Source organism: Variovorax ginsengisoli (assembly GCF_030811835.1).
Taxonomy (GTDB): domain Bacteria; phylum Pseudomonadota; class Gammaproteobacteria; order Burkholderiales; family Burkholderiaceae_C; genus Variovorax; species Variovorax ginsengisoli_C.
Genome location: NZ_JAUSRO010000011.1, coordinates 53,978 through 108,657, shown reverse-complemented (window position 1 = coordinate 108,657; position 54,680 = coordinate 53,978). Strand labels below are relative to the sequence as shown.

Here is a 54,680-nt window from a genome sequence, read left to right as displayed (position 1 = left end):
ATCCGCCGCGAACAGCGCTTGCGCGTCCATCGTCACGGGCATGAACTGCACGAGGTTGCCGCCGGGCACCACGATGGCGGGCATGCGCAGCTCGCCCGGCCCCACGGGGCTGTCATGGCGCCGCGAATGCATGGCCACGGCACGCGCGGCCGCGGCCTCCGGGTCGGCCGCGCGCATGCCCAGCGCGCACACCGAGGTGCCATGCGCGTCGAAGCGGCTGCGCGCCAGCGAACCCGGCTCCGCGTTGACGATCAGGTGAATGTCGCCCTGGCGGTACAGCACCACGGCTTTCGAACGATGCCGGCCCGCGCGGTGAAAGCCCAGTTGCAGCAGCTGGGCCTCCAGCGTCCGAGCGGCAGCCTCGTCGACCGCGAATTCGATGAAGCCCAGGCCGGACAGCGTGGGCACCGGTGGCGGCTCGAAGAGGGTGACCGACGGTGCAGCCTTCCGGGCGCCGGTCGACGTGGCCTGCGCCTGGCGCTCCTGCACCTGGCTTTCGAGGTAGAGCAGCGAACGCATCGCGTCCACCGCGGTCCGTCGGTTGGGCGTTTCGCGGAACACGTCGTTGAAGATCTCCAGCGACAGCGGGCCGGTGTAGCCGGCCTGCAGTGTCTTCTCCAGGAAGGTCACGACGTCGAAGTCGCCCTGGCCCGGAAAGCTGCGGTGGTGGCGCGCCCACTGGAGCAAGTCCATGGCCAGCAGCGGCGCGTCGGCCATCTGCAGGAAGAAGATCTTGTCGCCTGGAATGTCGACGATGCCCGCCGGGTCATCCTTGAGCGACAGGGTGTGGAAGCTGTCGAGGATGAGCCCGAGGTTCGGATGATCGGCGCGGCGCACGAGGTCCCAGGCCTGGCTGTAGAGCGAAGTCACGCGGCCCCAGGCCAGCGCCTCGAAGCCCACGCGCAGGCCGCGTGCCGCCGCGCGTTCGGCCAGCACGTGCAATTGCGCAGCGGCGCGTGCCGGGTCGGCGATGACCAGCGGCGATGTGTTCGAGCAGCACAGCATCAGCGATGCGCCCATGGTCTGCATCAGGTCGAACTTGCGCTCGGCGCGCTCCAGGCTGCGGGCGAACTGGGCATCGGGCATGCCCTCGAAGTCGCGAAAAGGCTGGTAAAGGTCGAGCGACAGGCCCAGGTCTTCGTTGATCCGGCGCAGTTCCTTTGCGTTGCCGTTGAACTGGATGAAGTCGTTCTCGAACAGCTCATAGCCGTCGAAGCCCGCCGCAGCGATGGCTTCGAGCTTCTGACGCAGCGTGCCGCTGAGCGAGACGGTGGCGATGGATCTGTGCATGGCGCGGTGTGGGGCGTGTGGAGTAGGGGTGGCCCTCTGAGGGCAGCGACGCGACTTTAGGCGCCACGGACCGCCCGCGACAACGCTTCGTCACACCCAAGTGATCGATGATCGAACGTTTGCGTTCATTAATCGCCCGGAATAGGGGTTACACCTAGCCAGGCGATGGCGGCCGATGGCGGGGCCACCGGCCATTGCGAAGCTAGCGCACCAGGGTCGACTTGCCGAACAGGCTTTCGATGAGTTCCACCGCCACTTCGGCGGTGCGGTTGCGCACGTCCAGTGCCGGGTTGAGTTCCACCACGTCGAGCGAGCCCAGGCGGCCGGTGTCGGCGGCCATTTCCATGCACAGCTGCATTTCGCGGTAGGTCGGCCCGCCGCGCACGCCCGTGCCCACGCCGGGGGCGTAGTCGGGGTCCAGGCAATCGAGGTCGAAGCTCACGTGCAGGTGGGTGTCCTCGTCGACGTCGGCCAGCGCGGCGGCCATGGCGGCGCGCATGCCGTTCTCGTCGATGTGACGCATGTCGAAGACGGTCAGGCCGAGCGTGCGGATCGCCTTCTTCTCGTCGGCATCGACACTGCGAATGCCGATGAAGCGGATCGCCTCGGGTGCCAGCGCGGCGCGCTCGCCGCTCCAGCCGGTGAGCGCAGCCGGGCCGTGGCCCAGCAGGCAGGCCACCGGCATGCCGTGGATGTTGCCGCTCGGACTGGTGGTGTCGGTGTTGACGTCGGTGTGCGCGTCAAACCACAGCACGCGCAGTTTCTTGCCGCGCTGGCGTGTGTGCCGTGCCACGGCGCTGATCGAGCCGATGGCCAGGCAATGGTCGCCGCCCATCATCACGGGCACGTGCCCCGCGCCCAGCGCGGTGTCGACGGCCTGGTAGACCGCCCGGTTCCATGCCACCACCTCCTCGAGATGGCGCAGGCCGTGCGCGGGTGCGGTCCAGGGCGTGGCTGGGCCGGCCAGGTTGCCGGCGTCGATCACCTGCAGGCCCAGGCGCGTCAGCATGCCGCCGATGTCCGCGACGCGCAGCGCATCGGGCCCCATGCCGGCGCCGCGCACGCTGGCGCCGACATCGGTGGGTGCGCCGATCAGTTGGAGGGTGGTCGTGGAGGTCGTCATCGTCGGTGGCTTTTCGGTGGCTTTCGTTGGTGAGCAGAAAGCTTAAGCCACGCAGGCGACGACCGTGTGTAGTCAAGGACGGATCATCTTGCAGTCTGTGCCCTGCGCCAGCTCGTTGCCGGAATACACCGCGTCGGTACGAAAGCCGTAGTTCGTGCCGTCCCAGCCGACCTTGACCGCCTTGCCGTCGACCGGCGCGATGGTGTTGACCACCTGCGGCAGCAACAACTGGTGGTCTTCGGCGCGCATGCGCACCGGGCCGACCACGGAATCGAAGCTCAGGTTCTCCAGCGCCGCGGCGACCTTGGGGGTGTCCGTGCTGCCTGCCTTGTTGATGGCCGCGGCCAGCATGCGCGGCGTGAAGTCGATGCGCGGTGCGAGGAACTCCTTGCCGGTCTTCGCCTTGTAGGCCTTGGCGAGCGCGTCGACCCTGGGCATGTCGGCCTGCCCCGGATGCCATTCGGCCACCCAGGTGAGCTGGCCCAGCTTGGCCTGCGAGGCGGCCAGCACCGTGCCTGGGATCGAGCCCGCGCTGTGATTGAAGTAGCGCAGGTCGTAGCCCGCATCGCCCGCGGCCTTGAGCAGCAGCGTCATGTCCTGGCCCCAGTTGCCGGTGATCACCGAGTCGGCGCCCGACTGCTTGATGTTCGCGAGGTAGGGCGCGAAGTCCTTGACCCGCCCGATCGGATGCAGCGTCTCGCCCACGAACTGGATGTCCGGCCGCGCGAGCCCCACCAGCTGCCGTCCGTAGCTCGCCCACTGCTTGCCGTGGGCGTAGTCCTGGTTCAGGAGGTAGACCTTCTTCACATCCGGCGTCTTCTTGATGTAGTTGGCGAGCGCCTTCATCTTCATGGCGGTGTTGGCTTCGGTCTGGAAGTGCCAGAAGCTGCAGGCCTTGCCGGTCATCTCCGGGTCGATCGACGAGTGGTTGAGCACCAGCAGTTCCTTGCCCGGGTTGCGCTGGTTCCAGCGCGCGACCGACAGCACCAAGGCCGTCACCACCGACGATCCGGACCCGCCCGTGACGATGGCCCGCGCACCCTGGTCGATGGCGGCCTGCAAGGCGCTCTGGCTTTCCTGCGCCGACAGCTTGCTGTCGAACTGCAGCAACTGCAGCCGCGTGCCGCCGAGCACCCCGCCCTTGGCGTTGATGTCGTCGACCGCGAACTGGATGTGCGACAGCATCAGTTCACCGACGTTGGCGAACGGACCCGACAACGGGTCGATGTAGGCGATCTTGTAGGTAGCAGGCTGTGCCTGCACGCTGGCGGCGAGCAGCGCCGCAAGCGCCATGGTGGCGCATCGAAACGGAACGTGCATGGTGGTTGTCTCCTTCTTTTCTCGGGGAATGGCGCCGGCCCCGCCGGTCGAAAAAAAGCGATTCAGCGGGTGCGCAGGCCGAGCACCCGCCAGGCCAGGCGCGACAGTTCGGCCACCATGGCATCGGGTGCAAGTCGGCCGTCGGGGTGGTACCAGGTGTAGAGAAAGCCTGGCAGGCTGCAGGCCGCCAGCGCGGTGATGCGGGTCTCGGAAAAATCGAAATCGCCGTCGCGCCGGCCTTCTTCGAGCAGGGCGCACAGCCGGTCGTAGAAGTGACACGCCAGCTTCTTCTGTGCGGCGAGGTATTCGGGGCGGTACACCTGCGGCTCGCGGTAGGGAAACACCGCGCAGGGGTGATGCGCGATGGTGGCGCGGATCAGCCGCTCGATGCCTTCGGTGACCTTGATGCGTGCGCTGCGGTGGTCGTCGTCGGCGAAGTCCATCGACGTGAAGCAGTCGACCGTCGGGCGCCAGGACAGGGTTTCGAAGATCTCCTGCTTGTCGCGAAAGTAGTAGTAGACGAAGGGCTTGGTCACGCCCAGCGCGCGCACTATCTGCGCCATCGTGGTGTGGGCGTAGCCCTGGGCTGCGAACAGGAGGGCGGCCGCCTGGAGGATGCGCTCGCGCTGCGCGTCGGTCGATTCGGTGGCCGCCCGCTGGCGGCCGGTGCCCGCCGGCAGGTGGGGTTTGTGCGGTGTCTCCGATGTTCTACCCATCGGTAGGATTGTTGGGGCACCATGCCGCACTGGCAAGCCGATCGACCGTTGCAACGGCTATCGATAACCCTGAGAGAGTGACGCCATGGAGACAAACACCACAGGGGCCACGACCCCGACAAGGCCCCAGCAGCCCTTGCATGCCTACCTGCGCACCCATGCGCGCGAGCGCGGCGACCTGCCCGCCTGCCACTGGTACGGCCATGCGATGAGCTGGGCCGAACTCGATCGCGCCAGCGACGCCTTTGCCGCACGGCTTCAGGCGCTGGGCGTGCGCAAGGGCGAGCCGGTGGTGCTCTTCCTGAACAATTGTCCGCAGTACCTGGTCGCGCATTTCGGCATCCAGAAGATCGGCGCGATCGTCTGCCCGAGCGGGCCGCTCAACAAGGTGCACGAGCTGGCCTATCAGGTCGGCGACCTGAAGGCGCGCGTGATCGTCGCGGCGGCACCGCTGATGCCGGTGGTCGCGCAGGTGCAGCCCGACAGCACGCTCGTTCACGTGTTCGTGGTGCACTACACCGACCTGTTGCCGGCCACGCCCGCGCTGGATGTGCCTCCCGACCTGAAGGCGCTCCAGCAGATGCCACGCGAAGTGCCCACCGGCTGCGAGGACTTCCTCGATGCGATGCGCGGCGACGCCCGGCCCGCGCCGGTGGACATCGCGCTCGACGACGTGGCGCTCATGACCTACACCTCGGGCACCACCGGCCTGCCCAAGGGCGCGATGCTCAGCTACGGCAACGCGCTGTTCAAGACAGCCGCAGCAGCGGACTGCAATGGCGTGAGCGCCGACGACGTGCTGCTGTCCGTGGCACCGCTCTATCACATCGCCGGCATGCTGATGGGCGTCAACGTGCCGGTGCTCACCGGTGCTGCATCGGTGCTGCTGCATCGCTTCGATCCGCATGCCGTGCTGCAGGCGATCGAGCGTTACCGGGTCAGTTGGTGGTACAGCATCGCGCCCATGAATGTGGCCGTGATGCAGCAGGCGGACATCGCGTCCTTCGACCTGGGCAGCCTGCGCATGAACCCGGTGACCAGCTTCGGCATCACCTTCACGCAGGTGCTGGCCGACCAGTGGCGTGGCTTCGCGCGCCACTGCAGTTCGTTCGAAGCCGCCTACGGCCTGAGCGAGACGCACACCTGCGACACCTACACGCCGCACCATGCGCCGCGCTGGGGCACGCAGGGTCTTCCAGTGCCGGGCGTGACCATCCGCATCCTCGACCCCGACACCGGAACGGAGCTGCCGACCGGCGAGGTCGGCGAGATCGTGCTGCGCAGCCCGGGCACCTTCAAGGGCTACTGGAACAAGCCGCAAGCCACGGCCGCCACGCTGCGCGACGGCTGGGTGCACACCGGCGACATGGGCAAGCGCGATGCCGAGGGCTACCTCACCTTCCTGGGCCGCTTCAAGGAGATGATCAAGGTCTCGGGCTACAGCGTGTTCCCCGAAGAGGTCGAGACCATCCTCATCAAGCATCCCGCCGTGGCGCAGGCCGCCGTCGTCTCGCTGCCCGACGCGGAAAAGGGCGAGGTGGTCAAGGCCTTCATTGTGAAGAAGCCCGGCGCGCTGCTGGCAGCCGACGAACTGATCGCCTGGTGCCGCGAGAACATGGCGAGCTACAAGGCGCCGCGCAGCGTGAGCTTCATCGAAGCACTGCCGACCACCGGCGCCGGCAAGGTGCTTCGTCGTTTGTTGAAATGAGCGCTCCCCTGGGCTCCGCTCACTTCGTGTCGCTTCTCCCGCCCCCTTACCGGGGGCAACACCGGCAGCCTGGCAAAGCCGGTTCCGCGGTGTTTTTCGCATGCACTGATCGGTTCTGAAAAATGTTCAAGAAGGTATTGATTGCCAACCGTGGCGAGATCGCCGTGCGCCTCGTGCGCGCCTTGCAGGACCTGGGCATCGGCAGCGTGGCGGTGCATGCGCAGGACGATGCGCAGGCGCTGCACGTGCAGCTGGCCGACGTGGCCGTGGCGCTTGCGGCCACGGGCCCTGCGGCTTACCTCGACATCGCCGACCTGCTGCGCGTGGCGCGCGCGCAGGGTTGCGACGCGGTGCATCCCGGCTATGGCTTCCTCAGCGAGCGCGCTGACTTTGCCGCGGCCTGCGCCGAGGCCGGCCTGGTCTTCATCGGCCCGACGCCCGACCAGCTGGCGCTGTTCGGCGACAAGGCACGCGCCCGCGCGCTGGCCACGCAATGCGACGTTCCGGTCATGCCGGGCAGCGCCGGCGCCGTCACCCTGGCCGAGGCGCAGGCGTTCTTCGCCGAGCAGCAGCGCGAGGGCGCCGGCATGATGATCAAGGCGCTTGGCGGGGGCGGTGGCCGCGGCATGCGCGCGGTGCTGGCTGCCGATGACCTGCCCGAAGCCTACGCACGCTGCGCATCGGAGGCCCGCGCCTTCGGTGTGGAAGGCGTGTATGTCGAACGGCTGATGCTGCAGGCCCGGCACATCGAGGTGCAGGTGCTGGGCGACGGTCAGGCGGTAGCGAGCCTCGGCGAGCGCGAGTGCACGCTGCAGCGGCGCTTTCAGAAACTGGTCGAGATCGCGCCGAGCCCGTCGCTGTCCGAAGGCCTGCGCGAGCAGGTCACGCAGGCCGCGTTGCGCATGGCCGCGGCGGTGCACTATCGCAGCCTCGGCACCTTCGAATTCCTGGTGGACGCGCATGCGGACGCGACCCTCGGAACGCGCGCCTTGCCCTTCGTCTTCATCGAAGCCAATCCGCGCCTGCAGGTCGAGCACACGGTGACCGAAGCCGTCACCGGATTGGACCTGGTGCAACTGCAGCTGGCCGTCGCCGCGGGGCAGTCGCTGGACGGGCTGGGCATCGCGGCCGGCCGCACGGCGGCGCAGCGCGGCTTTGCGGTGCAGTGGCGCATCAATGCCGAGACGCTGGATGCACAGGGCACGGCAAGGCCGGCCGGCGGCACGCTCGCGCGTTTCGACCTGCCGACGGGACCCGGCGTGCGCGTGGACACGCACGGCTACGCCGGTCTCGCGCCTTCGCCGCACTACGACACGCTGTTGGCCAAGCTCATCGTGCAGTCGGCGTCGCCGCGTTTCGCCGATGCACTGCGGCGCTCGCAACGCGCGCTCGACGAATGCCGCATCGACGGCGTGGCGACCAACCTGCCATTGCTGCGCGCGATCGCCGCGCGCCCCGAGTTCGCGACGCAGACGGTGCACACGCGCTTCGTCGAGGCGCACCTGGGCGAGCTGCTCGAAGCGGCAGCGCAGGGCCACCGAGACCCTCGTGCGCTGACCGCTTCGGCCGAGGACATGACGGCAGGGGGTTCACAAGCCAACGAAGACGTGGGCCTGCACGTCCGGGCGCCGATGCCCGCGCGCCTCGTGCAGTTCGACGTCGAGGTCGGTCAGGTGCTCCCGGCCGGTTCGCAGATCGGCGTGCTCGAAGCCATGAAAATGGAGCACCTGCTGCACGCCCCCGAGGCCGGCCGCGTGCGCGCCCTGCTGGCGTCGCCAGGCGACTACCTGGTTGAAGGACAGGCGCTGGTGCGGCTGGAAGCGGTCGATGCACACGCGGTGCAGGCCGAGGTGCAGGCCGCGCCCGACCCGGCGGCCATCCGCCCCGATCTGCAGAAAGTCATCGACCGCCACGCACCCACACGGGACGATCACCGCGCCGCGGCGGTCGCCAAGCGCCGCGCGCAAGGCGGACGCACGGCGCGCGCCAATATCGACGACCTGTGCGACCTGGCCGCCGACCCGGGCAACTTCATCGAATACGGCGCGCTCGCCATTGCGGCGCAGACGCGCCGGCGCGCGCTGGACGACCTCATTGCCAACACGCCGGCCGACGGCATGGTGACCGGCATCGGCAGCATCAATGCAGACCGCTTCGGCGCCGAACGCTCGCGTTGCGTGGTGATGGCCTACGACTACACGGTGCTGGCGGGCACGCAGGGCCTGCGCAACCACCAGAAGACCGATCGCATGCTGCGCATCGCGCACCAGCTGCGGCTGCCGGTGGTGCTGTTCGCCGAAGGCGGTGGTGGGCGCCCGGGCGACACGGATATGCCCATCGTCGCCGGGCTCAACAACCACACCTTCAGCCAGTTCGCGGCGCTGTCGGGCAAGGTGCCGGTGGTTGGCATCGTGCATGGTCGCTGCTTTGCCGGCAATGCTGCATTGCTGGGCTGCAGCGACGTGATCATCGCCACGCGCGCCAGCAACATCGGCATGAGCGGCCCGGCCATGATCGAAGGCGGCGGGCTGGGCACCTTTGCGCCGGAGCAGATCGGCCCGAGCGCGGTGCAGTCGAAGAACGGCGTCATCGACATCCTGGTGGACGACGAGGCGGCCGCAGTCGCTGCGGCCAAGCAGTACCTGTCGTACTTCCAGGGACCGGTCGACGACTGGGAATGCGCCGATCCACGCGCGCTGCGCCATGCTGTTCCCGAGAACCGGCTGCGGGTGTACGACGTGCGCGCCGCGATGCGCGGTGTGGCCGACACCGGCGCGTTGCTCGAACTGCGCGCGGGCTTCGGTGCCGGCATCGTGACGGCACTGGCGCGCATCGAAGGCCGTCCGGTCGGCCTGATGGCGAACAACCCGCACCACCTGGGGGGCGCGATCGATGTCGAGGCCGCCGACAAGGCCGCACGCTTCATGCAGCTGTGCAATGCCCATGGGCTCCCCATCGTCTCCCTGTGCGACACGCCCGGCTTCATGGTCGGGCCGGAGATCGAGGCCCAGGCGCAAGTGCGCCACGTGTGTCGCATGTTCATGGTGGCTTCCCACCTGCGCGTACCTTTCTTCGCGGTGGTGCTGCGCAAGGGGTACGGCCTGGGCGCGCAGGCGATGACGGCCGGCGGCTTCGACGCGCCGGTGTTCACCGTGGCCTGGCCGACCGGCGAGTTCGGCGCCATGGGTCTCGAAGGCGCGGTGCGCCTGGGCTATCGCAAGGAGCTCGAAGCCGTGGCGGCCGGCGCCGAGCGAGATGCGCTGTTCGAGCGGCTGGTGGCGCAGCAGTATGCGAACGGCCAGGCCATCCACATGGCACAGACGCTCGAGATCGATGCCGTGATCGACCCGGCGGACACCCGCGCCTGGCTGGTGCGTGGTCTCACCTCGGCCACCGCCCCGCAGGCAGCCGTGCCACCCTGCGTGGACACCTGGTGATGGCGACACAGCTGCACACAAGATTTCGTGTCCGGCTTACATGCGCTTCACAGAGCCGGATCAGCATGAAGGTTCCTACCACTCGTGAGGAGTTCTTCATGAAAAAACTCGCTGTCGTCTTAGCCACCGGTTTCTCTGCCTTGCTGCCACTGGGCGTGGTGATGGTGCCCACTGCGGCCCAGGCACAGCCGGCGATCATTGTCCAGACGCCGCCACCGCCGCCGCGCGTTGAACGCATACCGCCGCCGCGCCGTGGCTTTGTCTGGGCGCCGGGTCACTATGAATGGCGCGGCGGCCGCCATGTCTGGATCGGCGGCGAATATGTGCGTGCACGTCCGGGCTATGCCTACCGGGCACCGGAATGGCGGGAACGTGATGGGCGCTGGGAATATGCGCGCGGCCGTTGGGACCGCGATGGCGACGGCGTGCCTGACCGCCGCGATCGCATGCCGAACAATCCGAACCGGTATTGATCGATCCGCACGCGCCCAGCTCACAAGGGGCCGGGCGCCCGTGACCTGGCCAGCGCGGTCCTTCGTCTGTTGCCCGCGCCTAGAACCTGGGCAGGTCGGCGAAGGGCAAGATCTTGCCGCCGCGCACCACCTGTTTGCCGTACTCCGCGCAGCGTTGCAATGTGGGGATCACCTTGCCGGGATTGAGCAGGCCGGCCGGGTCGAAGGCGCGCTTGACGCCGAACATCTGCTCGTTCTCGGCCGCGGTGAACTGCACGCACATGCTGTTGAGCTTCTCGACGCCCACGCCGTGCTCGCCCGATACCGTGCCGCCCATGGCGACGCTGGTCTCGAGGATGTCGGCACCGAACAGTTCGCAGCGATGCAGCTCGTCGGGGTCGTTGGCATCGAAGAGCACCAGCGGGTGCAGGTTGCCGTCGCCTGCATGGAACACGTTGCAGCAGCGCAGGTTGTACTTGATTTCCATCTGCTGGATGGCGAGCAGGATGTCGGCTAGCCGCTTGCGCGGAATGGTGGAGTCCAGGCACATGTAGTCGGGGCTGATGCGCCCGGACGCGGGAAAGGCGTTCTTGCGGCCACTCCAGAACTTCAGCCGTTCGTCCTCGTTGTCGCTGCAGGCAATGGCGGTGGCGCCGCAGCCGCGCAGCACGGCGGTCATGCGGCCGATCTCTTCCTCGACCTCCTCGATCGTGCCGTCGGATTCGCACAGCAGGATGGCGGCGGCGTTCAGGTCGTAGCCGGCCTTGACGAAATCCTCGACGGCGGCGGTCATGGGCTTGTCCATCATCTCCAGGCCGGCGGGGATGATGCCGGCGGCGATGACTGCCGCCACCGCATCGCCGGCCTTGCGGACGTCGTCGAAGCTGGCCATGATGCAGCGCGCGAGCTGCGGCTTGGGCACCAGCTTGACGGTGACCTCGGTGGTCACGGCCAGCATGCCTTCGCTGCCGATGACCAGTGCGAGCAGGTCGAGACCAGGACAGTCCAGCGCCTCGCCGCCGAATTCGACGGCTTCACCTTCGGCCGTGAAACCGCGCACCCGCAGCACGTTGTGCAACGTCAGGCCGTATTTCAGGCAATGCACGCCGCCCGAGTTTTCGGCCACGTTGCCACCGATGGTGCAGGCGATCTGGCTCGACGGGTCGGGCGCGTAGTAAAGGTTGAAGGGCGCTGCCGCTTCGCTGATGGCCAGGTTGCGCACGCCGCACTGCACGACCGCCGTGCGGGCAGCCACGTCGATTTTCAGGATCTTGTTGAACTTGGCCAGCGACAGCGTGACGCCCATCGCATCGGGCATCGCACCACCGGACAGGCCGGTCCCCGCGCCGCGCGCCACCACCGGCACGCCCAGCGCGTGGCAGGTGCGCAGCACAGCCGCGACCTGTGCCTCGGTCTCGGGCAGCGCCACCACCAGCGGGCGCATGCGGTAGGCCGTGAGGCCGTCGCACTCGTAGGGCGTGGTGTCTTCCTCGTTCCAGATCAGGGCGTGCGCCGGCAGGTGGGCCTGCAAGGCGCGCACAACCTGCGACTGGCGTTCGGACTTCTGCAGCAGCGCTGGCAGACCGGGTGCGACGGGAGCGTTCATCCAGCCACTCTACGGCAAGCTGCGTCTATTTGAAAACGACGGTTCGGTGGCCGTTGATCAGCACCCGGTGCTCGCTGTGCCACTTCACCGCGCGCGCGAGCACCTGGCTCTCGGTGTCGCGGCCGCGTGCCGTCAGGTCCTCGACCGTGTCGGAATGGTCGGCGCGCGCCACGTCCTGCTCGATGATCGGGCCTTCGTCGAGGTCGGCCGTCACGTAGTGGGCCGTCGCGCCGATGAGCTTCACGCCGCGGTCGTGCGCCTGGTAGTAGGGCTTGGCGCCCTTGAAGCTCGGCAGGAAGGAGTGGTGGATGTTGATCGCGCGGCCGGCCAGCTGGCTGCACAGGTCGTTGCTCAGGATCTGCATGTAGCGCGCGAGCACCACCAGTTCGGCGCCTTCGGCCTGGATGATCTCCAGCTGCCTGGCTTCGCCCTGCGCCTTGGTCGCAGCGGTGACCGGGATGTGGTGAAACGGCACGTTGTAGCTGGCGGCCAGCTGGTAGAAGTCGCGGTGGTTCGAGACGATGGCGCGCACGTCGATGGCCAGCAGGCCACTCTTCCAGCGAAACAGCAGGTCGTTGAGGCAATGGCCTTCCTTGCTCACCAGGATGACGGTCTTCATCGGCTCGGCGGCTGCATGGAGCTTGAGGTGCATGCCGAACTTCTCGGCGAGCACCGCGAACTGCTCGCGCAGGGCGGCCTCGCTGTGTTCGGCGCAGGCAAAGCGCACGCGCATGAAGAACAGGCCCGTGCCGTGGTCGTTGAACTGTTCTGCTTCCTCGATGTTGCCGCCGCGTTCGAGCAGGAAACCGGAGACGGCGTGCACGATGCCCGTGCGGTCGGGGCAGGAGAGGGTCAGGATGTAGGCGGGATTCATAACGGGCGTGATTGTCGCAGCCTGCGCGGATGCGCTGTGCCGGTGCCAGAATGAACCCTTCGGCGCGCTTGCGGCGCGCATCCGTCGCCCACTCTTCCCGCAGGAGCTTCTTCATGGCCAGCAACGACTTCAACATGGACAACCAATGGTTGCCCTTCACCCCCAACCGCGCGTTCCAGAAGGACCCGCGTGTTTTCGTGGCCGCCGACGGCATGGAATTCACCACGCACGATGGCCGCAAGGTGATCGACGGCATCTCCTCGCTGTGGTGCGTGGGCGCGGGCCACAACCGCAGACCGATCGCCGAGGCGATCAAGAAGCAGCTCGACACGCTCGACTACGCCACCGCCTTCCAGGTGAGCAACGACCGCGCCTTTGAAGCCGCCACGCTGATCGCCGACATGGCGCCGGGCGACCTCAACAAGGTGCTGTTCTGCAACTCCGGCAGCGAAGCGGCCGACACGTCGCTGAAGGTCGCGCTGGCCTACCACCGCGCGCGCGGCGAGGGTCATCGCAACGTGTTCATCGGTCGCGAGCGTGGCTACCACGGTGTGGGCTTCGGCGGCATGTCGGTGGGCGGCATTCCTGGCAACCGCAAGGCTTTCGGCTCGGCTTTCCTGCCGCGCGTGGACCACATGCGCTTCATCCACGATCCGGTCCACCATGCCTACATCCACAACCAGGAACCGGTCTGGGCCGACGACCCGCTGACCGACCTGGAGCAACGCATCCTGCCGCTGCACGACCCGAGCAACGTGGCCGCGATCATCGTGGAGCCGGTGGCGGGGTCGGCCGGCTGGTACCTGCCGCCCCAGGGTTATCTGCAGAAGCTGCGCGCCATCTGCGACAAGCACGGCATCCTGCTGATCTTCGACGAGGTCATCACCGGCTTCGGCCGCATGGGCACCAACTTCGCGTCGGACTACTACGGCGTGGTGCCCGACATGCTGAACTTCGCCAAGTGCGTGACCAACGGCGTGATCCCGCTGGGCGGCGTGATCTGCCGCGACAAGCTGTACGACCAGATGATGAAGACCGACGCGCCCGAGCACGTGGTCGAGTTCTTCCACGGCTACACCTATTCGGGTCACCCGGTGGCCTGCGCGGCTGCCGTCGCCACGCTCGATCTCATGAAGAACGAGCAGCTCTTCTCGCGCGCCGCCGAAATGGCCCCTGTGCTGGGCGATGCCTTCCACAGCGCCTTCAAGGGGCTGCCCAACGTGATCGGCATCCGCAGCCTGGGGCTGGCCGCGGCGGTGGAACTCGCGCCGATGGCGGGCCTGCCGGGCAAGCGTGCCTACGACATCTTCGTCGATTGCTTCCACAAGGGCGCGCTGGTGCGCCCCGCCGGCGACGTGATCGTGATCGCGCCGCCCTACATCGTCGAGAAGTCGCACATCGACACGCTGGTCAACACGCTGGCCGATTCGATCAGGAAGTTTTCGGCCTGAGTTCGGCGCAGTAGTCCCGGGCCGGCAGTTCCGGCGTTTGCCAGACGGCGTCGAAGCCGGCTGCGCCTGGCCCGGATTCACCGGCCTTGAGCAGCACCGACTTCACCGTGAGCCCGGCTGGCAGGTGACGCGGCACGCCGAGCGTGCGTTCGACATGCGCCGCGCCGGCGATCAGCAGCACGGTCTTGCCCGGCACGTGGGCCTGCACCAGCATTTGGGCCATGGTGCGGTCGCGCGCGATCTGGACGCGCGTCATCGGCGTGACCTGGGCTTCCGGCAACAGGCCGCAGTGGCCCTCGCGCACGGCCGCCTGCTGCGCGGCGCGCGCGGTGTCGTCCAGGCGCGCATCGATCGAGGTGTCGGCCATCGCCTCCCGCATGCGAATGCGTGGCAGGTTGCCGCCGACGACGGGCACATGGGCCTGGACGGCCGCCATCACGGCCGCACCGTAGTTGCGCCAGGGCCAGGCCTGTTCGTTCCAGGCCAGCGCGGCGCGCACCTCGTCTTCCGTCGCAGCGGCGGGCAACGCCGCGGTCGTGGTGCCGGCGTCAGCCATCTCGATGATCAGTGCACCCAGCCTGCCACGCGCCGCCAGCGCATCGACCGTCTCGAATTCGATCACATGGTGTTCGGCAGCGTCGTGCTGTTCCCCCAGCAAGAGCAGGTCGACCGGCAGCAGCACGGCCACGCGCCGGGCGAAAGCCGTATCGGGCGGTACGGGCGCGCGGCCGGCCGTGCCGCATGCCGTCAACGTGGCTGCGGCCAGCAGGGCTGCCAGCAGGTTTGCCCGCCAGCCATGTGGCGGTCGGGTCGTGGGACGGGAGGCAGAGGAAGGCCAGCAAGACCAGGAAAGCAAGGAGCACAGAGCCATCGGGCGATACTACGCCCGGGCTCCGGCGTGGGGCCACGTTCTCCCGTTCCGATTCGCGTGTCTTTCCTCTCCCGTCGTCCCTTTCCCTTCCCCGTGCGCGTGCTTGGCACGCTGCTGCTCGCGCTGGCGGCTGCCGCCCTGTGCCTGGTGTTGCGCACGCCGTTACCCTGGATGATCGGGCCGCTGCTGGCGGTGTCGATCTGCGCGATCGCCGGTGCGCCGACGGCCAGCTACACCCCCTTGCGCAACCTGGGCCAATGGACCATCGGCACGGCGCTGGGGCTTTATTTCACGCCGCAGGTGATGGCGCTGGTGGCCGGTGTCTGGTGGGCGATTGCACTGGCCATTGCCTGGGCACTCGGCATGGGCTGGCTTTTCGGCCACGCCCTGGAGCGGCTCCAGGGCGATCGGATGGCCCACGTGCCGCCGCACACGATGAGAGCAACCGCTTACTTCGCGGGTGCGATTGGGGGTGCCTCGGAGATGACGCTGATGGCCGAGCGCGTGGGTGCGCGCACCGATCTGGTGGCCGCAGCCCACAGCCTGCGGCTGATGATCGTGACCCTCAGCATTCCTTTTGCCATGCAGTGGAGCGGCCTGCACGGGCTGGAGGTGTCGCCGCCCACCGTGCGCGAGGTGAATTGGGGAGGCCTTGCGCTCCTGGCCGGTGCCACGGGGGTGGGGGCGCTGCTGATGCAGGCGGCGGGCCGCAACAATCCCTGGTTTCTGGGCCCCTTGCTGGTGGCGATGGGCTTCACCGTGGCGGGCCTGCCTTTGTCGGCTGTGCCCACCGGCTTCTCCAACGCCGCGCAACTGGTGATCGCCGTGAGCCTGGGCGTGCGTTTCAGCCGCGAATTCCTGCAGACGGCGCCACGATGGTTGGCGACGGTCGCGCTGGGCACGGTCGGGATGATCGTTCTGTGTGGCGCCTTCGCCTGGTGCCTGTCGCTGGCCACCGGCGTGCATCCGGCCACACTGGTCCTGGGCACGTCACCCGGGGGGATCGCCGAAATGTCGATCACCGCGAAGGTGCTGCAACTCGGCGTGCCAGTGGTCACCGCCTTCCAGGTGTGCCGCCTGATCGCGGTCTTGCTGCTGATTGGTCCGCTGTACACCTTGCTCTACGGGCGGATGCCGCCCAGCATTCGGTGATTGCAGCGCTTCAGTGCACGAGCACGGGGTTTTGCGCCAGTTCGGCGTAGCCTTCGAGCGTGTCCTCGACCTCTTCCTGGGTCGGTGTGTTCAGCTGCCAGGCAGTGATCTTCTGTTGGAACAGCTCGGCCCAGGAGCCGTCGAGGTAGACCTCTTTGCCCGAGCGCTTGTCCACGATCTCGAAACCGTGGCGCGCGAGCACGGGCAGGTGCGGCGCGATGGGTGCCTCGCCCTCGTTGGGCTGGACATGCACGACCACATAGGACTCGGAGTCATAAAGCATGTTCATGGCAGGACCCGTGAGGATGTCGATGGCGTTCATAGGCTTCTCATGTAGCAATCAACGCGCCAGTTTCAAGACCGGTTGTCATATTTATGGCGCATCTGTTGATGGCTGAGGTCAAGCATGCACTCAGTCGCCGGGCCGGGAAGGCAGCTGTTCGCGCAGTTGCATGTCGGCGAAATCCCCGTTGGCCTGTGTCTGCTTGATGCGCACCGGCGCATAGCCCAGCGCCGGCGCGACCCACACCTCCACCGTGTCGTCATAGGGACGCCGGGCGGTGCGAACCAGGCGGCGGGCCGTGATATGGCCTGCGGGCAGGGCCAGTTCCTCCTCGTCGCCGACCACAAAGCTCCAGATGTCGGCATCGCGCGGCCCCACCGTCTGCATGGCCAGGGCGCTGCCCGTCGGGTAGCGCGCGGGGTCGGCGGCCATGAGCGCGCCGAGTTGCAGCACCACGCTCAGCCGGTCCTGCGCGCCGGGCAGTAGCGGCACGCTGGGCGCGTTGTTGCTGAACACCACGGTGCCCTGGTCACGTGCGAAATGCGAAGCGACCTCGACCTTGCGCTTGTCGCTGAAACGCGTGGGCTCGATGCCGGTGGGTCCGATCACGCCTTCGCTGTGCTGCGAGCGCAGGGTCTTGAAGAAAAAGGTGAGCGACAGTTGAGCGTCGTACGCGTGGCCGTCCTGCTGCCACGACAGTTCGCCGAACACCCCCTGCAGTGGCGTGACGCCCTGCTGGCCGCTGACGGCGAACTTCAGTCGCATCGAGCCTGGAATGCGCACGGGCACCGGCGCGGCAGGGGGCTGCGCCTCTGGTAGGGCGGCTGGGGCCGCCGGTTCCGGCGGGACCGCCGGGCTGGCCTGCGGTGCCCCGTCGGTCCCTGGCGTTGTGGGGCTGTCCGTGGCGGCGGGATCGCCAGGCGTTGTCTCCGCAGTGGCAGCCTCCGGCGTCTCGGTGGCGATCTCGGGGGGCGTCGCTGTGGGCGCGATGGCGACAGGCGCGGGTCGCGGCTTCGGTGCGGGCCGGGGGCGCGGCTTGTGTGGCGCTGGTGAAGGTGCCGGCGCCGCGGGGGGCGCAGGTGTCGGTTGCGGGGGCGCCGCCACGATCGTTCGCGTGGTGAATCGTGTCTCCGTGGGCGCCTGGCCCGGCCCGGCCGCAGTCGGCAGCAGACCGAGCAGCAGCAGGTGCGCCACGCCCACCACCGCCGTCAGCAGTGCCACCGCACGCCACGGCCCGCGCGGCTGGGGGCGCGGCGCGGCGTGAGCGCCTGGCGCAGTGGGCACAGGCAGAACGGGGAGGGCAGAGGGCGCGCGTGTCGACATCGGGTGTGGGACTGGCTGCAGGCGCGGAGGTTCACCTCGGTACACTGCCGCCGATCAACCAGTTTAGTAGCGATGCCGCCACGGCGTCCGCAGGATCTCATGAAACTCGCCACCCTCAAGGACGGCTCGCGCGACGGTCAGCTCGTCGTCGTGTCACGCAACCTCGCCAGCGCCCATTACGCCACCGGCATCGCCAGCCGCCTGCAGCAGGTGCTCGATGACTGGGGCTTCATGAGCCCGCAGCTGCAGGACCTGTACGACGAGCTCAACGCCGATCGCGCGCGCCACGCCTTTCCCTTCGACCCGGCACAGTGCATGGCGCCGCTGCCGCGCGCCTACCAATGGGCCGACGGGTCGGCTTATCTCAACCATGTCGAGCTGGTGCGCAAGGCACGGGGCGCCGAGGTGCCTGCGAGCTTCTACTCGGATCCGCTGATGTACCAGGGCGGCAGCGACGACTTCATCGGTCCGTGCGACCCTGTGGTGGTGGCCAGCGAGGCCTTCGGCATCGACTTCGAAGCCGAGATCGCCGTCATCACCGGTGACGTGCGCATGGGCGCCACGCCCGAGCAGGGCATCGACGGCGTGCGCCTGTTGATGCTGGCCAACGACGTGAGCCTGCGCAACCTGATTCCGGCCGAACTGGCCAAGGGCTTCGGCTTTTTCCAGAGCAAGCCCGCCACCGCGTTCAGCCCGGTCGCCGTCACGCCCGACGAACTGGGCGACGCGTGGCAGGGCGGCCGGGTGCACCTGCCGCTGCAAAGCGCCTGGAACGGCCGCAAGGTCGGCATGTGCGATGCGGGAGAGGACATGACCTTCCACTTCGGCCAGCTGATCGCCCACATCGCCAAGACCCGCAACGTGCGCGCCGGCAGCATCGTCGGCAGCGGCACGGTGAGCAACCCGGGGGTCGAGAAGAAGGGTCGCATGGAATGGCCGCGCGGCTACAGTTGCATTGCCGAGAAGCGCTGCATCGAGACCATCCAGGACGGCCAGCCCGTCACCGAATTCATGAAGTTCGGTGACACGATCCGCATCGAGATGAAAAACCGGGACGGGCAGTCGGTGTTCGGGGCGATCGAGCAGGAGGTGGTGGCGGGAGGCCATGCCGGTGCCGCGTCAAACCCCTCGCAATAGCTCCTTCATCGTTCGTATCCCCAGCCGCCGGAACGCCCGGTACTGGTGGGTTCGCACCGTCGTGGTTTCGATGCCGATCAGCCGGGCGGCTTCCTTGGCCGTGCGCCCGGCGAGCAGGTGATCGATGACTTCGCGTTCCCGCAGGCTCAGTGCGAGCAGGCGCGGTGTCTGCAACGTCGGCGCCGCAGCGCGCGCCACGACCGCGCTGCGACCATGTGCTGTCGCCGCGCCGGCCAGCAGCCAGGCGTGGGCCTCGACCTGCGCGAAGTCGGTGACATCGAATTCGGGCTGGGCCAGGCTGCGGTAGAAGTTGACCGCCGCACGCTGGCCGGTGGGCAGCAATTGCAGCACCGAGAGCCGCTCGCGGATGCCGACGTCGCCGTAACAGGCGGCGCGGTAGCCGGCATCGGCGAGCTCATCGCCGCGGTGGTGGCCCATCCAGATCTGCGCGCGCAGTGGCCGCGTGCGGGCTGACAGCCAGCGCATGTGCGGATCGAGCCGGTCGAAGCGCTGGTCCACATAACGCTCCGCCGTGCGCTCGGCCGCGTGGCCATAGCTGCTGGCCGCGGACACCGTTTCCAGCCGGCCGCTCGCGCCGACGGCGAACACCGTGCAGAAGGTGGCGGGCAGCACGCGCTGCATCGCGCCCAGGCAGTTCGCTGCCAGGTGCACGGTGCCCACGCCCTCGAGCACCTCGCTCACCACGTCGCTGCGCAACGGGTGGTCGGCGGGCGTGATTCGCCATCGTTTCATTCGGCTCCATGCGGGTAACTACCTCGTACGAAGTTACGACATCGCGCAACGGTGTGCATCGGGACAATCCCGCCGAATGAACACCTCGACCGTTCCAGTTCGCGATCCCGTTCGCGCCGCACGCCCGGGCGATGCCGGCGGCGGGCCTGTCCCGCCGCCAGTCGGCGCCTTTCGCTACACCCGCTTCGAGACGGTGGTGCCCCAACTCGACGACGGCGTGGAACCGGGCCGCCATCGGGTCGTGATCGCCGGTGGCGGGCCGGTCGGCATGGCGTTGGCGCTCGGCCTGGCCAACCACGGCGTGCGCAGCGTGGTCCTGGAGGCCGATCACACCGTCTGTGAAGGCAGCCGCGCGATCTGCGTGTCGCGGCGCAGCCTGGAGATCATCGAGCGCCTGGGCGCACTGCCGGCCTTTCTGGCCAAGGGCCTGCCGTGGCGCGCGGGCCGCAGCTTCTACAAGCTCGACGAGGTGCTGCGCTTCGAGATGCCGCACGACGCGCGGCAAAAACTGCCGCCGATGGTGAACCTGGAGCAGTACTACATCGAGCAGTACCTGCTCGACCAGATCGTGCGGCGCAACGCGGCGACGCCGGGCCTGATCGACCTGCGCTGGGGCACCTCGCTGAGTGCGCTCGAAGAGGACGGCGAGGGCGTCACGCTGCAGGCCACGCACGCACGGGGAAACTACACGCTGCGCGCCGGCTGGCTCGCCGCCTGCGATGGCGGGCAGAGCTTCGTGCGCAGGTCGCTGGGCCTTGCGCTCGAAGGTGCGGCCTACGAAGGCCGCTACGTGATCATCGACATCGAGCTGGCCAGCACGGCGCCGACCGAGCGCCGCGCCTGGTTCGACCCGCCCTGGAACCCCGGCGCCACCGTCCTGATGCACCGCCAGCCCGACGACATCTGGCGCATCGACTACCAGTTGCGCGAGTGCCAGAGCACCGAAGAGGCGTTGCAGCCGGCCGCCGTCGCCGCTTTCGTGCAGCGCCATCTCGATGCGATCGGGGAGGGGCACCTGCCCTGGAAGCCGGTGTGGACCTCGGTCTACCGCGCCGGCGCGATGACGCTCGACGCCTACCGCCACGGCCACGTCGTGTTCGCCGGCAATGCCGCCCACGCGATGCCGATCTTCGGGGTACGCGGCCTGAACTCCGGCATCGACGATGCCGACAACCTTGCCTGGAAGCTGGCGCTCGTGAGCCGGGGGCGGTCGCACGCCGCACTGCTCGACAGCTACTCGCAGGAGCGCATCGCGGCCTTTCGGGTCAACGCCGAGAACGCAATGCGCAGCACCGAATTCATGTCGCCGCCCTCGCGCGGCTTCGATCTGCTGCGCGAGGCGGCGCTGTCGCTCGCGCTGGCGCATCGGGGCATCGCGCAGCTGGTCAATCCACGGCAGACGCAGGCCATCGGCTACGGCGACTCGCCGCTGTCGAGCGAAGGCGACCTGCTGCCGGCAGGCCCGCTGGCGGGCGACGTCATGCCGGAGCAGGCCCTGTGCGAGGGTCATCTCACCGACCACCTCGGGCCCTTCTTCACGCTGCTGGTGCTGCGCCCCGACGCAGACAGGGTGGCGCTCGATGACGACCTGGCCGATGTCAATGCCCCGTTGCTGCGCGTGCTCACCCTGACGCGGGCCGGTCAGCCTGGCGGTGACGCGCAGGCCGGCGCCGACGTTTTCGCAGCGCTCGGTGCAACGCAGGGCGCCGTGTATCTGCTGCGTCCCGACGGCCACGTGGCCGCGCGCTGGCGCCGGCCGCCGAGCGGCGCGGTGGCGCGTGCACTGCAACGCGCGGCCTGCACCGTTGAACACACCGAACCTTCCCGATGACCTCACTCGCCCCCGACGCCCGCGATCGCCTTTACGCCGAGTGCGCCCGCGCCATCACCACGGCTGGCAGCGAGTGCGAACCTCTGTTTCTCGCGCGCCTCGCGCTCCTGCTGTTCGAGCAAGTCGCCGATGAGGCACGCTGCCGCCAGGCGCTGCAAGACGCGTTGCATGATCTGCCGCTACCCTCGCTCAGCGCCACCCCATCACTACAAGGAGACTGAATCCCATGGACCGCCGTACCGTTCTCGCCACCCTGGCCTCTTGCGCCACCCTCGGCACCGCGCCCTTCGCCCGCGCCCAGGCCAGCTATCCCGACCAGATCGTCAAATGGATCGTGCCTTATCCGGCCGGCGGCGGCACCGACGTGATCGCCCGCACGCTCGGCGAGGCCATGCGTGTCACGCTCGGCCAGCAGATCGTGATCGACAACCGCCCTGGTGCGGCCACCAACATCGGCGCCGACCTGGTCGCCAAGAGCAAGCCCGACGGCTACACGATCATGTCGGCCGACAATGCGTTGCTGGCCTTCAACGAACACCTGTTCAGCAAGCTGCCCTTCAACCCGGAGAAAGACTTCACCTACATCGGCGCGATCGGCAAGTTCCCGCTCGCGCTGGTCGTGCATCCCGATTTCCCGGCGAAGAACTTCAAGGAGTTCCTCGCCTATGTGAAGGCCAACCCCGGCAAGGTGAACTATGCGTCGCCGGGCAACGGTTCGCCGCACCACCTGGCGATGGAGCTGTTCAAGAACCGCACGGGCACCTTCATCACGCACATTCCCTACCGCGGCGCGGCGCCGGCCATGGCCGACGTGATGGGTGGGCAGGTGCCCTGCATGTTCCTCGATCTGGCCTCGGGCCTGAGCGTGATGCAGGCGGGCAAGGTGCGCGTGCTGGCCATCGGGTCGGGCACGCGCTCCAGGCTGCTGCCCGATGTGCCCACGCTGGCCGAAGCGGGCGTGTCGGACAGCGAGGTGTTCGCGTTTCAGGGCCTGGTCGGCCCGGCCGGCCTGCCGCAGAACGTGGTGGCCAAGCTCAACGGCGACCTCAACAAGTCCTTCGGCACGCCTGCGGTACAGAAGCGATTCGCCGACATCGGCATGGAGGCCATGCCCGGCACGCCCGAGCAGTTCCGCACGCTGGCCCGGGCCGAGGCGATGCGATGGGGGCCGGTGATCAAGGCGGCCGGCGTCAAGCTGGACTGAGGCGCGCGCGTGGGCGGAGGCCTACGTGTCGTAGACCGTGGCCAGCGACCGGAACCCCTTTGCCTCGATCGGGTTGCCGAACGGGTCGCGAAAGAACAGGGTCCATTGCTCGCCCGGGGCGTGCTCGAACCGTACCTGCGGCGGCAGGACGAAGTCGGTGCCCGCGGCTTCCAGCCGGTCGGCCAACGCGCGCCAGGCCGGCAGTTCGAGCACGATGCCAAAGTGCGGCATCGGCACCAGGACGTCGCCCACGCGGCCGGTGTCGGCGGTGGCGAAAGGTTCGCCCAGGTGCAGCGAGATCTGATGGCCGAAGAAGTCGAAATCGACCCAGGTGGCGGTGCTACGGCCTTCGGCGCAGCCGAGCACGTGGCCGTAGAAGTGGCGCGCCACGTCGAGGTCACGCACGTTGAAGGCGAGGTGGAAGATGCTGGACATGGCCGATTATCGGCCGCAGCGCGGCGGCTGCGCGCGGGGACAATGGCGCTCGTGCTTCGCTCCACTTAGCCCCTTTCATGACATTCCCGACCGCCGCTCCCACTGCTTGCCTCGCGTCCACCGCTCTCACCGGCGTTGGCCAGGTTGCCATTCGTCTTGTGTGCCGCATGGGCAGGCTGGGCCGGACCGTGGCGCGTGGAGGGGCGGCCGTGCTGCTGGCGGCACTGCTGATGGGCACTGGCGCGGCCATGGCACAGGTGCAGGCACAGCCGCCCGACGCCGAGCAGCCGCAGGATGTGCCGCGCGCCTCCTCCTGTCCGCCCCTGGCGCAGCCGGTGGTCCGCACGGCCGCCGAGGCCGCGCAGGCGCTGGCGCACGCGCCCGACCGTGGTCTGCTCTGGCGCATCGAGCGGGGCGGACGGGTGTCCTGGCTTTACGGCACGCTGCACCTGGGCCGCGCCGACTGGGTCTTTCCCGGCCCCCGCACGCTGCAGGCCTTGCAAGGCAGCCAGACGGTCGCGCTCGAACTCGACCTGCGCGACCCGGCCACGCTGGCGCTGCTCACGACACCCCCCGATGCGGCGCGCGTGGCGCGCCTGCGCACCGCCGACCGCGTCCGGCGGCTGGAGCGGCAGGTGGCCGCCGCCTGTCTGCCGGCGGGTAGCTTTGCCGGCCTGGGGCCTGTGATGCAGGCGACCACGCTGGTATTGCTGGCCGCTCGCCATGAAGGCCTTTACGGCGAGTTCGGCACCGAAACCCTGCTGTCGGACGTTGCGCACCGCGACGGCAAGCGCGTGGTGGCGCTGGAGTCGGCCGCCGCGCAACTGCGCGCGCTTGCCGGCGAGTCGGAAGCGGCGGATGCCGCGCAGATCGACGCGTCGCTCACGCTCCTCGAATCGGGTGCCGCATGGAAGCAGGCCGCCGACATGGCCGATGCCTGGGCGCGCAGCGACTGGACGCACCTGAGCCACTACGCGGACTGGTGCGAATGCATGGATACGCCCACCGACCGGCGCGCCATGCGCCGTCTTCTGGACGATCGCAACCCCGGCCTGGCCGATGGCATCGCACGCCTGCATGCGCGCGGCCAGCAGGTGTTTGCCGCGGTCGGCGCGCTGCACATGGTCGGACCGCACGGGCTTCCCGCATTGATGGCCGCGCGCGGCTTCAAGGTCATGCCGGTCGTGCCTGCTGCGCATTGAACGCCTGGCGTTCATAATCCGCTGCGCCATGTCCTTCTTTCGCCACACCTCTCACCTCGGCCTCGTCGGCCGCTGCGTGCTGCTGTGGTTCGTGATGTCGCTCGGTGTGGCCGTCGCCTCGCCGATCGTGCATCCGCAGGCGATGGAACTGGTGTGCTCCAGCGCCGGCGCGGTCAAGGTGATCGTGCAGGGCGACGATGGCGCCAAGGAGCTGGGCGCCTCGCACATGGACTGTCCGCTGTGCGTGCTGACCGGTGCGCCGCCGCCCGCCGCACCGCTGGCCGGGCTGCCGTCGCTGCTGCCGCTCGGCCGTGCGCTGCAGCCGATCGAGGCCGCGCGCATCGCCGCGGCCACTGCGGCGCCGCTGCCGGCGCGCGGGCCTCCAGCCTTCTTCTGATCTGACGATCGCCGTGCGGCGAACGGTGCCTCGCGCACCTGCGCCGCGCTGCGAATTTCCCGGATGAAGAAGGGCGCCCATGGGCGCTGGAGAGTTTTCAATGAACAGGACCGTTCTGTCGCTGGCGCTGGGCGCCGCATTTCCCTGGTTCGCTGCGTCGGCCTTCGCGCAAGCCGACGCCGCACCCGAGCGCAGCAAGTCGCTTGGCATCGTGACCGTCACTGGCGGGCAGCCGAGCTCACTGCCGACCCAGATCCCGACCACCATCGAGGGCGTCACGCGCGAGCAGATCGAAAGCTCGATCAACGCGACCGACAGCGAGGATGCGCTGAAGTACCTGCCCAGCCTGCTGGTGCGCAAGCGGTACATCGGTGACTACAACCACGCGATCCTCTCGACACGCGCCTCGGGCACCGGCAACAGCGCGCGCTCGGCGGTGTATGCCGACGGCATCCTGCTGTCGAACTACCTGGGCAACGGCATCGCCAACGGCACCAACTTCGCGCCGCGCTGGGGCCTGGTCACGCCGGAGGAGATCGAGCGGGTCGACGTGATGTACGGGCCGTTCTCGGCCGCCTATCCGGGCAACTCGGCCGGTGCGGTGGTCGACTACGTGACGCGCATGCCGACCCAACTCGAAGCGCATGTGAAGGCCGGTTATGCGTCGCAGCCCAACAACCTCTACAGCACGAACAAGACCTTCAACAGCTGGCAGACCAGCGCCTCGCTCGGCAGCAGGAGCGGCGACTGGTCATGGTGGATCGATGTGAACCGCACCGACAGCCAGGGCCAGCCGCTGACCTTCACGACCGCTACGGTGGCCTCCGGCACGTCGGGCGGCGCCGGCGTGCCGGTGACGGGCGCACTGCGCGGGCTCAACACGACCAACACGCCCTGGTACATCCTGGGCGCCGGCACCCAGTACCACACCGTGCAGGACCACGCGAAGATCAAGCTGGCCTACGACTTCTCGCCCACGGTGCGTGCGGCCTACACCTTCGGCTGGTGGGGCAACACCTCCGAAGGCCGCTCGGAGAGCTACCTGCGCAACGCGGCGGGCGCGACGGTCTACAGCGGCCCGGTCAGCATCGGCGGGCGCACCTACACGCTGGCGCCCACGGCCTTTGCGCTCACCAACGACAGCCAGACGCACTACATGCACGGGCTCTCGGTCAAGAGCAACACGCGCGGTGAATGGGACTGGGAGGTCTCGGCCAGCCTCTACGACTACGCGAAGGACCAGCAGCGCGCCCCGACCATCGCGCTGCCGCGCGCTGCCGACGGCGGCGCGGGCACGCTGCAGAGCCAGGACGGCACCGGCTGGAACACGTTGGCGGCCAAGGGCACCTGGCGCCCGCAGGGCGTGGGCGGCGCGCACATCGTCGACTTCGGCGTGGGCCGCGATGCCTATCACCTGGGCATCCTGAAGACCAACGTGGCGGGCGACTGGCAGAACGGCGCGCCGACCACGCTGCTCAGCAACGTCGGCGGCCGCACCGAGACGGTCAATGCCTGGCTGCAGGATGCGTGGGCCTTCGCGCCGAAGTGGAAGGCCGTGCTGGGCCTGCGCTTGGAGGACTGGCAGGCGAGCCAGGGCTTCAGCGCCACCACGGCCAATGCCTTGCCCTATGCGACGCGCAATGAATCCGACGTCTCGCCGAAGGCCGCGCTGGCCTACCAGCTCACCGGCGACACTGTGCTCAAGGCCGCGCTGGGCCGCGCCGTGCGCTACCCGACCGTGGGCGAGCTGTATGGCGCCACCTCGGGCGGTGCGCTCTCGTTCATCAACGACCCGAACCTCAAGCCCGAGAAATCCTGGACCGGCGAACTCTCGGCTGAAAAGGACCTCGGCAACGGACTCGCGCGCGCCACGCTGTTCCACGAGACCACGAAGGACGCGCTCTTCAGCCAGCTGATTGCGGGCTCCACGGTCTCGCGCGTCCAGAACGTCGACAAGGTGCGCACCACGGGCGTCGAGCTGGCTTACAGCGGGCAGAATTTCGTGATCCGCGGGCTCGAAGTCGGCAGCAGCCTGACCTACGCCGACTCCAAGACCGTGGCGAATGCCGCCTTTCCGGCCAGCGTGGGCAAGTGGCAACCGCGCGTGCCGCGCTGGCGCTCCACCGTCTACGCGACCTACCGGCCCGACGACCAGTGGGCCTTGACCGCCGCAGCGCGCTACAGCGGACGCCAGTACTCCAATCTCGACAACAGCGACGTGAACGCCGACGCCTACTTCGGCGCCAGCAAGTACTTCACCGTCGACCTGCGGGTGCGCTATCGCATCGACAGGCAATGGTCGGCCGCGGTCGGCATCGACAACGCCAACAACGCGCAGTACTGGAACTTCCACCCGTACCCGCAACGCACCTATTCGGCCGAACTCCGCTTCGACCTGTGACTCCAAACTCTCCAAAGGACACGCAATGACATCCACCCCCCTTCTCAAGGCCGTTCTTTCCTGCGCTGCACTGGCCGGCGCCGCCGCCGCATCGGCCCACGTGACCCTGCCGCCGGGCGGCGCCACCGTCGGCAGCGACTACGAGGCCGCCTTCCGTGTCGGCCACGCCTGCCAGGGCGCCAAGGCAACCACCGGCATCACCGTGCGGCTGCCCAAGGGCTTCTCGCTCGCCGATGCACAGGAACGCAAGGGCTGGAAGCTCGACGTGCAGAAGGCCGGCGACGGCGAGGTGCGCTGGACGGCCGAATCGGCCCAGGCTGCGCTGCCCTCCAGCGAACGCGCCGAATTCATCGTGCGGGGCAAGTTGACCGCCGCGCCGGGCCCGCTGTGGTTCAAGGTGCTGCAGACCTGCGACACGGGCAGCGTCGACTGGGCGAACGTGCCCGCCAGCGGCACGTCCACCGCGGGCGTCGACAACCCCGCCGCCCGGCTCGACGTGTTGCCCGTCGGCGTGGCCGCGGTCGACGTGAAGGACGCCTGGATCCGTGCCGCCGTGCCGGGCCAGAGCGGCACCGGCGCCTTCATGAAGCTGACCGCACCGGCCGGTGCACGGCTGGTGGGCGCCTCCACGCCGGTGGCCGGTGTTGCCGAGGTGCATGAGATGAAGATGGAGGGCGACACCATGCGCATGCGCGAAGTCAAGGGTGTCGAGCTGCCCGCGCGCCAGACCGTCGAACTCAAGCCCGGCGGTTTCCATCTGATGCTGATGGACTTGAAGCAGCCGATCACGTCGGGCAAGACGGTGCCCGTGACGCTGCAATTCGAGGATGCCAAGGGCGCGCGCAGCAGCCTGGTGGTGCCGGTGGAGGTGCGCCTGGCGGCACCCGATGGTGCGGCGTCGGCACCCGCGCATCACCATTGAGGGAAAGGGCCTTTTCCGGCCTTTTCGCAGGTGAATGGGGCAGCGCCCTGGAGTAAGCTGCACGTACAAAGACTCAGCAGGAGACCCCATGAGCGCCACCACCCCTTCCTTCGATTTCAGTCAGTTCGTCCCGGGCTTCGACTTTCTCAAGAAGCTGGCAACGACGCACGCCAGCGGAGCCACGGGCGGCGCGGTGCCCGGCATGCCCAGCCTGTCGAACTGGGTGGCGCCCACGCTGAGCGTGGAAGAGGTCGACAAGCGGATCCAGGAGCTCAAGACCGTGCAGTACTGGCTCGAGCAGAACGGCCACGCGCTCAAGGCGACCATCCAGGCGCTGGAGGTGCAGAAAATGACGCTGTCGACCCTGCGCGGCATGAACGTGCGCATGGAAGACCTGGCCAGCGCGTTCACGCGCACTGCGGCCGCGGCTGCGCCATCGCCGACAGCTTCCGCCGCCGCCGCACCGGCGCCTTTTGGCGCTGCCTTCTTTTCGAGCGCACCGTCGCCGTCGGCTTCGGCGACGCCTGCGACGGCATCGCACGAAGCCCCGGATGCCCAAAAGCCCGACGATGCGAACGCAGCGGACGACGCACAGGCGGCCGCGGATGCCCCAGCCGCTGCTGCCGCACCGGGTGCCGAAGGCGCTGGCGTGGTCGATCCGCTGCAGTGGTGGGGTGCCCTCACGCAACAGTTCCAGCAGATCGCGAGCAGTGCGCTCAAGGATGCCGCGCACCTCCAGATGCCGGTCATGCCCTCGGCGGCCACAGGCGCAGCCACCGGCAAGGCGGCGACATCTGCGAAAGCCGTGAAGTCCGCTAAGAGCCCGGTGGCCGGAAAGACCGCCGCCGTACCATCGCGCAAGAAGCCGGCCGTCCGTTCTGCTCCCGCCAAGGCGCCTCGCAAGAAGGCCGCTGGCAAGACCCCCGCCGCACGCGCCCCCGCCAAGGGGCGCTGAGGTTCCGACCCTCGAACCGACACCGCCATGAAATTGTTTCCCACCGGCCACGCCACGCATCCGCAATGGCAGATGGCGGCCGGACTCGTGCTGGCCCAGGTGCGCGCGCAGATGGCGCTGCCCGACCACGCCAGCGCGCCGACGCTGGGCCTGCTCTACATCACCGATCACTACGCATCCGAGGCGCAGCACATCCTCGACCACCTGAGCGCAGAACTGCCTGAAGTCACCGACTGGTCAGGCACCGTGGGCATTGGCGTGTGCGCCAACAATGCGGAGTATTTCGAGGAGCCGGCGCTCAGCCTGATGCTGTGCGAATTGCCGAGCGACCAGTTTCGCGTATTCTCCGGCGTCGCCCCGCTGGGCAGCGCGGAGATGACCGGCTTCGAGGCCCATACCGCGCTGGTCCATGCCGACCCGGTCACCCACGACCTGCCCGACCTCATCGGCGAAATGGCGGGCCGCACCGACACCGGCTACCTGTTTGGCGGCCTGTCGTCCGGGCGCGGCGAGCTCATCCAGTTCGCCGTTGGCGGCAACGGCAATATCCGCGGGCACGGTGCCGCGGGTGGCGTGTTTTCCGGCGGCCTGTCGGGCGTCGTGTTCGGCGAAGGGGTGCGGCTGATTTCGCGCGTCACGCAAGGTTGCCAGCCGGTGTCGCCGCAGCATGTGGTGAGCGCCTGCGACGGCAATCTGCTGCTCGAGCTCGACGGCGAGCCTGCGCTCGACGTGCTGCTGCGCGACCTGGACATTTCCCTGGACCGGCCGCAGCCCGCCATCGAGACTGTGCGTGCGACGATGGTCGGCCTGTCGGACGCGGGCAGCGACGGGTTGCGTCGCACCGGTGACCTGGGCGCCGACGTGCTGGTGCGCCACATCATCGGGCTCGATCCGACACGCCGCGGCGTGGCGATTGCCGACATGGTCGAGCCAGGCATGCACCTGAGCTTCGTGCGGCGCAACGCGCAGGCCGCGCGCGCCGACCTGATGCGCATCTGCGCGGAAATCCGAGAAGAGCTGGAGCCCGAAGAGCAGACGCTGGCCACCGCCCGCGCCGTGGCTGGGTGCGAGGCCGAATCGGCGCCGCATCCGGCACGCCGCATCGCGGGCGCGGTGTACGTGAGCTGCGTCGGTCGTGGCGGGCCGCACTTCGGTGCACCAGGGGCCGAGCTGCAGGTCGTGCGTCACGCACTGGGCGACGTGCCGTTGGTCGGCTTCTTCGCCAATGGCGAGATCGCGCGCAACCACGTGTACGGCTACACGGGTGTGCTCACGGTGTTCACCAGCGAGCCCGTGGCTTAAGCACCTGCGCCGGCCTGTCTGCGCATGTTCGCGAAGAGCTCGAACTCCCAATTGCGCATGCCCAGCAGCAGCGTGTAGCCCTCGCAGTCGGCCGGGGCGAGCTTCTGGTCGGCCTGGTGCTGCTGCGCGAAGTCCTGCGCGAGCCGCTGCATCCGGTCGACGAACGCGGGCGCGAGCGCGCGGCTGATGGTGCCGTGCACCAGCAGCATGCTTTCGCCGTGACCGTCGAAGCCGCCGCGGTAGTAGTCGAGCACCACGTGCTCCCTGAAGAAGTTCATGACCGGCCCGTGCGGGCGCCAGCGGAAGGTCTTGGCGAGTTTGAGCCGGTAGCGGTTGAGCGGCCGCAACTCGATGATGCCGATGCGGTCGAGCTGGGCCAGGCACGCGATGCACTCGGTCTCGCTGATGCGGTAGGCGCCAATGATCTGTTCGAGCGTCCACTGGCTGAGCACGTTGATCGCCACCAGCAGCAGTTTCTTGTTGGCCACCACCGCCTGCTCCTGTGCCTGGGTGAGCGACGTGAGCAGCGGCTGCGCATCGGCCACGCGACGGGCCAGCTCGGCAAAGTCGATCTTGAGTGCGCGGCAGATGGCGTCGACCCGGCTCAGCGGCATGTCGCCCTTGGCGAGCATGCGCTTGACGCTCGATTCCGCCAGGCCGAGGGCGCGCGCCAGATCGGCATAGGTCATGCGTGCGCTCTTGAGTTCGCCCTTGAGGGCGTGGACGAGGTCGATGGTGGTGCTCATGGCGAAGGAACGAAGGGTTGCGGTATGGCCTGAAGATACCCGCGGTGGCTGCAATCGGTCTTCTGTCGATTCCCGGAGGCCGCCCGCCACCTGTGACTTAGGGTCGTCGAACGGCTGCTGCACAATCCTTGCGCAGCGATCGCCATCGCCCGACCTCCGACCGTTCGCCCGCCTGCCCGGCACCTTGCCATGACCACTTCCTCCCCTTCGCACATGCCCCCTGCCGATACAGTGCCCGACCATCCTGTGCATGCGAACCAGTTCGCGCTGTTGCGCCAGCGGCGCTTCGCGCCCTTTTTCTGGACCCAGTTCGCCGGTGCGGCCAACGACAACCTGTTCAAGTTCGCCTTCACCGTGATGGTGACCTATCAGCTGCAGGTCAGCTGGCTGCCGCCTGCGATGGCCGGTTTGGTGATCGGCGCGCTGTTCATCCTGCCCTTCCTGTTGTTCTCCGCGACCTCCGGCCAGCTGACCGACAAGCTCGACAAGACCCGGATGATCCGGTTCGTGAAGAACCTGGAGATCGCCATCATGGTGCTGGCCGCCTGGGGGTTCTGGCGTGCCGATGCGGCGGTGCTGCTGGGCTGCGTGTTCCTGATGGGCTTGCACTCGACGCTCTTCGGGCCGGTGAAGTTCGCCTACATGCCGCAGGTGCTGCAACCGCACGAACTCACCGGCGGGACCGGCATGGTCGAGATGGGCACCTTCCTGGCCATCCTGCTGGGCCAGGTCGCGGGTGGGCTGCTGGTCGCGTTGCCAGGCATCGGCCACACGACGGTGGCTGCGGCCTGCCTGGGGCTGGCGCTGGTTGGGCGCGGCGTGGCCCAGCGCATTCCGATGGTGCCGGCCACCGATCCGTCGCTGGTCATCAACTGGAACCCGGTCAGCGAGACCTGGCGCAACCTGAAGCTGGCGCATGGCAACGTGGTGGTGTTCCGCTCGCTGCTGGGCATTTCGTGGATGTGGTTCTTTGGCGCGGTGTTCCTGAGCCAGTTCCCGAGTTTCGCCAAGGAGGTGCTGCACGGCGACGAGCAGGTCGCCTCGCTGCTGCTGGTGGTGTTCTCGGTGGGTATCGGCGCGGGTTCGCTGCTGTGCGAAGTGCTCAGCCGCCGGCAGGTCGAGATCGGTCTGGTGCCTCTGGGGGCCATCGGCATGAGCGTGTTCGCCGTCGACCTGTATGTCGCCTCGCGCGGCCTGCCTGCCGTGCCGCAGATGGGCCTGCGCGCCTTCCTGGCGCAGGCCGCCCATTGGCGTGTGATGGCCGATCTGGCGCTGCTGTCGCTGTTTGCCGGGCTCTACAGCGTGCCGATGTACGCGCTGATCCAGATGCGCAGCCAGCCCACGCACCGGGCGCGCATCATCGCGGCCAACAACATCTTGAACGCGCTGTTCATGATCGTGAGTTCCGTGCTCGCCGGCGCGCTGCTGGGCGCGGGATTCACGATTCCACAGATCTTCCTGATCACCGGCATCGCCAACGCGGTGGTCGCCTTCTACATCTTCATGCTGGTGCCGGAGTACCTCTTGCGCTTCGTTTCGTGGGGCGTGTCCAGCGTCGCCTACCGCTTTCGCATCCGGGGCGCCGAGCACATTCCGGCAGAAGGTCCGGCGGTGCTGGTGTGCAACCACGTGAGTTTCATCGACGCGGTGCTGCTGATGGCGGCGAGCCCGCGGCCGATCCGCTTCATCATGGACCACCAGATCTTCGCGGTGCCGGTGCTCGGTTGGCTGTTCCGCCTGGCCAAGGCGATTCCGATCGCGCCGCAGAAGGAGGATCCGACGGCCTACGAACGTGCCTTCGTGCAGGCCGTGCAGGTGCTGCGCGAAGGCGATCTGCTGGCGATCTTTCCCGAAGGCGCGCTCACGCGCGACGGCAGCCTGCAGCCCTTTCGCGGCGGTGTGGTGAAGATCGTCGAGATGGCCGAGAGCCACGGTGTCCATCCGCCGGTGATCCCGATGGCCCTGACGAACCTCTGGGGCTCGTTCTTCAGTCGCGTGGAGCGCCGTGACGGCAAGCAGGTGGCCATGGCGCGGCCCTTCCGCCGCGGCGTGTGGAGCCGGGTCGGGCTGAACGTGGGCGCCGCGGTGCCACGTGCCGAGGTCGAGCCGGTGGCGCTGCATGCGCACGTGACGCGGCTGCTGGTGGCCTGATGGGCGCGAACAACGCTGCCTGGGGCTTTCATTCGCTGCTGCCCCTCGGCTTCTGGCAAGCCTTCACCTGGCTGGGCGACAGCGGCCTGCTGATACCGGTGTCGCTGCTGATCGCCCTGGCGCTGGCGGTGGCGCCGCGCACGCGGCCGGTCGCCTGGCTCTGGTGCCTGGTGTTCGGCGCGGGCAGCCTGCTCATCCTCGGGTCCAAGCTCGCGTTTCTGGGCTGGGGCGTGGGCAGCCGCGCGCTCAACTTCACCGGTTTCAGCGGACACACTGCCATCTCCGCCAGTGTGTGGCCGGTGGCGTTGTGGCTGCTGGCTTCGCGCTGGGGGCACCGCGCGCGCGTGGCGGCGGCGATCTTCGGCTGGCTGCTGGCCGCCGGCATCGGCGTCTCGCGGCTGGCGGTGGATGCGCATTCGGTGTCGGAGGTGGTGGCCGGTTACCTGCTGGGCGTGACGGTGAGTGCGGTCTTCCTGGGCCTGGCGCACCGGCGGGCGCATCCTGATCTGCGTTGGCCGATGGTGGTGGTTGGCCTGCTGCTGCCACTGGTCTTCTTTCCGCCAGGCCGTCCGGCGCCGACACAGGACCTGCTGGAAGACATTGCGGTCTGGATGGCTGGCGTGGAGCGGCCCTTCACGCGAGAAGATATGCACCGCAGTTGAGTGATTTCATTGCCGGAAGGTATCGTTTTTTGATACTTTTCGGTCTGCGTGGCAGGACTGATGCGTCCAGTCAAGTACTCCGGCGCTGGGGTGTTCGATCATTCGTTCACCTTCACCACGCCGCGAGGCCGCCATGCAAGCATCTTCCCCGACCGTTTTCGTTCAACGTGACTCACGCGCCTGGCAATACCAGGTGTGGGTGTCGTTCGGCCTTGCCGTGTTCCTCTGCGGCACCGGGCTGGGCTGGCTGCCGGGGCAGTCGCTGGACCGGGCATTCATGGTCATGGGCTATGTATTCTGCCTGTCGGCCGTGTTCGTACTCGCGAAGTTCGTGCGTGACAACCAGAACGGCGCCGGTGCCGCGGGCAAGGACGTGCCGATGTGGAAGCTGGTGGTCTGGGGCGGCTTCTTCACCGCCATGGGCCTGACCGGCTGGGGCCTCCTGCGCATGGAGATCAACGACACCTACAAGGCCTTCCTGGGCGTGAGCTGGCTGTTCCTCGTGAGCTCGGCTTTCACGCTGGCCAAGACGCTGCGCGACCGCCACGAGGCCGACCTGGCCGAGGCCCGTCTGCAGGGCCGTCGCGAGGCGCATGTCGAAGCGGCGCAGGCTGACTGATCGATCCGTCCGGCTCGCGCTCCTTGCCGCTGGCTTCCTTTTCCTTTCATCGAAAGTCCCTCATGAAGTCATTCCTGCGTGCGGCCTGCCTGGCCACCGCCCTGACCGTCTCCCTGACCTTCGCCGGCCTTGCCGTTTCGCCGCCGGCCAGCGCCCAGAGCGAGGCCTCGGCCGCGCTGTCCCTGATGCCGGTCGCCTCGGTGGTCGGCTCTGCCGCGGCGGCCGGCACGGCGGCCAGCGCAGTGGTCGCGCTCCCCGTGGCGCTGTCGGTCGGCGGGGCCATGCTCACGGTGGTCGCGGTCGAAGCTTCGGCCGAAGGCACGGTCTATCTGCTCGAACGCGTCTCCGACGGCGCGCGTGCCAGCATCAGGGTGTCGGGCCGCGCAGCGCAGGGGGTGTCGACGTTGGCCGGCACGGCGGTGCTCGTCAGTGTGATCGGCACGGGTGTCGTGCTCTCGGCGGCCGGCGAGGTGCTGGCGTTCATCCCCAACGCGATCGGCCGCGCGTTGCTGCACAACGAGAAGCTCACATGAACCGCCGTCACGCCGCCATCGCGTTCGTCGTGCTGGCCGGCCTTGGCGGGTTCACCGTCCAGGCGCAGGCGGGTCGTTCGTGCCAGGCGGCAAAGCTGTCGCCGTCCCTGGTCACGCGGGGCATGGACCTCGCGCTGCGCACCGCGCAGGCGCTGGACGCCAGCGGCGCACGCGTGGTGCTGCTGGCGCGTGCCGGCCAGGACCTGAGCAAGTACGGCCTGCGCTGGTCGCACCTGGGCATCGCCTACAAGACCGGCGAGGGCCCCTGGCGCGTGGTCCACAAGCTCAACCAATGCGGCACTGCGGTGGCAGCGGTGTACCGGCAGGGGCTCGGCGAGTTCTTCCTCGACGATCTCTGGCGCTACCAGGCGGCCTGGGCCGTGCCCACGCCCGCGGTGCAGGCACAGCTCCTTGCCTTGCTCGAAGAGCAATCGCCCGCGCGCATCACGCGCCTGCATACGGCGCCCTACAGCATCGTCAGCTATGCGTGGGGCCAGACCTACCAGCAGTCCAACCAGTGGGTGACCGAGACCCTGGCCGCCGCGATGGAGCCCGAGATCGTGCGCACGCGCGCCCAGGCCCAGGCCTGGTTGCAGTTCAAGGGCTACGAGCCCACCGCCCTGCGGCTCAGTCCGCTCACGCGGCTTGGCGGACGCCTGACGGCCGCCAACGTGGCGTTCGACGATCATCCGGGGGACAAGCGGTTTTCCGACCGCATCGAGACGGTCACCGTCGACTCGGTGTTCGCCTGGTTGCCGCGCGCGGGCCTGGGCGCCGCACCGGTCGTGTTACCGCCCCTGGCCAACGTGGCCTTCTGACATCAAGGAGTAGAGAAAAATGAGCAAGTCATTGCGTCTGTCTGAAAAGTGGTTCCATCGCGGGCTCTGGGTCGTGGCGGCGGCGTTTGCCGCCTCGCTCATCGGGCTGGGTGGCACGGTCGTGAACGACCTGCCGCAGGTCGAAGGCCGGCTGCGCGTCGAGCAGTTCATGGACCCGGCCGTCGCCGGGCCGTTGAACGCGCGGGTCCAAGCTGCCGAAACCGCCCAGGAAAAAGCGTCGGATGCGTTGGAGCAGGCGGGGTTGCAGCTCAGCGTGGCCGAGACGGCCAGCCGCAATGCACGAGAGACCTTCGAAAACTGGATCGCCACGCGCCGCGCCACCGCGCAGCCCGACCAGGACCCCGAACTCATTGCGCGCACCCGCGGGCTCGATCTGCTCAAGCAGAAGGAGGACGAGGCACAGGCCCGGGTCGATGCGCAGCGGCAGATCGCGCTCGATGCGCAGCAGGCGCAGGCCGCTGCGCAGCAGGCGCTCAGCGCGGTAGAGCGCGAGGCGCAGGGCCGCCTCGATGCGGAACTCCGCCGCTCGGAGATGCGCGTCTTCGGTTACCGGCTGGCGCTCACGCTGCCGCTGCTGGTCGTGGCGGGCTGGTTGTTCGCCAAGAAGCGCAAGGGCACCTACTGGCCTTTCGTCTGGGGCTTCATCTTCTTCGCGCTGTTCGCCTTCTTCGTCGAACTGGTGCCCTACCTGCCGAGCTACGGTGGCTATGTGCGCTACGTGGTGGGCATCGTGGTCACGGTGGTGGCGGGGCGCTATGCCATCGCGGCACTCAACCGCTACCTGGCGCGGCAGAGGCTGGCCGAAGCGCAGCCGGAGCTGGTGCGACGCGAGGAGCTCAGCTACGACACCGCGCTCACCCGCCTGTCCAAGGGCGTGTGCCCGGGGTGCGAGCGCCCGGTCGACCTGAAGAACCCCGAAATCGACTTCTGCCCCCATTGCGGTATCGGCCTGTTCGACCATTGCGGGGCCTGCGATGCGCGCAAGAGCGCCTTCTCGAAATTCTGTCCTGCATGCGGCACGTCGGCACAAAAGCAAACACTTTCGCTCAGGGAAACGATGGCCGGCGCGTTGCCCGCGTGATAGAAGTCCATGCGGCGCCCAGCGCCGCATTTCACAGAACCAATCCGATATTCAAGGAGTACGCATGAGCATTTTTGGCAAGATTTTTTCCAAGATTTTTCCGTCGGCCAACGCTGCCGAGGTGACCGCTGCGCCGGCACCCGCACCAGCGGCTGCTGCGGGCGCGCCGGCCCCGGTCGCGCCGCCGCCTTCGATTCCGCTGGGTGACGTGACCCCCATCCTGGACGCCATGCCTGGCGCGAGCGCGCTGAACTGGCGCACCTCCATCGTCGACCTGCTGAAGCTGCTCGGCCTGGACAGCAGCCTCGCCGCGCGCAAGGAACTGGCCAATGAATTGATCTACACCGGCAACGACGAGCCGGGCTCCGCGGGCTGGAACCTCTGGCTGCACCGCCAGGTCATGACGCGCATCGCAGCCAACGGCGGCACCGTGCCGGCCGAACTGCGGGGGTGAGGCTCGCCCCCAGGCTTGCGCACTTCGTGTCGCAGCGCCACCCCCTTCCGGGGGCAAAACCTGCGGCCCGGCATAGCCGGTTCCGCGGTGTTTCACGAACAAGCAAAGAGCCCGCACTGCGGGCTCTTTGCTTTTTGCGACGCGGGCTACACGCCGCGGGCGCGGTCGGCCTTGAACTTTGCGCGGAACTCGTCGAAGCGCCCCGCGTCGAGCGCTTCACGCACTTCGCGCATCAGATTCAGGTAGTAGTGCAGGTTGTGGATGGTGCACAGCATCGGGCCGAGCATCTCGCCGCAGCGGTCGAGGTGGTGCAGGTAGGCGCGGCTGAAGCCTTCGCGGCCGCCGTCATTCCAGCTGATGCCTGATGTGCCCGCGCACGCATGGCAGGTGCAGCTCGGGTCGACCGGCTGCGGGTCCATCTTGTGGCGCGCGTTGCGCATCTTCAGGTCGCCGAAGCGCGTGAACATCGTGCCGTTGCGTGCATTGCGCGTGGGCATCACGCAGTCGAACATGTCGACGCCATCGGCCACGCCCTGCACCAGGTCTTCGGGCGTCCCCACACCCATGAGGTAGCGCGGCTTGTTCGCAGGCAGCTTGTGCGGCGTGTGACCCATGATGTGCAGCATCTCGGCCTTCGGCTCGCCCACGCTCACGCCGCCGATGGCATAGCCGGGGAAGTCCATCTCGACCAGCGCAGCGAGCGATTCCTCGCGCAGGTTCTCGAACATGCCGCCCTGCACGATGCCGAAGAGCGCGTTGGGATTCTCGAGCTTCTCGAACTCGGCCTTGCAGCGCTTGGCCCAGCGCAGGCTCAGTTCCATCGACGTGCGCGCCTCGGCCTCGGTCGTGATGTGGCCGTTCGTGTCGTACGGCGTGCATTCGTCGAACTGCATGACGATGTCGCTGTTGAGGATGGTCTGGATCTGCATCGAGACCTCCGGCGTGAGGAAGAGCTTGTCGCCGTTGACCGGCGACGCGAACTTCACGCCTTCCTCGCTGATCTTGCGCATCGCACCCAGCGACCACACCTGGAAGCCGCCGGAGTCGGTGAGGATGGGCTTGTCCCATTTCTCGAACTGGTGCAGCCCACCGAAGCTGGCCATCACGTCGAGGCCCGGGCGCATCCACAGGTGGAAGGTGTTGCCCAGGATGATCTGCGCGCCCATCTCTTCGAGGCTGCGCGGCATCACGCCCTTGACGGTGCCGTAGGTGCCCACGGGCATGAAGATGGGGGTCTGCACCACGCCGTGGTTCAGGGTGAGCGTGCCGCGGCGCGCGTGGCTGGTCGGGTCGGTGGTGAGCAGTTCGAAGTTCAGCATGGGGTCAGTCCTGTCGTGCCAGCAGCATGGCGTCGCCGTAGCTGAAGAAGCGGTAGCGGTGGGTGATGGCGTGGGCATACAGCGCCATCACGCGCTCGTAGCCGGCCAGCGCGCTCACCAGCATCATCAGCGTGCTCTTGGGCAGGTGGAAGTTGGTGATGAGTACGTCGACGTGTTCGAAGACGAAGCCGGGGGTGATGAAGATGCGCGTGTCGCCTGACGCCACGCCGCTCTTGGCCCACGATTCGAGCGTGCGCACGGTGGTTGTGCCGACCGCGACCACGCGGCCGCCGCGCGCCTTGCAATCGGCGATGGCGCGTTGCGTGGCCTCGGGGACCTCGTAGCGTTCGGCGTGCATCGTGTGCTCGGCGATGTTCTCGGTCTTCACCGGCTGGAAGGTGCCGGCGCCGACGTGCAGCGTGACGTTCGCGCGTTGCACGCCGCGTGCGTCGAGCGCGGTCAGCAGGGCCTCGTCGAAGTGCAGCGCGGCGGTCGGTGCGGCCACGGCGCCGGGGACGCGCGCGAACACCGTCTGGTAGCGGCTCTCGTCTTCGGCGGAATCGGTGTGTTCAATGTACGGCGGCAGCGGCACGTGGCCGCAGCGCGCCATGATTGCGTACGGGTCTTCGCCGGCCGGGCTGGCGAAGACGAAGCGAAAGAGGGCGCCGTCGTCTGCTGGCCAGCGTCCGACCAGCGTGGCCGTGAAGCCGCCGACCATCTGCAGCACGGTGCCGACCGGCGGCTTCTTGCTGACCTTCATGTGCGCGACCACTTCCTGGCCCTGCAGCACGCGCTCGACCAGCAGTTCGAGCTTGCCGCCGGTCGGCTTTTCGCCGAAGAGACGTGCCTTGACCACGCGGGTGTCGTTGAAGACCAGCAGGTCGCCGCTGCGCAGCAGGTCGGGCAGGTCGCGAAAGATGCGGTCGACAGGGGCGTCATCCGTGCCATCGAGCAGGCGGGATGCCGTGCGTTCGTCTGCGGGATGCTGGGCGACCAGCGCCGGTGGCAGGTCGAAGTCGAAATCGGAGAGGGTGAATGCGCGCATGGTGCTTGAGGGCCGGACGGGCCCGTGCCAAGGAGGCATGGGAAGAACAAGGGAAAGGCGGCCCGCATTGTCCCATGGCCGGGAAAACGTGTCGCGTCGCCGGCTGGTGCGGGACCACCAAGGCAGAATCACCGCATGGTCGACTTACATGCACCCGCGTCGCGCGTTCCTGCGCAGCCTTTGCCCGGCCCCTCCGAAGGTGAACTCTTCAAGAAGATCCTGGGCAGGGCCTGGCATGGCCTGCATCCCGACATCCGTCGCCGCTTCGACAAGAACCCCTCGCCGGGCAAGGCGCTGCACTACCTGGGCACGCTCAGCGAATTGCGTTGCTCGCGTTTCGGCCGGCTGCTCGGCCACCTGACACAGCCCCTGATCCAGGGGGCGCTCATTCCGTACAGCGACAGCCACTTTCCCGTCGAGATCCAGGTCTACGCCAAGCCGCAGGACCCGGCCATCTACAAGCAGCGCATCTACCGGCTCCACGGCCGAAAGCCCATCCAGTTCACCAGCTTCATGCGCGAGAGCGAACGCGGCGAGGTGCTGGAGTACGTGGGCATGGGCCTGGGCATGAAGCTGGTGTTGAGCGTGGAGAACGGCAGCCTGCATTTCCAGAGCGACGGGTATTTCTGGGACGTGCTCGGCTGGCGCATTCCCTTGCCCGGCCTGTTCACCCCGGGCAAGACCTTTCTCTGGCACCACAACGAAACACCTGAGCGCTTCAACATCCGCATCGAGATCCGTCACTGCCTGATGGGCACGACGTTTACCCAGGTCGGCGTGTTCGAGGAAGTGCCTGAACCGAAAGCACTGCCATGATCGATCCCCATCTGCTGGCCCTGCAACTCATGGCGGCCCAGGGTGCGCTGGGCGCCTTCGACACGCTCTACCACCACGAGGGGACCGAAGCGCTGCCGCAGCGCGCCACGGCAGGGCGCGAGCTGTCGATCCACGCAACGCGTGCATCCATCTACAGCGCGCTGTTCATCGGCCTCTCGGCATGGGCCTGGCATGGCGCGTGGGCCTGGGTGCTGATGGCGGTGTTCGGCGTCGAGATCGTGCTCACGCTGTGGGACTTCGTGGTCGAGGACGGCAGCCGCCTGCTGCCGCCCTCCGAGCGGGTCACGCACACCGTGCTGGCCATCAACGGGGGGGCGTTCATCGCACTGCTGGCGATCAACGCGGCGGACTGGGTTGCCCAGCCGACCGCGATGGTGTGGCAGCCGCACGGGTGGCTCAGTGCCTTCCTGGCGCTGTGCGGTGTGGGCGTGGGTGTGTCGGGGCTGCGCGATGGTCTGGCGGCGCGCGCGGTCTTCAGGCGCCAGAAGCAGGCGCAGGTACGTGACGCGCAGGCGCCGGTGCGCTTCGGCTCGAAGCCGCAGCGCGTGCTGGTCACTGGCGGCACGGGCTTCATCGGCCAGCTGCTCGTGCGCCATCTGCTGGCCGACGGCCATGCGGTCACGGTGTGGACGCGCGACGCGCGCTCGGCTGCCTGGGGCTTCGGCGGCGCGGTGCGCTGCGTGCAGTCGCTCGGCGACATACCCGCTGCTGACGACATCGACGTGGTCGTCAACCTCGCGGGCGCGCGCATCCTGGGCATGCGCTGGAGCGAGCGGCGCCAGAAGCAACTGCTGCAAAGCCGCGAAGGGCTCACGCAGCAATTGGTCGCCTGGATCGGCACGCGACCGCGCAAGCCATGGCTGCTGCTGTCGGGCTCCGCCATCGGCTACTACGGTGTGCAGCCACAGGGCGATGCGACCGAGCTGGCTGAAGACGCACCGCCGCAGGACATCTTCATGTCGCGGCTGTGCAGGCGCTGGGAGCAGGCGGCGCAGGCGGCCGTTGCGCACGGCGTGCAGGTGGCCTGCATGCGCTTTGGCTTCGTGCTGGGTCACCAAGGTTCGCTGCCGCAGCTGCTGATACCGATCTCTTTGGGCGTCGGTGGGCGTTTGGGCAGCGGGCGGCAGTGGCTGTCGTGGGTGCACGTGCACGACCTGATCCGCGCCATGGCCCATGTGTGGCGCGTGACGGAAAGCGCGGGCGAATCCGCGGCCGCGCAGGCATGGAATTTCACCGCGCCCGGCGCGCTGAGCCAGGAGGAATTCACCCGCGTGGCCGCCAGCGTGCTGCATCGCCCTTGCTGGATGCCGACGCCCGCCGCGCCCGTCAAGCTGCTGCTCGGCGAGCAGGCCGACCTGCTCCTTGAAGGCCAGCGCGTGGTGCCGGCGCGGCTGCTGCAAACCGGCTTCCGCTTCACGTTCCCCGATGCCCGCAGCGCCTTGACGGACCTTTGCCGCCCGCGCTAGAAGCCTTGCCTGTGCCCGCGAAGAAAGCCCGCTCCAACACCTCCGCGGCCGCGCCTGCCGCTGCGCCTGCGCCGGCAGGCCCTCCCGGTACCGGCCCGAGCCTGGTGCAGCGTGCGCTGCGCAAGCTCGGGTTGCAGCGCGACATCGACTTCGCGCTCTACCTGCCGATGCGCTACGAGGACGAGACGCGCATCGTCCGCCTGGCCGACCTGCGCGACGGCGAGCAGGGGCAGATCGAGGCCGTGGTGCTCGACAGCGAGGTCAGCTACCGCCCGCGGCGCCAGTTGGTGGTGACGGTCGACGACGGCAGCGACACCTGCCAGTTGCGCTTCTTCAACTTCTATCCGTCCCACCAGAAGCAGCTGGCCGTCGGTGCCCGCGTGCGCGTGCGCGGCGAGGTGCGCGGCGGCTTCCTCGGGCGCCAGATGATGCACCCGACCGTCAAGGCCGCCGGCACCCAGTTGCCCGAGGCGTTGACGCCGGTCTACCCGACCGTCGCGGGCCTGGCGCAGCCGGTGCTGCGGCGCGAGGTGCGGGCGGGGCTCGCGCGCGCGGTGCTCGATGAAACCGTGCCGGCGTCGGCGGGCTGGCCGGGCGCCGGTGAGGTGTGGAACCTGCGCAGCGCGTTGTCCTTCCTGCATTACCCGACACCGGACGTTTCGATCGCTGCGCTGGAAGACCGCAGCCACCCGGCCTGGCAGCGGCTGAAGTCCGAGGAACTGCTCGCCCAGCAGCTCTCGCAGCTGCAGGCGCGGCGCGAGCGCGCGGGTCAACGCGCCCCGGTCCTGCCGTCGTCGGACGCAGCCACGGCGCTCCACGCGCAACTGATGGCCGTGCTGCCGTTCGCGCTCACCGGCGCGCAGGCACGCGTGGGTGAGGAGATCACGCGCGACCTGGCGCGCGACGCGCCCATGCACAGGCTGCTGCAGGGCGACGTGGGTTCGGGCAAGACGGTGGTCGCTGCACTCGCGGCGGCGCGCTGCATCGACGCGGGCTTCCAGTGCGCGTTGATGGCGCCGACCGAGATCCTGGCCGCGCAGCATTTCAGCAAGCTCATCGGCTGGCTCGCGCCGCTGCTGGAGACCCGCGGCCTGCGCGTGGCCTGGCTCACCGGCAGCCAGAAGAAGAAGGCGCGCGACGAGATGTCGGCGGCGGTGGAGAGCGGTGAGGCCGCGCTGGTCATCGGCACGCACGCCGTGATCTCGGAGAAGGTGCGTTTCAAGCGGCTCGCGCTGGCGATCATCGACGAGCAGCACCGCTTCGGCGTGGCGCAGCGCCTGGCCTTGCGTGGCAAGGCCACCCAGGGGCTCGAGCCGCACCTGCTGATGATGAGCGCCACGCCGATTCCCCGCACGCTCGCCATGAGCTACTACGCCGACCTCGACGTCTCCACCCTCGACGAGCTGCCGCCCGGCCGCACGCCCATCGTGACCAAGCTGGTGGCCGAGCACCGGCGCGACGAGGTCATCGACCGCATCCAGGCGCAGCTCGCCCAGGGCCGGCAGGTGTACTGGGTCTGCCCGCTGATCGAGGAAAGCGAAGCGGTTGACCTGCGCAACGCCACCGAGACGCGCGACGAACTCGCCGGCATGCTGGGCGACCACGTGAACGTGGCGCTGCTGCATTCGCGCATGCCGACGGCCGAGAAGCAGGCGGTGATGGCGGCCTTCACCGCCAACGACGTGCAGGTGCTGGTGAGCACCACCGTGATCGAGGTCGGCGTCGACGTGCCCAATGCGTCGCTGATGGTGATCGAGCATGCCGAGCGCTTCGGCTTGTCGCAGCTTCACCAACTGCGCGGCCGCGTGGGCCGGGGTGCGGCGGCCTCGGCCTGCGTGCTGCTCTATGCGCCCAACGAGGGGGGCCGCGTCGGCGAGACGGCGCGTGCCCGGCTGCGCGCCATGGCCGAGACCGGCGACGGTTTCGAGATTGCCCGGCGCGACCTCGAGATCCGCGGGCCGGGCGAGTTCCTGGGGGCGCGCCAGTCGGGCGCACCGCTGCTGCGCTTTGCCGACCTGGAGACCGATCACCTGCTGCTCGACTGGGCGCGCGAACTCGCGCCGCTGATGCTCGACCGCCACCCGGGGCTGGCGCAAAAGCACATCGACCGCTGGCTCGGCAGCAAGGCGGATTACCTGAAGGCGTGAGTGCGCAGCGGCCACGCAGAGCTGCGCATCAGCCCTGCGCGAGCAGGGGCGGCAAGGCTTGCGCGAGAAAGTCGTACACCCGTCGCACCACCGCGCTCGAGCGGATCTCGCGGTGGACCGCGAGCCAGCATGGCAGCGGCGGAATCGCCAGTTGTGGCAGCACACGCTGCAGGTGGGGCCAGTGGCGGGCGTTGTAGTTCGCCAGGAACCCGATGCCCGCGCCGTGCGCCACCAGCATGCCGTAGGCCACCTGGTCGTCGGTACGCATCGCGAAGGCGTCGCGCTGCATCGGCATGCCCATGGCCGCGAAGCCACGCAGCATCAGGTCGTCGTCGGCGTAGCCCACCAGCGTGTGGCCGGCCAGGTCCGCCACGTTCTGCGGCGTGCCCGCCCGCTGGAGGTACGAGGTGTGCGCATAGGCGCCCAACCCGACCTCGCCGAGCTTGCGTGCCACCAGCGAGCCCTGCGCAGGTCGCACCATGCGCACGGCGATGTCGGCTTCGCGCTGCAGCAGGTTGCTCAACTGGTTGCTGGCCACGAGTTCGATGGCGATGCCGGGTTCCTGGCGTCGCAGTTCGGTCAGCAGCGGCGGCAGCAGGTAGGTGGCCGCGACCATGCTGGCGGTCACGCGCACCAGACCGGTGGTCTGCTTGCGCCGGCCGGCGAGCGCGCGCGCCATGGCCTGTGCGCCATCGGCCATCTGGCGGGCCGCTTCGGCGATGGCGAGCGCGGTCGGCGTCGGCGTGACGCCGCGTCCGGTGCGCTCGAACAGCGGTGCGCCGAGCTGCGTCTCCAGCTCGGCGATGTGGCGGCTCAGCGTGGGCTGCAGCGCACCGGTGCGGCGCGCGGCGCCCATCAGGCTGCCGGCGTCGAGCACCGCCAGGAAGCTACGGACCAGGGTCCAGTCGAAACGGTCGAGGTTGGGTGGGGGCATGCGAAAGTGTATGGCTGGATTGCTCGGATCGCCGATGGATGAATGTGGCGGTATTGCGCAGACTCGCCGCATGTCCATTGCTCAGGAGTCTTTCATGTCCTCTCGCCCTTCGTCTTCCAACCCTGCGCGGCCCGTCGTGCTGATCCTGGGCGCCAACGGTCGCCTGGGGTGCGCGGCGGCGCAGGCTTTCCACGCGGCGGGCTGGTCGGTGCGCGCCCAGGTGCGGCGGGAGCCGTCGCCGCTGCTGCCCGCGGGGGTCGATGTGCTGCGCATCGGGCTGTCGGACAACGCGCAGCTGGCGGCCGCCGCGGCCCCGGCACGCGTGGTGGTGTACGGCGTGAATCCGCTCTATACGCGATGGGACAGCGAGGCGCTGCCCGGCCTGCAGCGCGGGCTGGACCTCGCCGAGCGACTGGGCGCGCACTTCGTGCTGCCGGGCAACGTCTACAACTTCGGCGCCACGATGCCCGCCGTGCTCAGCGAGACCACGCCGATGCAGCCCAGCACGCGCAAGGGCGAGATCCGCGTGCAGATGGAGGCGCTGATGGCCCGGCGTGCCGCCGTCGGCGGCTTTCGTGCCTCGGTCGTGCGCGCGGGCGACTTCTTCGGGGCGGGCACCGGGAGCTGGATCGATCTGGTGATCGCGAAGTCGATCGCCTCGGGCAAGCTGGTCTACCCCGGTGCCATGGACATCGCACACGCCTGGGCCTACCTGCCCGATTTGGCACGGGCCTTCGTGCGGGTGGCCGCGCAGCCGCAGCGGCCGGACACGCCGCACTTCGATGTCTGGCACTTCGCGGGCCATACGCTGACGGGCGCTGAACTGCTGGCGGAACTCGAGGCGGCGGCCTGCGACCTGGGCCTCGCGCCTGCAGGCGGCTTTCGCCACGGCCGCATGCCTTGGCGGCTGTTGCGCGCGGCCGGGCTCCTGGTGCCGATGTGGCGCGAGGTTGCGGCCATGGCGTACCTGTGGCAGGTGCCGCATGCGCTGGACGGCCACCGGCTCAACGCCCTGGCGGGCGGCGAGCTGGCCGCAACCCCGGTGCGGCTCGCCTTGCGCGCATCGCTGCTGGCAATGGGCGTGAAGCGGACTGAGGCGGCCTGAAGCGGCCGTCGTGGTGGCCTGAAAGCCCCTTGTGCCGGACACGGCGGGCGCAGCAGCGCCGACCTTGCGCATAATTGACGCAAGCTATGACCCTGACCGAACTCAAATACATTGTTGCTGTCGCCCGCGAGCGGCATTTCGGCAAGGCGGCCGATGCCTGCTATGTGTCGCAGCCGACCTTGTCGGTGGCGATCAAGAAGCTCGAGGACGAGCTGGAGGTCAAGCTGTTCGAGCGCAGTGCCGGCGAGGTGACCGTCACGCCGCTGGGCGAGCAGATCGTGCAGCAGGCGCAGACCGTGCTCGACCAGGCGGCGGCCATCAAGGAAATTGCCAAGCGCGGCAAGGACCCGCTGGCCGGGCCGCTGAACCTGGGCGTGATCTACACGATCGGGCCGTACCTGCTGCCCGACCTGGTGCGCCAGAACATCACGCGCACGCCACAGATGCCCCTGGTGCTGCAGGAGAACTTCACGGTCAAGCTGCTCGACATGCTGCGCGCCGGCGAGATCGACTGCGCCATCATGGCCGAGCCGTTCCCCGACACCGGCCTGGCGATCGCGCCGCTCTATGACGAACCCTTCGTCGCCGTGCTGCCGGTGGCGCACCCGCTGGCAGCCAAGCTGTCGATCACCTCTGAAGAGCTGCGCGACGAAACCATGCTGCTGCTGGGCACCGGGCACTGCTTTCGCGATCACGTGCTGGAGGTGTGCCCGGAGTTCGCGCGCTTCTCCAGCAACGCGGAAGGCATCCGCAAGAGCTTCGAGGGCTCGTCGCTGGAGACGATCAAGCACATGGTGGCCTCGGGCATGGGCGTGACGCTGGTGCCGCGGCTGTCGGTGCCGGCCGAAGCACTCAAGCCCAAGGGCAGAGGCCGCAAGGACCAAGACATGGTGCGCTACCTGCCGATCAGCGACGGCCAGGGCCGTGAGCCGCCGACGCGGCGCGTGGTGCTGGCCTGGCGCCGCAGCTTCACCCGTTACGAGGCCATCGCCGCGCTGCGCAACGCGATCTACGGCTGCGAGCTTCCCGGCGTCAAGCGGCTGTCCTGAGCGGCGCTGGCGAGGCGGGCCGCCGGGGCCGTACGGGATGCTGCAGATTGCGCGTTTTGCCTACGCACCGCGATGCCGCAAGCCTCAATGGCTGCGATAGAGTCTCTCTGTTGCGATGCCGCCCGGCCGCCCCTACAGTCGAACCGTCACCTCGTTCAAAAGCAAAGAAGGAACTGTCCTCATGGCAAAAGCACCCAGCAAGAAAGCAAAGTCTCCCATCGCCGACGCACCCGCGGCCGACGCAGGCAAGGTGCCCACCAAGGGCGGCACCAAGGTCGCCTCGGAGTCGGGCAGCCGCAACGCGCCGATGATCAACATCGGCATCGACCGCCAGGACCGTGCGGCGATCGCCGAAGGCCTGAGCCGCGTGCTGGCCGATACGTACACGCTGTACCTCACCACCCACAATTTCCATTGGAACGTGACCGGCCCGCACTTCAACTCGCTGCACGCGATGTTCATGAACCAGTACACCGAGCTGTGGGGCTCGACCGATGTGATCGCCGAGCGCATCCGTGCGCTGGGTCACTACGCACCGGGTTCCTACGCCGAATTCAGCAAGATCGCGACTGTGCCGGACGTGCCGCAGGAGCCGCCCAAGGCCATGGAGATGGTGCGCATTCTGGTCAAGGGCCATGAAACCGTGTCGCGCATTGCGCGCGAGTTCATCCCCGTGGCCGAAGAGGCGGGCGACGATCCGACCGCCGACATGCTGACCGCACGCTGCGCGGTGCACGACCAGACGGCCTGGATGTTGCGCTCGCTGCTGGAAGAGTAAGCCTCTCCCCCAGCCCCCAGGGTTTCGAATGCAGGAGAGAGCGGCACAATGGCCGCTCTTTTTCATTGGGGAGTGGGTTTGATGGCTGCCGGGCGCTTGTCGCTGTATCTGGATCTGATTCGCTGGAACCGGCCCGCCGGCTGGCTGTTGCTGCTGTGGCCCACGCTGGGCGCGCTGTGGTTCGCCTCCGGTGGCTGGCCCGGCTGGCATCTGCTTGCAGTCTTCGTGCTGGGCACGATCCTCATGCGCAGCGCAGGGTGCTGCGTCAACGATGTGGCCGACCGCGACTTCGACCGGCACGTCAAGCGCACGGCGCAACGCCCGGTGACGAGCGGCGCCATTTCCGTGAAACAGGCGCTCGGCTTCGGTGCCCTGCTGGCGCTGGCGGCGTTCGGCCTGGCGCTCACCACCAATGCGGCCGTGATCGCCTGGGCCTTCGTCGGCCTGGGCGTGACGCTCGTCTACCCGTTTGCCAAGCGCTACGTGTCCATTCCTCAGGCGGTGCTGGGCATTGCCTTCTCGATCGGCATTCCGATGGCGTTCTGCGCGGCGGGTGGCGCCGACGTGCCTGCCAGCGCGTTCCTGGCGCGCGTGCCGGCTGCCGCGTGGCTGCTGCTGCTCGGCAACCTGGGCTGGGTGCTGGCCTACGACACCGAGTACGCGATGGTCGACCGCGACGACGACCTGAAAATTGGCATGAAGACGTCCGCCATCACTTTCGGCCGCTTCGATGTGCTGGCGGTCATGCTGTGCTACGCGCTTTTCCTGCTGCTGTGGGCGGTGGTCGGTGTCCGCGCGGGGCTGGGCCCTGTTTTCCTGGTGACCATCGCGGTTGCTGCCGTGCAGGCGCTCTGGCATTGGCGCCTGATCCGCACCCGCACGCGCGAGGGCTGCTTCAAGGCCTTCCGGCTGAACCACTGGCTCGGCTTCACGGTGTTCGTCGGCGTGGTTGTCGCCTACGCGCTGCCCTGAGGTCCCGGGCTGCCTGCCGCGTGGGCGCCGGGCCGGGCGCTCAGGCCTTGCCGAACTCCACCGCCAGTTCGCGGGCGCGCTGCTCGGCGGCGCGGATCGCCGACTTGAACTGCGCCTTCACATCGGCGGCTTCGAGGCTGCTGATGGCGGCGTAGGTGGTGCCGCCCTTGGACGTGACGCGCGCGCGCAGCACCGAAGGCGGTTCGCTGGCGGCCTCTGCCAATGCCGAGGCGCCTGTGAAGGTGCGCACGGCCAGTTGGTGGGCCTGCGTGGGCGGCAGACCCATCTCAATGCCAGCCTCGGTCATCGCCTCGATGAAATAGAAGACGTAGGCGGGGCCCGATCCCGACATGGCGGTGACGGCGTCAAGGGCGGCTTCCTGGTCGACCCAGAGCAGATGGCCGGTAGGCGCGAGCACCTGCTCGACCAGCGCGCGGCCGGCGGCGTCGACCTGGTTGCGTGCGAACAGCCCGGTCATGCCCTTGCCGACCAGCGCCGGCGTGTTGGGCATGGCACGGACCACGGCCTCGGTGCCGAGCCAGCGCGCAATGCTTTCCGACGGAATGCCCGCGGCCACGCTCAGGTGCAGGCTCTGGCCCGCCAGCGCACGCACGGGCGCGGCCGCTTCCGCAAAAGTCTGGGGCTTGACCGCCCACACCACCAGTGCGCACCGCGCCAGGGCCTGGCTGGCGGCCGGTTGCGCCGTGACGCCAAACTCTTGGGCCAGACGTGCCCGCGCTTCCTCGAAGGGCTCGACGACCTCGATCAAGGCGGGAGGCAGACCCTGCTGGATCAGGCCGCCCAGGATGGCGCTGGCCATGTTGCCGCCGCCGATGAAGGCGAGGGCCGGCAGCGCGGCAGCGGAGAGGGGTGTGGCGGAGTTGGACATCTTGGGCGGACGAAGTGAAAAGGGGAGGCCAGGCGGCGTGCTGATGCAGAGTGACAAAGCAACGCGAAATTGTCGCCGCTCCGTGGGGTGTCGTGAATCTTTGAGACGGGGCGTTGACAACCCGAATGTGCTGTGCAACAATCGCGGGCTTCGCTACAAAAAGGCGAAGCTTCTGCCCAGCGGAAGCACTCCAAGTGGTTTGGGGTGTGGACGACGGGCCCAAGACTGACCGAGGTACTGCTTATTGTGGTTCCCGGTACAAGTTGGGAACCAATAGACATGATCCAAACTGAATCCAGGCTCGAAGTGGCCGACAACACAGGCGCGAAATCCGTCCTGTGTATCAAGGTGCTCGGTGGCTCCAAGCGGCGTTATGCCAGCGTGGGCGACGTCATCAAGGTCAGCATCAAGGAAGCCGCCCCGCGTGGTCGCGTTAAAAAAGGCGAGATCTACAGCGCAGTGGTCGTTCGCACCGCCAAGGGCATCCGTCGTGCAGACGGTTCGCTCGTCAAGTTCGACGGCAATGCCGCCGTGCTGCTCAACGCCAAGCTGGAGCCGATCGGCACCCGCATCTTCGGACCGGTCACGCGCGAACTGCGCACCGAGAAGTTCATGAAGATCGTCTCGCTGGCTCCCGAAGTTCTCTAAGGACAACGCCATGAACAAGATTCGCAAAGGCGACCAGGTCATCGTGTTGGCCGGTCGTGACAAGGGCAAGCGCGGCACTGTGTCGCTGCGCAAAGACGACTCGTATCTGATCGTCGACGGCATCAACATCGTCAAGAAGCACGCCAAGCCGAACCCGCTCAAGGGTACGACGGGCGGCATCGTCGAGAAGACCATGCCGATTCACCAATCGAACGTGGCCATCTTCAATGCTGCGACCGGCAAGGCCGATCGCGTGGGCATCAAGATGACGGACGGCAAGCGCGTTCGCGTCTTCAAGTCCAGCGGCGACGAAATCAAGATCGCCTAAGGAGTACTCACATGGCACGTCTCCAACAAATCTATCGCGAAAAGATCGCGAAGGACCTGACCGAAAAGTTCGGCTACACCTCGCCGATGCAGGTTCCCCGTCTGACCAAGATCACGCTCAACATGGGCGTGGGCGAAGCAGTCGCTGACAAGAAGGTTCTCGACAACGCTGTCGGCGACCTGACCAAGATCGCTGGCCAGAAGCCGGTCGTCACCAAGTCGAAGAAGGCCATCGCTGGTTTCAAGATCCGCGAAATGCAACCGATCGGCTGCATGGTCACGCTGCGCGGCGTGCAGATGTACGAGTTCCTGGACCGTTTCGTGACCGTGGCCCTGCCGCGCGTTCGTGACTTCCGCGGTATCTCCGGTCGTGCATTCGACGGCCGTGGCAACTACAACATCGGCGTCAAAGAGCAGATCATTTTCCCCGAGATCGAATACGACAAGGTCGATGCCCTGCGCGGTCTCAATATCAGCATCACGACGACGGCCAAGACCGACGAAGAAGCCAAGGCGCTTCTCGCTGGCTTCCGTTTCCCGTTCAAGAACTGAGGCGAACCGTGGCTAAACAATCCCTGATCCAGCGCGAACTCAAGCGCGACAAGCTGGTCGCCAAGTACGCTGCAAAGCACGCCGAACTCAAGGCTGCTTCCAACGACCAATCGAAGAGCGACGAAGAGCGCGCCGCTGCACGCCTCGGCCTGCAAAAGCTGCCGCGCAACGCCAATCCGACGCGCCAGCGCAACCGTTGCGAAATCACCGGTCGTCCGCGTGGCACTTTCCGCCAATTCGGTCTGGCTCGCGCCAAGATCCGTGAACTGGCCTTCAAGGGTGACATCCCCGGTGTCACCAAGGCCAGCTGGTAAGCCAGGCAGGAGCAAACAACATGAGCATGAGTGATCCCATTGCCGACCTGCTGACGCGTATCCGTAACGCGCAGATGGTGGCGAAGCCCACCGTGTCGATCCCTTCTTCCAAGGTGAAGATCGCGATCGCACAAGTCCTCAAGGACGAAGGCTATATCGACGGCTTCCAGGTCAAGACCGAAGCCGGCAAGAGCGAGCTTGAAATCACGCTGAAGTACTACGCTGGCCGTCCGGTCATCGAGCGCATCGAGCGTGTGAGCCGTCCTGGCCTGCGCGTCTACAAGGCCAGCGCAGCCATTCCGCAAGTCCAGAACGGCCTTGGCGTCGCCATCGTCACGACCCCCCAGGGCGTGATGACCGACCGCAAGGCTCGCGCTACCGGTGTCGGTGGCGAAGTTCTGTGCTACGTCGCCTAACCGAGACATTGAGGAGTTACTGAAATGTCCCGAGTCGGAAAAATGCCGGTCGCCATCCCCGCAGGTGTGGATGTGTCGATCAAGGAAGACCAGATTAGCGTCAAGGGTACGGGCGGCACGCTCAACCTGCATCGCAATCCCCTGGTGAAGGTCGTGAACAACGACGGCAAGCTGAGCTTCGAGCCCGCCAACGAATCGCGTGAAGCGAATGCGATGAGCGGCACGCTGCGCCAGCTGGTCAACAACATGGTCGTCGGCGTGACGAAGGGCTTCGAGAAGAAGCTCAACCTCGTCGGCGTCGGCTACAAGGCAGCTGCGCAAGGCGCGAAGCTGAACCTGCAAGTCGGTTACTCGCACCCCGTCAACATCGACATGCCCCAGGGCATCACGGTGACGACCCCGACCGCGACGGAAGTCGTGATCAAGGGTGCTGACCGCCAACGCGTCGGCCAGATCGCCGCGGAGATCCGTGCTGTTCGTCCGCCTGAGCCTTACAAGGGCAAGGGCATCCGTTATTCGGACGAAAAGATCGTGATCAAAGAGACCAAGAAGAAGTAAGGGGCAGCAAAATGATGTTGACCAAAAAAGCACAACGTCTGCGCCGCTCGCGTCAGACCCGCATCCGGATCGCGACGCAAGGCGTGGCTCGCCTCACGGTGAACCGCACGAACCTGCACATCTATGCCACCGTCATCTCCGACGACGGCACCAAGGTGATCGCAACGGCCTCGACGGCGGAAGCCGAAGTGCGTACTTCCCTCGGCGGCGCTGGCAAGGGTGGCAATGCCGCCGCTGCCACCGCCATCGGCAAGCGCATCGCTGAAAAGGCGAAGGCTGCCGGTGTCGAGAAGGTTGCATTCGACCGCGCAGGTTTCGCTTACCACGGCCGCATCAAGGCCCTGGCCGAAGCAGCCCGCGAAGCCGGTCTGCAGTTCTAACCGGACACGAGATTCAAAATGGCAAAGATTCAAGCAAGAACGCAGAACGAAGGCCCTGAAGACGGTCTGCGCGAGAAGATGATCGCGATCAACCGCGTCACCAAGGTGGTGAAGGGTGGTCGTATCCTCGGTTTCGCAGCCCTCACCGTGGTCGGCGACGGCGACGGCAAGGTCGGCATGGGCAAGGGCAAGTCCAAGGAAGTGCCTGCTGCCGTGCAAAAGGCGATGGAAGAAGCCCGTCGCAACCTGTTCAAGATCTCGATCAAGAACGGCACGCTGCATCATCGCGTGACGGGTCACCATGGCGCCGCTTCGGTTGTCATGATCCCGGCACCCAAGGGTACCGGCATCATCGCTGGCGGCCCGATGCGCGCCGTGTTCGAAGTCCTGGGCATCACCGACATCGTGGCCAAGAGCCATGGTTCGTCGAATCCCTACAACATGGTCCGTGCAACCCTGGACGGCCTGAAGAACTCGACGACGGCATCGCAAGTCGCTGCCAAGCGCGGCCTGACCGTCGAAGATATCTTCGCCTGATCGGAAGCATCGAAATGACGACGCAACAACAAACCCTCAAGGTGCAGCTGGTGAAGAGCCCGATCGGCACCAAGGAATCGCATCGCGCCACCGTCCGTGGCCTGGGTCTGCGCAAGCTCAACAGCGTGAGCGAACTGCAGGACACGCCCGCAGTGCGCGGCATGATCAACAAGATCAGTTATCTGGTCAAAGTTCTGTAAGAGAGACTGATATGGAACTCAATGGCATCAAGCCGGCGGATGGCGCCAAGCACGCCAAGCGTCGTGTCGGTCGCGGCATCGGCTCCGGCCTCGGCAAGACTGCAGGTCGCGGTCACAAGGGTCAGAAGTCGCGTTCGGGCGGCTACCACAAGGTGGGCTTCGAAGGCGGTCAAATGCCTCTGCAGCGTCGCCTGCCCAAGCGTGGCTTCAAGTCGCAGACGCTCAAGTACAACGCCGAAGTGACGCTGGCTTCCCTGGAGCAGCTCGGCCTGGCCGAAGTGGACATGCTCGCTCTGAAGCAGGCAGGTCTGGTGGCTCACATGATCAAGGTCGTGAAGATCATCAAGACCGGCGAACTCACCAAGGCTGTGAAGCTGACGGGCATCGGCGCTACCGCCGGCGCCAAGTCGGCGATCGAAGCCGCTGGTGGCAGCGTCGCCTGACGACAACGGACTGAAAGTAGTTCTTCGTGGCAACTAACGCGGCAACGCTCGCAAAAACAGGCAAGTTCGGTGACCTCCGTCGCCGGCTCGTGTTTTTGCTGCTCGCTCTCGTGGTGTATCGGGTCGGGGCGCATATTCCCGTACCGGGCATCAACCCGGACCAGCTGGCACAGCTGTTCCAGGGGCAGCAGGGCGGCATCCTGAGCCTGTTCAACATGTTCTCGGGCGGTGCGCTGTCGCGCTTCACCGTGTTCGCGCTCGGCATCATGCCGTACATCTCTGCGTCGATCATCATGCAATTGATGACCTACGTGGTGCCGACCTTCGAGCAGATGAAGAAGGAAGGCGAAGCGGGACGGCGCAAGATCACGCAGTACACGCGCTATGGTGCCTTGGGTCTGGCCATGTTCCAGTCCTTCAGCATCGCAGTGGCGCTCGAGTCGTCGGCGGGTCTGGTCATCGCACCGGGCCTGGGCTTTCGCATCACGGCCATGGTCAGCCTCACCGCTGGCTCGATGTTCCTGATGTGGCTGG

The 54,680-nt window shown here is 67.7% G+C and carries 56 protein-coding genes (2 of these 56 running past the window's edge); 40 read left to right on the top strand and 16 right to left on the bottom strand.

Features of this window, described 5'->3' with window-relative positions; translation table 11 throughout:
* The 4 genes from J2W36_RS17505 to J2W36_RS17490 form a co-directional block, all read right to left on the bottom strand.
* Positions 1-1,290, bottom strand: the 5' portion of a protein-coding gene (locus J2W36_RS17505; RefSeq protein WP_307691029.1) for a bifunctional sugar phosphate isomerase/epimerase/4-hydroxyphenylpyruvate dioxygenase family protein. It extends 627 nt beyond the left edge of the window; only the first 1,290 of its 1,917 coding nucleotides appear in the window; it begins with the start codon at positions 1,288-1,290; its stop codon lies off the left edge, out of view.
* Positions 1,291-1,492: 202 nt separating this feature from the next.
* Complete coding sequence (gene rocF / locus J2W36_RS17500; protein WP_307691028.1) at positions 1,493-2,413, bottom strand: arginase; 921 nt, start codon at positions 2,411-2,413, stop codon at positions 1,493-1,495.
* 72 nt (positions 2,414-2,485) lie between these two features.
* Positions 2,486-3,733: a branched-chain amino acid ABC transporter substrate-binding protein gene (locus tag J2W36_RS17495; RefSeq protein WP_307691027.1), complete on the bottom strand. Its 1,248-nt coding sequence runs from the start codon at positions 3,731-3,733 to the stop codon at positions 2,486-2,488.
* A gap of 62 nt (positions 3,734-3,795) precedes the next feature.
* On the bottom strand, positions 3,796-4,449 hold the full coding sequence (locus J2W36_RS17490; protein ID WP_307691026.1) for a TetR/AcrR family transcriptional regulator: 654 nt from the start codon (positions 4,447-4,449) through the stop codon (positions 3,796-3,798).
* An 85-nt stretch (positions 4,450-4,534) separates the two neighbouring features.
* Between J2W36_RS17490 and J2W36_RS17485 the strand changes: the two genes are divergently transcribed.
* From J2W36_RS17485 to J2W36_RS17475, 3 genes are all read left to right on the top strand, one after another.
* Entirely contained in the window at positions 4,535-6,157 is a 1,623-nt protein-coding gene (locus tag J2W36_RS17485; protein WP_307691025.1) for an AMP-binding protein, read from the top strand.
* A 122-nt stretch (positions 6,158-6,279) separates the two neighbouring features.
* Positions 6,280-9,594: an acetyl-CoA carboxylase family protein gene (locus J2W36_RS17480; RefSeq protein WP_307691024.1), complete on the top strand. Its 3,315-nt coding sequence runs from the start codon at positions 6,280-6,282 to the stop codon at positions 9,592-9,594.
* A gap of 98 nt (positions 9,595-9,692) precedes the next feature.
* Complete coding sequence (locus tag J2W36_RS17475; protein ID WP_307691126.1) at positions 9,693-10,067, top strand: YXWGXW repeat-containing protein; 375 nt, start codon at positions 9,693-9,695, stop codon at positions 10,065-10,067.
* Positions 10,068-10,146: 79 nt separating this feature from the next.
* Here J2W36_RS17475 and J2W36_RS17470 read toward each other — a convergent pair whose 3' ends face one another.
* Both J2W36_RS17470 and purU read right to left on the bottom strand, forming a co-directional pair.
* Positions 10,147-11,652, bottom strand: a complete 1,506-nt coding sequence (locus J2W36_RS17470; protein WP_307691023.1) for an FAD-linked oxidase C-terminal domain-containing protein — start codon at positions 11,650-11,652, stop codon at positions 10,147-10,149.
* 25 nt (positions 11,653-11,677) lie between these two features.
* Positions 11,678-12,526: a formyltetrahydrofolate deformylase gene (gene purU, locus J2W36_RS17465; protein WP_307691022.1), complete on the bottom strand. Its 849-nt coding sequence runs from the start codon at positions 12,524-12,526 to the stop codon at positions 11,678-11,680.
* 113 nt (positions 12,527-12,639) lie between these two features.
* On the opposite strand from purU, the gene aptA reads away from it, so the two are divergent.
* Positions 12,640-13,977 carry an omega-aminotransferase AptA gene (gene aptA / locus J2W36_RS17460; protein WP_307691021.1) on the top strand — a complete coding sequence of 446 codons (1,338 nt, stop codon included), beginning with the start codon at positions 12,640-12,642 and terminating at the stop codon, positions 13,975-13,977.
* Here aptA and J2W36_RS17455 read toward each other — a convergent pair.
* Positions 13,958-14,833, bottom strand: coding sequence for a ChaN family lipoprotein (locus J2W36_RS17455; protein WP_307691020.1), 876 nt, complete (start codon positions 14,831-14,833; stop codon positions 13,958-13,960). The two genes, aptA and J2W36_RS17455, sit on opposite strands and share 20 nt — an antisense overlap.
* A 72-nt stretch (positions 14,834-14,905) precedes the next feature.
* Between J2W36_RS17455 and J2W36_RS17450 the strand changes: the two genes are divergently transcribed.
* The gene (locus tag J2W36_RS17450; RefSeq protein ID WP_307691019.1) at positions 14,906-16,000 is read left to right on the top strand and encodes an AbrB family transcriptional regulator; all 1,095 of its coding nucleotides are present in this window, start codon (positions 14,906-14,908) and stop codon (positions 15,998-16,000) included.
* Between the two features lie 10 nt (positions 16,001-16,010).
* Here the strand turns inward: J2W36_RS17450 and J2W36_RS17445 are convergent, their stop codons facing one another.
* Positions 16,011-16,289 (bottom strand): BTH_I0359 family protein, encoded by a 279-nt coding sequence (locus J2W36_RS17445; RefSeq protein ID WP_307691125.1) that lies wholly within the window; start codon positions 16,287-16,289, stop codon positions 16,011-16,013.
* A gap of 123 nt (positions 16,290-16,412) precedes the next feature.
* Positions 16,413-17,567, bottom strand: a complete 1,155-nt coding sequence (locus J2W36_RS17440; protein WP_307691018.1) for a DUF3108 domain-containing protein — start codon at positions 17,565-17,567, stop codon at positions 16,413-16,415.
* A 138-nt stretch (positions 17,568-17,705) separates the two neighbouring features.
* Between J2W36_RS17440 and J2W36_RS17435 the strand changes: the two genes are divergently transcribed.
* Positions 17,706-18,743, top strand: coding sequence for a fumarylacetoacetate hydrolase family protein (locus tag J2W36_RS17435; protein ID WP_307691017.1), 1,038 nt, complete (start codon positions 17,706-17,708; stop codon positions 18,741-18,743).
* Here the strand turns inward: J2W36_RS17435 and J2W36_RS17430 are convergent.
* Entirely contained in the window at positions 18,726-19,496 is a 771-nt protein-coding gene (locus J2W36_RS17430) for a helix-turn-helix transcriptional regulator (protein ID WP_307691016.1), read from the bottom strand. The two genes, J2W36_RS17435 and J2W36_RS17430, sit on opposite strands and share 18 nt — an antisense overlap.
* A 76-nt stretch (positions 19,497-19,572) precedes the next feature.
* Between J2W36_RS17430 and J2W36_RS17425 the strand changes: the two genes are divergently transcribed.
* The 3 genes from J2W36_RS17425 to J2W36_RS17415 are packed head-to-tail and all read left to right on the top strand — an operon-like array spanning position 19,573 to position 22,531.
* On the top strand, positions 19,573-21,327 hold the full coding sequence (locus J2W36_RS17425) for an FAD-dependent monooxygenase (protein WP_307691015.1): 1,755 nt from the start codon (positions 19,573-19,575) through the stop codon (positions 21,325-21,327).
* Complete coding sequence (locus J2W36_RS17420; protein WP_307691014.1) at positions 21,324-21,548, top strand: hypothetical protein; 225 nt, start codon at positions 21,324-21,326, stop codon at positions 21,546-21,548. The genes J2W36_RS17425 and J2W36_RS17420 overlap by 4 nt, the downstream gene beginning before the upstream one ends.
* Positions 21,549-21,553: 5 nt before the next feature.
* Complete coding sequence (locus J2W36_RS17415) at positions 21,554-22,531, top strand: Bug family tripartite tricarboxylate transporter substrate binding protein (protein ID WP_307691013.1); 978 nt, start codon at positions 21,554-21,556, stop codon at positions 22,529-22,531.
* Positions 22,532-22,552: 21 nt separating this feature from the next.
* On the opposite strand, the gene J2W36_RS17410 is transcribed toward J2W36_RS17415, so the two are convergent.
* Positions 22,553-22,966, bottom strand: a complete 414-nt coding sequence (locus J2W36_RS17410; RefSeq protein WP_307691012.1) for a VOC family protein — start codon at positions 22,964-22,966, stop codon at positions 22,553-22,555.
* Between the two features lie 77 nt (positions 22,967-23,043).
* Here J2W36_RS17410 and J2W36_RS17405 point away from each other — a divergent pair, with 77 nt between their 5' ends.
* From J2W36_RS17405 to J2W36_RS17380, 6 genes are all read left to right on the top strand, one after another.
* Complete coding sequence (locus tag J2W36_RS17405) at positions 23,044-24,168, top strand: TraB/GumN family protein (RefSeq protein ID WP_307691011.1); 1,125 nt, start codon at positions 23,044-23,046, stop codon at positions 24,166-24,168.
* A 28-nt stretch (positions 24,169-24,196) separates the two neighbouring features.
* On the top strand, positions 24,197-24,565 hold the full coding sequence (locus J2W36_RS17400; protein WP_307691010.1) for a DUF2946 family protein: 369 nt from the start codon (positions 24,197-24,199) through the stop codon (positions 24,563-24,565).
* A gap of 100 nt (positions 24,566-24,665) precedes the next feature.
* Complete coding sequence (locus tag J2W36_RS17395; protein ID WP_307691009.1) at positions 24,666-26,966, top strand: TonB-dependent receptor; 2,301 nt, start codon at positions 24,666-24,668, stop codon at positions 26,964-26,966.
* Positions 26,967-26,991: 25 nt separating this feature from the next.
* Positions 26,992-27,888, top strand: a complete 897-nt coding sequence (locus J2W36_RS17390; RefSeq protein ID WP_307691008.1) for a copper chaperone PCu(A)C domain-containing protein — start codon at positions 26,992-26,994, stop codon at positions 27,886-27,888.
* 88 nt (positions 27,889-27,976) lie between these two features.
* Positions 27,977-28,843, top strand: a complete 867-nt coding sequence (locus tag J2W36_RS17385) for a PhaM family polyhydroxyalkanoate granule multifunctional regulatory protein (protein ID WP_307691007.1) — start codon at positions 27,977-27,979, stop codon at positions 28,841-28,843.
* A 27-nt stretch (positions 28,844-28,870) separates the two neighbouring features.
* Positions 28,871-30,145, top strand: a complete 1,275-nt coding sequence (locus J2W36_RS17380; protein ID WP_307691006.1) for an FIST signal transduction protein — start codon at positions 28,871-28,873, stop codon at positions 30,143-30,145.
* Here the strand turns inward: J2W36_RS17380 and J2W36_RS17375 are convergent.
* Positions 30,142-30,891 (bottom strand): helix-turn-helix domain-containing protein, encoded by a 750-nt coding sequence (locus J2W36_RS17375; protein WP_307691005.1) that lies wholly within the window; start codon positions 30,889-30,891, stop codon positions 30,142-30,144. The genes J2W36_RS17380 and J2W36_RS17375 overlap by 4 nt on opposite strands.
* 189 nt (positions 30,892-31,080) lie before the next feature.
* On the opposite strand from J2W36_RS17375, the gene J2W36_RS17370 reads away from it, so the two are divergent.
* The 7 genes from J2W36_RS17370 to J2W36_RS17340 all read left to right on the top strand — a co-directional run bounded on the left by J2W36_RS17370 (position 31,081) and on the right by J2W36_RS17340 (position 37,230).
* Complete coding sequence (locus J2W36_RS17370) at positions 31,081-33,042, top strand: MFS transporter (protein ID WP_370869342.1); 1,962 nt, start codon at positions 31,081-31,083, stop codon at positions 33,040-33,042.
* Positions 33,042-33,704: a phosphatase PAP2 family protein gene (locus tag J2W36_RS17365; RefSeq protein WP_307691004.1), complete on the top strand. Its 663-nt coding sequence runs from the start codon at positions 33,042-33,044 to the stop codon at positions 33,702-33,704. The genes J2W36_RS17370 and J2W36_RS17365 overlap by 1 nt, the downstream gene beginning before the upstream one ends.
* Positions 33,705-33,837: 133 nt before the next feature.
* Entirely contained in the window at positions 33,838-34,323 is a 486-nt protein-coding gene (locus J2W36_RS17360; protein ID WP_307691003.1) for a YiaA/YiaB family inner membrane protein, read from the top strand.
* Positions 34,324-34,385: 62 nt separating this feature from the next.
* Positions 34,386-34,856 carry a hypothetical protein gene (locus J2W36_RS17355; RefSeq protein WP_307691002.1) on the top strand — a complete coding sequence of 157 codons (471 nt, stop codon included), beginning with the start codon at positions 34,386-34,388 and terminating at the stop codon, positions 34,854-34,856.
* Positions 34,853-35,674: a DUF2145 domain-containing protein gene (locus J2W36_RS17350; RefSeq protein WP_307691001.1), complete on the top strand. Its 822-nt coding sequence runs from the start codon at positions 34,853-34,855 to the stop codon at positions 35,672-35,674. Before J2W36_RS17355 ends, J2W36_RS17350 begins: the two co-directional genes overlap by 4 nt.
* A gap of 19 nt (positions 35,675-35,693) precedes the next feature.
* Positions 35,694-36,776: a zinc ribbon domain-containing protein gene (locus tag J2W36_RS17345; RefSeq protein WP_307691000.1), complete on the top strand. Its 1,083-nt coding sequence runs from the start codon at positions 35,694-35,696 to the stop codon at positions 36,774-36,776.
* A 64-nt stretch (positions 36,777-36,840) separates the two neighbouring features.
* Positions 36,841-37,230, top strand: a complete 390-nt coding sequence (locus J2W36_RS17340) for a DUF3597 domain-containing protein (RefSeq protein ID WP_307690999.1) — start codon at positions 36,841-36,843, stop codon at positions 37,228-37,230.
* 146 nt (positions 37,231-37,376) lie between these two features.
* Here the strand turns inward: J2W36_RS17340 and tgt are convergent, their stop codons facing one another.
* Both tgt and queA read right to left on the bottom strand, forming a co-directional pair.
* Positions 37,377-38,549: a tRNA guanosine(34) transglycosylase Tgt gene (tgt, locus tag J2W36_RS17335; protein ID WP_307690998.1), complete on the bottom strand. Its 1,173-nt coding sequence runs from the start codon at positions 38,547-38,549 to the stop codon at positions 37,377-37,379.
* Positions 38,550-38,553: 4 nt separating this feature from the next.
* A complete protein-coding gene (gene queA / locus J2W36_RS17330; protein ID WP_307690997.1) occupies positions 38,554-39,594 on the bottom strand; it encodes a tRNA preQ1(34) S-adenosylmethionine ribosyltransferase-isomerase QueA in 1,041 nt (346 codons plus the stop codon).
* Positions 39,595-39,729: 135 nt separating this feature from the next.
* On the opposite strand from queA, the gene J2W36_RS17325 reads away from it, so the two are divergent.
* From J2W36_RS17325 to recG, 3 genes are read left to right on the top strand one after another with little or no spacing between them, the layout of a single operon-like run.
* Positions 39,730-40,410, top strand: coding sequence for a DUF4166 domain-containing protein (locus J2W36_RS17325; RefSeq protein WP_307690996.1), 681 nt, complete (start codon positions 39,730-39,732; stop codon positions 40,408-40,410).
* On the top strand, positions 40,407-41,897 hold the full coding sequence (locus tag J2W36_RS17320) for a TIGR01777 family oxidoreductase (protein WP_307690995.1): 1,491 nt from the start codon (positions 40,407-40,409) through the stop codon (positions 41,895-41,897). Before J2W36_RS17325 ends, J2W36_RS17320 begins: the two co-directional genes overlap by 4 nt.
* Positions 41,898-41,908: 11 nt before the next feature.
* Entirely contained in the window at positions 41,909-44,044 is a 2,136-nt protein-coding gene (gene recG / locus J2W36_RS17315) for an ATP-dependent DNA helicase RecG (protein ID WP_307690994.1), read from the top strand.
* Between the two features lie 28 nt (positions 44,045-44,072).
* On the opposite strand, the gene J2W36_RS17310 is transcribed toward recG, so the two are convergent.
* Positions 44,073-44,978, bottom strand: coding sequence for a LysR family transcriptional regulator (locus J2W36_RS17310; RefSeq protein ID WP_307690993.1), 906 nt, complete (start codon positions 44,976-44,978; stop codon positions 44,073-44,075).
* Between the two features lie 94 nt (positions 44,979-45,072).
* On the opposite strand from J2W36_RS17310, the gene J2W36_RS17305 reads away from it, so the two are divergent.
* The 4 genes from J2W36_RS17305 (at position 45,073) to ubiA (ending at position 48,882) form a co-directional block, all read left to right on the top strand.
* Positions 45,073-46,083 carry an NAD-dependent epimerase/dehydratase family protein gene (locus tag J2W36_RS17305; RefSeq protein ID WP_307690992.1) on the top strand — a complete coding sequence of 337 codons (1,011 nt, stop codon included), beginning with the start codon at positions 45,073-45,075 and terminating at the stop codon, positions 46,081-46,083.
* An 86-nt stretch (positions 46,084-46,169) separates the two neighbouring features.
* The gene (locus tag J2W36_RS17300) at positions 46,170-47,132 is read left to right on the top strand and encodes a LysR substrate-binding domain-containing protein (protein WP_307690991.1); all 963 of its coding nucleotides are present in this window, start codon (positions 46,170-46,172) and stop codon (positions 47,130-47,132) included.
* A gap of 181 nt (positions 47,133-47,313) precedes the next feature.
* Positions 47,314-47,910, top strand: a complete 597-nt coding sequence (locus tag J2W36_RS17295) for a Dps family protein (RefSeq protein ID WP_307690990.1) — start codon at positions 47,314-47,316, stop codon at positions 47,908-47,910.
* An 81-nt stretch (positions 47,911-47,991) separates the two neighbouring features.
* Positions 47,992-48,882: a 4-hydroxybenzoate octaprenyltransferase gene (gene ubiA, locus J2W36_RS17290; protein ID WP_307691123.1), complete on the top strand. Its 891-nt coding sequence runs from the start codon at positions 47,992-47,994 to the stop codon at positions 48,880-48,882.
* A gap of 40 nt (positions 48,883-48,922) precedes the next feature.
* On the opposite strand, the gene proC is transcribed toward ubiA, so the two are convergent.
* The gene (proC, locus tag J2W36_RS17285) at positions 48,923-49,771 is read right to left on the bottom strand and encodes a pyrroline-5-carboxylate reductase (protein ID WP_307690989.1); all 849 of its coding nucleotides are present in this window, start codon (positions 49,769-49,771) and stop codon (positions 48,923-48,925) included.
* Positions 49,772-50,050: 279 nt separating this feature from the next.
* Here proC and rplN point away from each other — a divergent pair, with 279 nt between their 5' ends.
* The 11 genes in view from rplN to secY are tightly spaced (at most 26 nt apart) and all read left to right on the top strand, a layout consistent with a single transcriptional unit that may run on beyond the window.
* Entirely contained in the window at positions 50,051-50,419 is a 369-nt protein-coding gene (gene rplN / locus J2W36_RS17280; protein ID WP_009124801.1) for a 50S ribosomal protein L14, read from the top strand.
* Between the two features lie 10 nt (positions 50,420-50,429).
* Entirely contained in the window at positions 50,430-50,747 is a 318-nt protein-coding gene (rplX, locus tag J2W36_RS17275) for a 50S ribosomal protein L24 (protein WP_307690988.1), read from the top strand.
* Positions 50,748-50,758: 11 nt separating this feature from the next.
* Positions 50,759-51,298, top strand: a complete 540-nt coding sequence (gene rplE / locus J2W36_RS17270; RefSeq protein WP_307690987.1) for a 50S ribosomal protein L5 — start codon at positions 50,759-50,761, stop codon at positions 51,296-51,298.
* Positions 51,299-51,306: 8 nt separating this feature from the next.
* Positions 51,307-51,612 carry a 30S ribosomal protein S14 gene (gene rpsN / locus J2W36_RS17265; RefSeq protein ID WP_307690986.1) on the top strand — a complete coding sequence of 102 codons (306 nt, stop codon included), beginning with the start codon at positions 51,307-51,309 and terminating at the stop codon, positions 51,610-51,612.
* Positions 51,613-51,632: 20 nt separating this feature from the next.
* Positions 51,633-52,028 (top strand): 30S ribosomal protein S8, encoded by a 396-nt coding sequence (rpsH, locus tag J2W36_RS17260; RefSeq protein WP_307690985.1) that lies wholly within the window; start codon positions 51,633-51,635, stop codon positions 52,026-52,028.
* 24 nt (positions 52,029-52,052) lie between these two features.
* Positions 52,053-52,586, top strand: a complete 534-nt coding sequence (rplF, locus tag J2W36_RS17255) for a 50S ribosomal protein L6 (protein ID WP_307690984.1) — start codon at positions 52,053-52,055, stop codon at positions 52,584-52,586.
* A gap of 14 nt (positions 52,587-52,600) precedes the next feature.
* Positions 52,601-52,966 (top strand): 50S ribosomal protein L18, encoded by a 366-nt coding sequence (gene rplR, locus J2W36_RS17250; RefSeq protein ID WP_307691122.1) that lies wholly within the window; start codon positions 52,601-52,603, stop codon positions 52,964-52,966.
* An 18-nt stretch (positions 52,967-52,984) separates the two neighbouring features.
* Positions 52,985-53,503 carry a 30S ribosomal protein S5 gene (rpsE, locus tag J2W36_RS17245; RefSeq protein ID WP_307690983.1) on the top strand — a complete coding sequence of 173 codons (519 nt, stop codon included), beginning with the start codon at positions 52,985-52,987 and terminating at the stop codon, positions 53,501-53,503.
* Positions 53,504-53,517: 14 nt separating this feature from the next.
* Complete coding sequence (gene rpmD / locus J2W36_RS17240) at positions 53,518-53,703, top strand: 50S ribosomal protein L30 (RefSeq protein WP_009124818.1); 186 nt, start codon at positions 53,518-53,520, stop codon at positions 53,701-53,703.
* An 11-nt stretch (positions 53,704-53,714) separates the two neighbouring features.
* A complete protein-coding gene (rplO, locus tag J2W36_RS17235) occupies positions 53,715-54,146 on the top strand; it encodes a 50S ribosomal protein L15 (protein WP_307690982.1) in 432 nt (143 codons plus the stop codon).
* A gap of 26 nt (positions 54,147-54,172) precedes the next feature.
* On the top strand, positions 54,173-54,680 hold the start of the coding sequence (gene secY, locus J2W36_RS17230) for a preprotein translocase subunit SecY (RefSeq protein ID WP_307690981.1). It continues 803 nt past the right edge of the window; the window shows 508 of its 1,311 coding nt (coding positions 1-508); its start codon is at positions 54,173-54,175; its stop codon lies beyond the right edge, outside the window.

Bases quoted from the DNA above. Each gene is read 5' to 3' on its own strand.
- J2W36_RS17360 (WP_307691003.1), top strand. From the start codon at position 33,838: ATGCAAGCATCTTCCCCGACCGTTTTCGTTCAACGTGACTCACGCGCC.
- rplX (WP_307690988.1), top strand. From the start codon at position 50,430: ATGAACAAGATTCGCAAAGGCGACCAGGTCATCGTGTTGGCCGGTCGT.
- J2W36_RS17345 (WP_307691000.1), top strand. From the start codon at position 35,694: ATGAGCAAGTCATTGCGTCTGTCTGAAAAGTGGTTCCATCGCGGGCTC.
- J2W36_RS17475 (WP_307691126.1), top strand. From the start codon at position 9,693: ATGAAAAAACTCGCTGTCGTCTTAGCCACCGGTTTCTCTGCCTTGCTG.
- aptA (WP_307691021.1), top strand. From the start codon at position 12,640: ATGGCCAGCAACGACTTCAACATGGACAACCAATGGTTGCCCTTCACC.
- J2W36_RS17370 (WP_370869342.1), top strand. From the start codon at position 31,081: ATGACCACTTCCTCCCCTTCGCACATGCCCCCTGCCGATACAGTGCCC.
- queA (WP_307690997.1), bottom strand. From the start codon at position 39,594: ATGCGCGCATTCACCCTCTCCGATTTCGACTTCGACCTGCCACCGGCG.
- J2W36_RS17365 (WP_307691004.1), top strand. From the start codon at position 33,042: ATGGGCGCGAACAACGCTGCCTGGGGCTTTCATTCGCTGCTGCCCCTC.
- J2W36_RS17425 (WP_307691015.1), top strand. From the start codon at position 19,573: ATGAACACCTCGACCGTTCCAGTTCGCGATCCCGTTCGCGCCGCACGC.
- J2W36_RS17410 (WP_307691012.1), bottom strand. From the start codon at position 22,966: ATGTCCAGCATCTTCCACCTCGCCTTCAACGTGCGTGACCTCGACGTG.
- J2W36_RS17340 (WP_307690999.1), top strand. From the start codon at position 36,841: ATGAGCATTTTTGGCAAGATTTTTTCCAAGATTTTTCCGTCGGCCAAC.
- rpmD (WP_009124818.1), top strand. From the start codon at position 53,518: ATGACGACGCAACAACAAACCCTCAAGGTGCAGCTGGTGAAGAGCCCG.
- J2W36_RS17295 (WP_307690990.1), top strand. From the start codon at position 47,314: ATGGCAAAAGCACCCAGCAAGAAAGCAAAGTCTCCCATCGCCGACGCA.
- J2W36_RS17380 (WP_307691006.1), top strand. From the start codon at position 28,871: ATGAAATTGTTTCCCACCGGCCACGCCACGCATCCGCAATGGCAGATG.
- J2W36_RS17430 (WP_307691016.1), bottom strand. From the start codon at position 19,496: ATGAAACGATGGCGAATCACGCCCGCCGACCACCCGTTGCGCAGCGAC.
- J2W36_RS17350 (WP_307691001.1), top strand. From the start codon at position 34,853: ATGAACCGCCGTCACGCCGCCATCGCGTTCGTCGTGCTGGCCGGCCTT.
- rplR (WP_307691122.1), top strand. From the start codon at position 52,601: ATGTTGACCAAAAAAGCACAACGTCTGCGCCGCTCGCGTCAGACCCGC.
- rpsE (WP_307690983.1), top strand. From the start codon at position 52,985: ATGGCAAAGATTCAAGCAAGAACGCAGAACGAAGGCCCTGAAGACGGT.
- rpsH (WP_307690985.1), top strand. From the start codon at position 51,633: ATGAGCATGAGTGATCCCATTGCCGACCTGCTGACGCGTATCCGTAAC.
- J2W36_RS17325 (WP_307690996.1), top strand. From the start codon at position 39,730: ATGGTCGACTTACATGCACCCGCGTCGCGCGTTCCTGCGCAGCCTTTG.
- J2W36_RS17355 (WP_307691002.1), top strand. From the start codon at position 34,386: ATGAAGTCATTCCTGCGTGCGGCCTGCCTGGCCACCGCCCTGACCGTC.
- J2W36_RS17300 (WP_307690991.1), top strand. From the start codon at position 46,170: ATGACCCTGACCGAACTCAAATACATTGTTGCTGTCGCCCGCGAGCGG.
- J2W36_RS17490 (WP_307691026.1), bottom strand. From the start codon at position 4,449: ATGGGTAGAACATCGGAGACACCGCACAAACCCCACCTGCCGGCGGGC.
- J2W36_RS17310 (WP_307690993.1), bottom strand. From the start codon at position 44,978: ATGCCCCCACCCAACCTCGACCGTTTCGACTGGACCCTGGTCCGTAGC.
- tgt (WP_307690998.1), bottom strand. From the start codon at position 38,549: ATGCTGAACTTCGAACTGCTCACCACCGACCCGACCAGCCACGCGCGC.
- rplO (WP_307690982.1), top strand. From the start codon at position 53,715: ATGGAACTCAATGGCATCAAGCCGGCGGATGGCGCCAAGCACGCCAAG.
- ubiA (WP_307691123.1), top strand. From the start codon at position 47,992: ATGGCTGCCGGGCGCTTGTCGCTGTATCTGGATCTGATTCGCTGGAAC.
- rplF (WP_307690984.1), top strand. From the start codon at position 52,053: ATGTCCCGAGTCGGAAAAATGCCGGTCGCCATCCCCGCAGGTGTGGAT.
- J2W36_RS17420 (WP_307691014.1), top strand. From the start codon at position 21,324: ATGACCTCACTCGCCCCCGACGCCCGCGATCGCCTTTACGCCGAGTGC.
- rocF (WP_307691028.1), bottom strand. From the start codon at position 2,413: ATGACGACCTCCACGACCACCCTCCAACTGATCGGCGCACCCACCGAT.
- J2W36_RS17320 (WP_307690995.1), top strand. From the start codon at position 40,407: ATGATCGATCCCCATCTGCTGGCCCTGCAACTCATGGCGGCCCAGGGT.
- proC (WP_307690989.1), bottom strand. From the start codon at position 49,771: ATGTCCAACTCCGCCACACCCCTCTCCGCTGCCGCGCTGCCGGCCCTC.
- J2W36_RS17445 (WP_307691125.1), bottom strand. From the start codon at position 16,289: ATGAACATGCTTTATGACTCCGAGTCCTATGTGGTCGTGCATGTCCAG.
- J2W36_RS17485 (WP_307691025.1), top strand. From the start codon at position 4,535: ATGGAGACAAACACCACAGGGGCCACGACCCCGACAAGGCCCCAGCAG.
- J2W36_RS17305 (WP_307690992.1), top strand. From the start codon at position 45,073: ATGTCCTCTCGCCCTTCGTCTTCCAACCCTGCGCGGCCCGTCGTGCTG.
- purU (WP_307691022.1), bottom strand. From the start codon at position 12,526: ATGAATCCCGCCTACATCCTGACCCTCTCCTGCCCCGACCGCACGGGC.
- J2W36_RS17495 (WP_307691027.1), bottom strand. From the start codon at position 3,733: ATGCACGTTCCGTTTCGATGCGCCACCATGGCGCTTGCGGCGCTGCTC.
- J2W36_RS17405 (WP_307691011.1), top strand. From the start codon at position 23,044: ATGACATTCCCGACCGCCGCTCCCACTGCTTGCCTCGCGTCCACCGCT.
- J2W36_RS17395 (WP_307691009.1), top strand. From the start codon at position 24,666: ATGAACAGGACCGTTCTGTCGCTGGCGCTGGGCGCCGCATTTCCCTGG.
- J2W36_RS17390 (WP_307691008.1), top strand. From the start codon at position 26,992: ATGACATCCACCCCCCTTCTCAAGGCCGTTCTTTCCTGCGCTGCACTG.
- J2W36_RS17415 (WP_307691013.1), top strand. From the start codon at position 21,554: ATGGACCGCCGTACCGTTCTCGCCACCCTGGCCTCTTGCGCCACCCTC.
- rplE (WP_307690987.1), top strand. From the start codon at position 50,759: ATGGCACGTCTCCAACAAATCTATCGCGAAAAGATCGCGAAGGACCTG.
- J2W36_RS17480 (WP_307691024.1), top strand. From the start codon at position 6,280: ATGTTCAAGAAGGTATTGATTGCCAACCGTGGCGAGATCGCCGTGCGC.
- rplN (WP_009124801.1), top strand. From the start codon at position 50,051: ATGATCCAAACTGAATCCAGGCTCGAAGTGGCCGACAACACAGGCGCG.
- J2W36_RS17375 (WP_307691005.1), bottom strand. From the start codon at position 30,891: ATGAGCACCACCATCGACCTCGTCCACGCCCTCAAGGGCGAACTCAAG.
- J2W36_RS17400 (WP_307691010.1), top strand. From the start codon at position 24,197: ATGTCCTTCTTTCGCCACACCTCTCACCTCGGCCTCGTCGGCCGCTGC.
- J2W36_RS17470 (WP_307691023.1), bottom strand. From the start codon at position 11,652: ATGAACGCTCCCGTCGCACCCGGTCTGCCAGCGCTGCTGCAGAAGTCC.
- J2W36_RS17435 (WP_307691017.1), top strand. From the start codon at position 17,706: ATGAAACTCGCCACCCTCAAGGACGGCTCGCGCGACGGTCAGCTCGTC.
- J2W36_RS17385 (WP_307691007.1), top strand. From the start codon at position 27,977: ATGAGCGCCACCACCCCTTCCTTCGATTTCAGTCAGTTCGTCCCGGGC.